The 42,110-nt window shown below is 67.3% G+C and carries 45 protein-coding genes (1 of these 45 only partly in view); 26 read left to right on the top strand and 19 right to left on the bottom strand.

Annotation, left to right across the window (positions count from 1 at the left end):
* The coding region (locus tag QZ951_RS07170; protein WP_292999854.1) for a hypothetical protein at positions 1 to 254 on the bottom strand (254 nt) is incomplete at its 3' end.
* Between the two features lie 106 nt (positions 255 to 360).
* Between QZ951_RS07170 and QZ951_RS07165 the strand changes: the two genes are divergently transcribed.
* Positions 361 to 1,020: a glutathione S-transferase family protein gene (locus QZ951_RS07165; RefSeq protein ID WP_292999853.1), complete on the top strand. Its 660-nt coding sequence runs from the start codon at positions 361 to 363 to the stop codon at positions 1,018 to 1,020.
* Between the two features lie 31 nt (positions 1,021 to 1,051).
* On the opposite strand, the gene QZ951_RS07160 is transcribed toward QZ951_RS07165, so the two are convergent.
* The gene (locus QZ951_RS07160) at positions 1,052 to 2,455 is read right to left on the bottom strand and encodes an aspartate ammonia-lyase (protein ID WP_292999852.1); all 1,404 of its coding nucleotides are present in this window, start codon (positions 2,453 to 2,455) and stop codon (positions 1,052 to 1,054) included.
* A 157-nt stretch (positions 2,456 to 2,612) separates the two neighbouring features.
* On the opposite strand from QZ951_RS07160, the gene purB reads away from it, so the two are divergent.
* The 6 genes from purB (at position 2,613) to QZ951_RS07130 (ending at position 6,676) form a co-directional block, all read left to right on the top strand.
* On the top strand, positions 2,613 to 3,986 hold the full coding sequence (gene purB / locus QZ951_RS07155; RefSeq protein ID WP_292999851.1) for an adenylosuccinate lyase: 1,374 nt from the start codon (positions 2,613 to 2,615) through the stop codon (positions 3,984 to 3,986).
* Positions 3,987 to 4,102: 116 nt separating this feature from the next.
* A complete protein-coding gene (locus QZ951_RS07150; RefSeq protein WP_292999850.1) occupies positions 4,103 to 4,387 on the top strand; it encodes a hypothetical protein in 285 nt (94 codons plus the stop codon).
* A 234-nt stretch (positions 4,388 to 4,621) separates the two neighbouring features.
* On the top strand, positions 4,622 to 5,116 hold the full coding sequence (locus tag QZ951_RS07145; protein WP_292999849.1) for a hypothetical protein: 495 nt from the start codon (positions 4,622 to 4,624) through the stop codon (positions 5,114 to 5,116).
* A gap of 138 nt (positions 5,117 to 5,254) precedes the next feature.
* Positions 5,255 to 5,656, top strand: coding sequence for a DUF1801 domain-containing protein (locus tag QZ951_RS07140; RefSeq protein ID WP_292999848.1), 402 nt, complete (start codon positions 5,255 to 5,257; stop codon positions 5,654 to 5,656).
* Positions 5,657 to 5,669: 13 nt separating this feature from the next.
* Entirely contained in the window at positions 5,670 to 6,161 is a 492-nt protein-coding gene (locus tag QZ951_RS07135) for a hypothetical protein (RefSeq protein WP_292999847.1), read from the top strand.
* Positions 6,162 to 6,307: 146 nt separating this feature from the next.
* Entirely contained in the window at positions 6,308 to 6,676 is a 369-nt protein-coding gene (locus QZ951_RS07130) for a hypothetical protein (RefSeq protein WP_366943832.1), read from the top strand.
* 63 nt (positions 6,677 to 6,739) lie between these two features.
* Here QZ951_RS07130 and QZ951_RS07125 read toward each other — a convergent pair whose 3' ends face one another.
* The 9 genes from QZ951_RS07125 to QZ951_RS07085 form a co-directional block, all read right to left on the bottom strand.
* Positions 6,740 to 7,192: a thioesterase family protein gene (locus tag QZ951_RS07125; RefSeq protein WP_292999845.1), complete on the bottom strand. Its 453-nt coding sequence runs from the start codon at positions 7,190 to 7,192 to the stop codon at positions 6,740 to 6,742.
* Positions 7,189 to 7,392: a DUF1289 domain-containing protein gene (locus tag QZ951_RS07120; protein WP_292999844.1), complete on the bottom strand. Its 204-nt coding sequence runs from the start codon at positions 7,390 to 7,392 to the stop codon at positions 7,189 to 7,191. Before QZ951_RS07120 ends, QZ951_RS07125 begins: the two co-directional genes overlap by 4 nt.
* A 40-nt stretch (positions 7,393 to 7,432) precedes the next feature.
* Complete coding sequence (locus QZ951_RS07115) at positions 7,433 to 8,068, bottom strand: hypothetical protein (protein ID WP_292999843.1); 636 nt, start codon at positions 8,066 to 8,068, stop codon at positions 7,433 to 7,435.
* Positions 8,065 to 9,171, bottom strand: a complete 1,107-nt coding sequence (locus QZ951_RS07110; RefSeq protein WP_292999842.1) for a metallophosphoesterase — start codon at positions 9,169 to 9,171, stop codon at positions 8,065 to 8,067. Before QZ951_RS07110 ends, QZ951_RS07115 begins: the two co-directional genes overlap by 4 nt.
* 82 nt (positions 9,172 to 9,253) lie before the next feature.
* Positions 9,254 to 10,465: an OmpA family protein gene (locus QZ951_RS07105; RefSeq protein WP_292999841.1), complete on the bottom strand. Its 1,212-nt coding sequence runs from the start codon at positions 10,463 to 10,465 to the stop codon at positions 9,254 to 9,256.
* Between the two features lie 160 nt (positions 10,466 to 10,625).
* Positions 10,626 to 11,642 (bottom strand): quinone-dependent dihydroorotate dehydrogenase, encoded by a 1,017-nt coding sequence (locus tag QZ951_RS07100; RefSeq protein WP_292999840.1) that lies wholly within the window; start codon positions 11,640 to 11,642, stop codon positions 10,626 to 10,628.
* A 68-nt stretch (positions 11,643 to 11,710) separates the two neighbouring features.
* On the bottom strand, positions 11,711 to 13,741 hold the full coding sequence (locus QZ951_RS07095; protein WP_292999839.1) for an AarF/ABC1/UbiB kinase family protein: 2,031 nt from the start codon (positions 13,739 to 13,741) through the stop codon (positions 11,711 to 11,713).
* A complete protein-coding gene (gene ribA, locus QZ951_RS07090; protein WP_292999838.1) occupies positions 13,738 to 14,343 on the bottom strand; it encodes a GTP cyclohydrolase II in 606 nt (201 codons plus the stop codon). Before ribA ends, QZ951_RS07095 begins: the two co-directional genes overlap by 4 nt.
* A gap of 19 nt (positions 14,344 to 14,362) precedes the next feature.
* Positions 14,363 to 15,787, bottom strand: coding sequence for a 3-oxoacyl-ACP reductase (locus QZ951_RS07085; RefSeq protein ID WP_292999837.1), 1,425 nt, complete (start codon positions 15,785 to 15,787; stop codon positions 14,363 to 14,365).
* Between the two features lie 380 nt (positions 15,788 to 16,167).
* On the opposite strand from QZ951_RS07085, the gene QZ951_RS07080 reads away from it, so the two are divergent.
* From QZ951_RS07080 to QZ951_RS07070, 3 genes are all read left to right on the top strand, one after another.
* Positions 16,168 to 16,452, top strand: coding sequence for a hypothetical protein (locus QZ951_RS07080; RefSeq protein WP_292999836.1), 285 nt, complete (start codon positions 16,168 to 16,170; stop codon positions 16,450 to 16,452).
* Positions 16,453 to 16,682: 230 nt separating this feature from the next.
* Positions 16,683 to 17,810, top strand: coding sequence for a hypothetical protein (locus tag QZ951_RS07075; protein WP_292999835.1), 1,128 nt, complete (start codon positions 16,683 to 16,685; stop codon positions 17,808 to 17,810).
* A gap of 49 nt (positions 17,811 to 17,859) precedes the next feature.
* Complete coding sequence (locus tag QZ951_RS07070) at positions 17,860 to 18,555, top strand: histidine phosphatase family protein (protein ID WP_292999834.1); 696 nt, start codon at positions 17,860 to 17,862, stop codon at positions 18,553 to 18,555.
* Between the two features lie 33 nt (positions 18,556 to 18,588).
* On the opposite strand, the gene QZ951_RS07065 is transcribed toward QZ951_RS07070, so the two are convergent.
* Together QZ951_RS07065 and QZ951_RS07060 are read right to left on the bottom strand one after the other, a co-directional pair.
* Positions 18,589 to 19,257, bottom strand: a complete 669-nt coding sequence (locus QZ951_RS07065) for a putative 2OG-Fe(II) oxygenase (RefSeq protein WP_292999833.1) — start codon at positions 19,255 to 19,257, stop codon at positions 18,589 to 18,591.
* A gap of 4 nt (positions 19,258 to 19,261) precedes the next feature.
* Entirely contained in the window at positions 19,262 to 20,494 is a 1,233-nt protein-coding gene (locus QZ951_RS07060) for a saccharopine dehydrogenase NADP-binding domain-containing protein (RefSeq protein WP_292999832.1), read from the bottom strand.
* A gap of 78 nt (positions 20,495 to 20,572) precedes the next feature.
* Between QZ951_RS07060 and QZ951_RS07055 the strand changes: the two genes are divergently transcribed.
* The 3 genes from QZ951_RS07055 (at position 20,573) to QZ951_RS07045 (ending at position 22,509) form a co-directional block, all read left to right on the top strand.
* The gene (locus QZ951_RS07055; RefSeq protein ID WP_292999831.1) at positions 20,573 to 20,791 is read left to right on the top strand and encodes an oxidoreductase-like domain-containing protein; all 219 of its coding nucleotides are present in this window, start codon (positions 20,573 to 20,575) and stop codon (positions 20,789 to 20,791) included.
* Between the two features lie 126 nt (positions 20,792 to 20,917).
* Entirely contained in the window at positions 20,918 to 21,847 is a 930-nt protein-coding gene (locus QZ951_RS07050; RefSeq protein WP_292999830.1) for an alpha/beta hydrolase, read from the top strand.
* Positions 21,848 to 21,894: 47 nt separating this feature from the next.
* Positions 21,895 to 22,509 carry a lysophospholipid acyltransferase family protein gene (locus QZ951_RS07045; protein WP_292999829.1) on the top strand — a complete coding sequence of 205 codons (615 nt, stop codon included), beginning with the start codon at positions 21,895 to 21,897 and terminating at the stop codon, positions 22,507 to 22,509.
* Between the two features lie 94 nt (positions 22,510 to 22,603).
* Here QZ951_RS07045 and QZ951_RS07040 read toward each other — a convergent pair whose 3' ends face one another.
* Positions 22,604 to 23,911 carry a hypothetical protein gene (locus QZ951_RS07040; RefSeq protein WP_292999828.1) on the bottom strand — a complete coding sequence of 436 codons (1,308 nt, stop codon included), beginning with the start codon at positions 23,909 to 23,911 and terminating at the stop codon, positions 22,604 to 22,606.
* Positions 23,912 to 24,367: 456 nt separating this feature from the next.
* On the opposite strand from QZ951_RS07040, the gene QZ951_RS07035 reads away from it, so the two are divergent.
* Positions 24,368 to 25,540 carry a diguanylate cyclase gene (locus tag QZ951_RS07035; RefSeq protein WP_292999827.1) on the top strand — a complete coding sequence of 391 codons (1,173 nt, stop codon included), beginning with the start codon at positions 24,368 to 24,370 and terminating at the stop codon, positions 25,538 to 25,540.
* A gap of 182 nt (positions 25,541 to 25,722) precedes the next feature.
* A complete protein-coding gene (locus QZ951_RS07030) occupies positions 25,723 to 27,687 on the top strand; it encodes an ATP-binding protein (RefSeq protein ID WP_292999826.1) in 1,965 nt (654 codons plus the stop codon).
* Positions 27,688 to 27,716: 29 nt separating this feature from the next.
* Here QZ951_RS07030 and QZ951_RS07025 read toward each other — a convergent pair whose 3' ends face one another.
* Positions 27,717 to 28,445, bottom strand: coding sequence for a hypothetical protein (locus QZ951_RS07025; RefSeq protein WP_292999825.1), 729 nt, complete (start codon positions 28,443 to 28,445; stop codon positions 27,717 to 27,719).
* A 114-nt stretch (positions 28,446 to 28,559) separates the two neighbouring features.
* Here QZ951_RS07025 and QZ951_RS07020 point away from each other — a divergent pair, with 114 nt between their 5' ends.
* The 3 genes from QZ951_RS07020 (at position 28,560) to QZ951_RS07010 (ending at position 30,550) form a co-directional block, all read left to right on the top strand.
* Positions 28,560 to 29,231 carry a glutathione S-transferase gene (locus tag QZ951_RS07020; protein ID WP_292999824.1) on the top strand — a complete coding sequence of 224 codons (672 nt, stop codon included), beginning with the start codon at positions 28,560 to 28,562 and terminating at the stop codon, positions 29,229 to 29,231.
* Positions 29,232 to 29,306: 75 nt separating this feature from the next.
* Entirely contained in the window at positions 29,307 to 30,056 is a 750-nt protein-coding gene (locus tag QZ951_RS07015; protein WP_366943831.1) for a dienelactone hydrolase family protein, read from the top strand.
* The gene (locus QZ951_RS07010; RefSeq protein ID WP_292999822.1) at positions 30,053 to 30,550 is read left to right on the top strand and encodes a GreA/GreB family elongation factor; all 498 of its coding nucleotides are present in this window, start codon (positions 30,053 to 30,055) and stop codon (positions 30,548 to 30,550) included. Before QZ951_RS07015 ends, QZ951_RS07010 begins: the two co-directional genes overlap by 4 nt.
* Positions 30,551 to 30,554: 4 nt before the next feature.
* On the opposite strand, the gene QZ951_RS07005 is transcribed toward QZ951_RS07010, so the two are convergent.
* Entirely contained in the window at positions 30,555 to 31,556 is a 1,002-nt protein-coding gene (locus QZ951_RS07005) for a fatty acid desaturase (RefSeq protein WP_366943830.1), read from the bottom strand.
* A gap of 134 nt (positions 31,557 to 31,690) precedes the next feature.
* Here QZ951_RS07005 and QZ951_RS07000 point away from each other — a divergent pair, with 134 nt between their 5' ends.
* On the top strand, positions 31,691 to 32,719 hold the full coding sequence (locus tag QZ951_RS07000; protein ID WP_366943829.1) for an AraC family transcriptional regulator: 1,029 nt from the start codon (positions 31,691 to 31,693) through the stop codon (positions 32,717 to 32,719).
* Positions 32,720 to 32,728: 9 nt separating this feature from the next.
* Here QZ951_RS07000 and QZ951_RS06995 read toward each other — a convergent pair whose 3' ends face one another.
* Complete coding sequence (locus QZ951_RS06995; RefSeq protein WP_292999819.1) at positions 32,729 to 33,034, bottom strand: hypothetical protein; 306 nt, start codon at positions 33,032 to 33,034, stop codon at positions 32,729 to 32,731.
* A gap of 22 nt (positions 33,035 to 33,056) precedes the next feature.
* Here QZ951_RS06995 and QZ951_RS06990 point away from each other — a divergent pair, with 22 nt between their 5' ends.
* Complete coding sequence (locus tag QZ951_RS06990; RefSeq protein ID WP_292999818.1) at positions 33,057 to 34,007, top strand: alpha/beta fold hydrolase; 951 nt, start codon at positions 33,057 to 33,059, stop codon at positions 34,005 to 34,007.
* Here the strand turns inward: QZ951_RS06990 and QZ951_RS06985 are convergent.
* A complete protein-coding gene (locus tag QZ951_RS06985) occupies positions 33,987 to 34,463 on the bottom strand; it encodes a thioesterase family protein (RefSeq protein WP_292999817.1) in 477 nt (158 codons plus the stop codon). The two genes, QZ951_RS06990 and QZ951_RS06985, sit on opposite strands and share 21 nt — an antisense overlap.
* Before the next feature lie 53 nt (positions 34,464 to 34,516).
* Entirely contained in the window at positions 34,517 to 36,172 is a 1,656-nt protein-coding gene (locus tag QZ951_RS06980; protein ID WP_292999816.1) for an FMN-binding glutamate synthase family protein, read from the bottom strand.
* Positions 36,173 to 36,317: 145 nt separating this feature from the next.
* Between QZ951_RS06980 and QZ951_RS06975 the strand changes: the two genes are divergently transcribed.
* The 6 genes from QZ951_RS06975 to QZ951_RS06950 form a co-directional block, all read left to right on the top strand.
* Positions 36,318 to 36,773 carry an SUF system Fe-S cluster assembly regulator gene (locus QZ951_RS06975; RefSeq protein ID WP_292999815.1) on the top strand — a complete coding sequence of 152 codons (456 nt, stop codon included), beginning with the start codon at positions 36,318 to 36,320 and terminating at the stop codon, positions 36,771 to 36,773.
* Positions 36,774 to 36,810: 37 nt separating this feature from the next.
* The gene (gene sufB, locus QZ951_RS06970; protein WP_292999814.1) at positions 36,811 to 38,286 is read left to right on the top strand and encodes a Fe-S cluster assembly protein SufB; all 1,476 of its coding nucleotides are present in this window, start codon (positions 36,811 to 36,813) and stop codon (positions 38,284 to 38,286) included.
* Between the two features lie 128 nt (positions 38,287 to 38,414).
* Positions 38,415 to 39,158, top strand: coding sequence for a Fe-S cluster assembly ATPase SufC (gene sufC / locus QZ951_RS06965; RefSeq protein ID WP_292999813.1), 744 nt, complete (start codon positions 38,415 to 38,417; stop codon positions 39,156 to 39,158).
* Positions 39,159 to 40,379 (top strand): Fe-S cluster assembly protein SufD, encoded by a 1,221-nt coding sequence (sufD, locus tag QZ951_RS06960; RefSeq protein ID WP_292999812.1) that lies wholly within the window; start codon positions 39,159 to 39,161, stop codon positions 40,377 to 40,379. It begins immediately after the preceding gene.
* A complete protein-coding gene (locus QZ951_RS06955; RefSeq protein WP_292999811.1) occupies positions 40,376 to 41,623 on the top strand; it encodes a cysteine desulfurase in 1,248 nt (415 codons plus the stop codon). Before sufD ends, QZ951_RS06955 begins: the two co-directional genes overlap by 4 nt.
* Positions 41,624 to 41,762: 139 nt before the next feature.
* Positions 41,763 to 42,110, top strand: the 5' portion of a protein-coding gene (locus QZ951_RS06950; protein WP_292999810.1) for a GspH/FimT family pseudopilin. 216 nt of this gene lie beyond the right edge of the window; the window shows 348 of its 564 coding nt (coding positions 1-348); the start codon lies at positions 41,763 to 41,765; its stop codon lies beyond the right edge, outside the window.

The raw sequence follows: 42,110 nt of genomic DNA, 5'->3' as shown, positions 1-42,110 counted from the left end.
ATCACCAGATAGTCGACCTGACCGTGTGCCGCCGCGCGGAACATCAGGTCCACCGGCCGGCCGTCTTCGAAGCCTTCGGCGAAGATCCAGCCGCCTTCGTCGTAGCGGCTCCAGCGCAGCGGTTCGGCGAACAGGTTCTTGATCGCCAGACCGATGACCTCGACCCGCCCGAGCGGCTCGAAATGCGGCTGTTCCCAGCGATCGAACGGGCCGAATTCCGGCGGCGCCCGGTACAGCATGAATTCACGGCTCATGGGTCGACGGCGGCATTGGCGGCATCTGGGAGAGCAAGCGGACCGGCATCAACGGCACCGGCGGGCGCGCAGTGTATCGTCGCCCGGCCTTGCTCCGGAGCTTCGCATGACGCCCATCCTCTACGGCCATCCGTTCTCGTCGTACTGCCAGAAAGTGCTGATCGCGCTCTACGAGAACGCCACCCCGTTCGAATTCCGCGTGCTCGGGCCGGATGCCCCCGAAGCGGCGGCCGAACTCGCGGCACTGTGGCCGCTGAAGCGCTTCCCGGTGCTGCACGACTGCGGCCAGACCGTGATCGAGGCCAGCATCATCATCGAGCACCTCGGGCTGCATCACCCCGGGCCGGTGGCGCTGCTGCCGGCCGATCCGGTTGCCGCGCTCGACGTGCGCACGATGGATCGCGTCTTCGATCTGTACGTGATGACGCCGATGCAGAAGTTCGTGTTCGACGCGCTGCGCCCGGCGGACCAGCGCGATCCACACGGCGTGGCCGATGCGAAAGCCGGGCTCGACACGATCTACCGCTGGCTTGATGCCCGCCTCGCCGGCCGCGAATGGGCCGCTGGCGGCAGCTTCAGCCTGGCCGACTGCGCGGCGGCCCCGGCACTGTTCTATGCCGACTGGGTGCACCGCATCGATCCGGCATTCGCGAACCTCATCGCCTATCGTCAGCGGCTGCTGGCGCGGCCGTCGTTTGCGCGGGCCGTGGACGAGGCGCGACCGTTCCGCGGGTTGTTCCCGCTGGGCGCGCCGGATCGCGACTGAGCGCACGCCACCGCGTCGCTTGTCGGCCCCGTCAGCCGCTGGAGCCGCCACCGCCCGCCACGATGCCGCCATCGGTCAGCGCGGCCGGATCGAGCAGCTCGCGCAGTTCGGCATCGCTCAGGCGCGTCTGTTCCTTCGCCACCGCCAGCACCGATCGGCCCTCGCGGTAGGCCTGCTTGGCGATCGCGGCACCCTGTTCGTAGCCGATGACGCTGTTCAGCGCCGTGATCAGGATCGGATTCCGATCGAGCGCTGCACGAATCCGGACATCGTCGACCTCGAAGCCGGCGATGGCCGAATCGCCGAGCACGCGCGCGGCATTGGCCAGCAGGCTGATCGACTGCAGCAGGTCGTGCGCGATCAGCGGCAGCATCGTGTTCAGCTGGAAACTGCCGCTCTGGCCGGCGATCGTGATCGTGGCGTCGTTGCCGATGACCTTGGCGCAGACCATCGCGACACTTTCCGGAATCACCGGATTGACCTTGCCCGGCATGATGCTGGAGCCCGGCTGCAGCGCCGGCAGGCGAATCTCGCCCAAGCCCGCCAGCGGACCGGAATTCATCCAGCGCAGATCGTTGGCGATCTTCATCAGGCTCACCGCCACGGTCTTGAGCTGGCCGGACATCTCCACCGCCGCGTCCTGCGCCGACATCGCCGCGAACAGGTTGTCGGCCACGGTGAACGCGATATCGGTGCGCTTGCCCAGCGCCTTGACGAACTTCGCCGAGAACTTCGGATGGGCGTTGATGCCGGTGCCCACGGCCGTGCCGCCCTGCGCAAGCGCTTCCAGCCGCGGCAGGCTGGCCTTGATCCGGGCGATGCCATCGCGAACCTGCGCCGCCCAGCCGCCGAGTTCCTGATCGAAGCGCAGCGGCATTGCATCCATCAGGTGCGTGCGGCCGGTCTTCGGGATGCCGGCGAGCGCCTTGGCCTTCTTCTCGATGACCTTGGCCAGGCCTTTCAGCGCCGGCAGCAGGTCTTCGCGCAGACCGAGCACGGCGGCGACGTGGATCGCGGTCGGAATCGTGTCGTTGGACGATTGGCCGAGGTTGACGTGATCGTTCGGATGCACGTCGACATCGCAGGCCCGCAGCGCGATCCGGGCGATGACCTCGTTCGCATTCATGTTGCTGGACGTGCCGGAACCGGTCTGGAACACGTCGACCGGGAACTGCGCGTCGAACTTGCCGGCCGCCACTTCGAGCGCCGCCGCGGCGATCGCCTGCGCGCGCGGCGCATCGAGCAGATCGAGATCGTGGTTGACCTCGGCCGCCGTCGCCTTGATCAGCCCGAGCGCGCGGATGAAACCGCGCGGCATCGCAAGGCCTGAGATCGGGAAGTTGTCGATCGCCCGCTGGGTCTGCGCGCCCCAGAGCGCGTCCGCAGGCACCAGTACCGTGCCCATGCTGTCATGCTCGCTGCGTGGCTTGGCCATGACGATCGTCCTGCGTCGGGAATCGCGGCGGAGGCTCGCGTAAAATCGCGCGTTCGGCAAGCCGGCCCGCGCAGACGGTCCGCACTGCCGGCGCCCTGGTCACGCCACCGCACTGGCCTGACGACCTTTCCCCCGCTGCATCCCGTTCGAGTCCCGCATGAATCTCAGCAGTCTGACCGCCATTTCCCCGATCGACGGCCGCTACGCCAGCAAGACCGAAGGCCTGCGTCTGATCTTCAGCGAATACGGCCTGATCCGGTATCGCGTCGAAGTCGAAGTGCGCTGGCTGCAGGCGCTGGCCGCACACCCGGGCATTCCGGAAGTGCCGGCGCTGTCCGATGCCGCGCAGGCCCGCCTGGCCGACATCTGCAACGGGCTGGATGTGACCGAAGCGGCGAAGGTCAAGCATCTGGAAAAGACCACCAATCACGACGTGAAGGCGGTCGAGTACTACCTGAAGTCGATGGTCGCCGGCGATGCCGAACTGGCCGCGATCAGCGAATTCATCCACTTCGCCTGCACCAGCGAAGACATCAACAACCTCGCCTACGCGCTGATGCTGCGCGATGCCCGCGAACTGGTGCTGCTGCCGGCGCTGGACAAGCTGATCGCGACGCTGACCACCCTCGCCCACCAGTACGGCGACCTGCCGATGCTGGCGCGCACGCACGGCCAGCCGGCCAGCCCGACCACGCTCGGCAAGGAAATCGCGGTGTTCGCGCACCGCCTGATCATCGAGCGCAACCAGCTCGCCACGGTGGCGCTGTTCGGCAAGGCCAACGGTGCGGTCGGCAACTACAACGCACATCGCATCGCCTATCCGGATGTCGACTGGCCGCAGCTCGCGGAATCGGTGATCGAAGGCATGGGGCTGGTGCAGAACCCGCACACCACGCAGATCGAGAATCACGACTTCATTGCCCGCTACTTCCACGCGCTGATGCGCGCGAACACGATCCTGATCGACTTCTCGCGCGACGTCTGGAATTACATCTCCGTCGGCTACTTCAAGCAGCGCACGGTGGAAGGCGAAGTCGGCAGCTCGACGATGCCGCACAAGGTCAACCCGATCGACTTCGAGAACGCCGAAGGCAATCTCGGCATGGCCAACGCCGTGATGGAACACCTGACGCAGAAGCTGCCGATCTCCCGTCTGCAGCGCGATCTGACCGATTCCACCGTGCTGCGCAATCTCGGCGTCGGCGTGGCCCATTCGATCATCGCGTTCTCGGCACTCGAAAAAGGCCTCTCCAAGCTCGACGCCGACCCGGCCAAGCTCGCCGCCGATCTCGATGACAACTGGGAAGTGCTCGGCGAAGCGATCCAGACCGTGATGCGCCGCTACGGGCTGCCGGAACCATACGAGCAGTTGAAGAAGCTGACCCGCGGCCAGCGCCTCGGTGCCGACGCCATCCGCGCCTTCGTCACCGGTCTGGCCCTGCCCGACGACGCCAAGCAGCGCCTGCTGGCGCTGACGCCGGGCCGCTACACCGGCAATGCCGCTGAGCAGGCGCTGGGCTTGCGGCCGTAAGGCTCTGACGCGCCTCGGCGTGGGATGATCCCGGGGCGCGTGCTCGCGGTGCTGCGGGATCATCAAGGAAGAACCATCGTGAGGCAGCAGATGCCGAGGGCAGACCGGGGCGCGTCATGAACATCGAGCTGAGTTCAACCATCCTGCCGCTGCGCGCCGTGTTCAAGCTGGTGGCACTCGGGTGGACGTTGGGCGCTTGCGTGGTGATCGGCATCCCGTTGGCGCTCTTCGCGGTCCCGTCCGCATTTCATCTGACTGCGGAAAACGAAGCGGTCGTGTGGGCGGGGCTGTTGTTCCCGCTGATTGCGGTCGGTCAGGGGATGGTGATCGCAGCCCTCGTCTGTCTCGGGCTTGCTGTGTACCGCTGGAAGCGCCCGATCACAGTCACTGCGAAGGATTAAGGCGAATGGAGCTCGGCCCGCGATGTGCCCAACTTCGAAGGCTGCGAACTGGCGCTGACGCCGGGCAGCCATACCTGCAGTACGGTGAAGCCGTCGCTGGGTTTGCCGGCGCAGGAATGGCTGCAGCTCGCGATGGCAGCTGCACCGCGCATCCCGCTTTTCGGCCGAGTAACACCGTAACCCCTCCGGATCCGGCCCCAAGCGGGCACGACGCGATCGCTTCACGATTCTTCCGTGCTCACGATTGATCTACCCGACCAAGCCGCGTGGTTCCGCGAAGCGCTTCGCTTCGGGCTCGTCAGCGTTCGCGAAGTCACCGATTGGGCGGCGGAGCTTGTTGGCGGATCGATCTCGCCGAACGATTCCTTGCTGGAACTTTCGTTCATGAGCAGAGCCCATCCGCTCGATCTGGTATCGATATTGGCTGGCCTGTCTCGTGACGTTGCACCGTTTGATGTGCTTCCGGAGATACTCGGCGTCGCACATGAGCGCGTCAGGGCCGACCCCGCCTACGGTCGGCATTTGAGCCATGCTCTGTATCACCTGTATTCGCAGAGCGACCGCACCGTCCCAGCCGAACTCGAAGACATGATCGGGTTCGAAGATGCTTATGGCCTCGCCGACTGCAAAAGCCACGGTACCGTGGCCGAGGTACAGCGTGACCTCGAAGCGTTCACTGGAACGTTCACGGCACGCGTCGGCAGCCGGTTCAAGCCGCCAGGGCGGTAGCACCGCAGGGTAGGCCCAAGGCCCACCATGCGCTGAACCTCGACGGACGCGACGCGGGTGCACCGGTGAAGCTGGCGCACCCTGAGGCCGGTTTTCGGCATCATTCAGGCTGGCGCGGCGACCGAGCGAGGGCGCGAGATGTATCCCCTGTTCCGATTGAACGACACCGTAGAACGCGATCCGGCGATCGAAGCCTGGTTCGCGGATCATTCCGGCGAGCTTGGCGAGCTCGCCCGACGCTGGTTCGAGGTGATGCGCGGTGGTGGCCACGATGTTCGCGAGGTGCTGCACGACGGCCATCCGACGGCCTGTATCGGCGATGTCGCGTTCGGCTACGTCAATGCGTTCAAGGCGCACGTCAACGTCGGCTTCTTTCGCGGTGCCGAACTGGACGATCCGGCCGGTCTGCTCGAAGGCGGCGGCAAGTCGATGCGCCACGTGAAGCTGGTTCCGGGGCGCGTGCTGAACGCCGCCGCACTGGACGCCCTGATCCGCGACGCCGTGACCAATGTCCGGCAGCATCTGCGCGCAACCGCTTGAGCAGACACGGCCCATGACCGCCGATACCCCGCCCGACAAGCTCGAAGGCCGCGCCGAACTCGCCGCCGCGATGTTCAAGGCTGCGACGCTCGCGCGGCTCGAAGTGCTGATCCTGAGCTTCGAGTTCGACCGCACGCTGTACGGCGGCGAGGACTTCGTCGACGAGATCAAGCGCGTGGTGCTGTCGACCGAGCGCGCGAAGGTCCGCGTGCTGATCAACCAGCCGCGAGCAGCGATGAAGGCGAGCCACCGGCTGGTCGAACTCGGCCGCCGGGTGCCGAGCCGCATCGAATTCCGGGAACTGAGCGATGAACGCCAGATCACGCAGCGTGGCGAGTGGCTGATCATCGACCAGCGGCAGTTCATCGAGCGCCGCGCGCCGGATTCGCTGGTGGCCTACGGCTGGCGCGATGCTGCCCTTCAAGCGCGGGCAAAAGCCCGTGAATTCAATGAGCTGTGGGAAGAATCGCAGCCCAGCACCGAGTTCCGCGTGCTCGGCATCTGAGGCCGCGCCGTGCCGCGACCTGCGGACGAGCTGGCATCTGGGTCGAACGCGAAGCCGTATTCGTCGGTCGAAGCGCCATGCACTTCCAAGGAATCCAGATGCGCACTATCCAGTTGTTGATCCCTGCTCTTTCCGCTGCCTTGCTCGTGGCCTGCAGCACGCCCGCCTCCCGGATCGAGGACCAGAAGTCGGTCTACAGCAGCTATCCGCCGGAGGTGCAGCAGACCATTGCGGCAGGCAAGGTCGCGGTCGGGTTCACGCCGGAGCAGGCGCTGATCGCACTCGGCGCGCCGCGGCGCAAGTACAGCCGCAAGACCGAAGGCGAGACCGAGGAAATCTGGTCCTACAGCGAAAAGCGCGGGCCGGCGTTCGGTTTCGGCATCGGCGGTGGCAGCTTTGGCAGCGGCGTGGGCGGCGGCGTCAGCGTCAGCACCTTCGGCAGCGATGCCGACGAAAAGCTGCGCGTGGTCTTCGTCAACGGCAAGGTCTCGGCCGTCGAGGAATCGGTGAAGTAAGCCGTTCGCCTTGGCACGTCACGCCGGCGGCGCCGCTCACGGCCGCGCGGCCGACCGCGCGTGTCAGCCCTGATCGGGCTTGATGATTTCGCGCTCGGCGATCCACTGCCGGACATGCTCCGGCACCGGCGACGACTTCTGGTTGACGTAGTCGAACCAGACCACGGTGCCGCGCACGGCGGCCACCACGGTTTCGCCGAGGAACAGGCCGCTGAGCGTGGTCATGCTGCTGCGGCCGATCTTCGCGATGCGGGTGCCGATCACGAGCTTCGCCGGGTAATGCACCTGGGCAATGAAATCGGCACCGATGTTCGCGAGGATCAGACCGTAGTCCTTCCACATGCGCGGATCGTGCTCGGCCAGCGCCTCGAAGTACTGGATCCGGCTGGATTCGTCGTAGGTGAAGAACTTGGCGTTGTTGACGTGCCCCAGCATGTCGATGTCGCCCCAGCGCACCGGCAGTTCGATGCGATGGGCGAAGTCCGCCAGTTTCAGCGCGCGCGGATCCTGGCTCATTGCAGGCGGCTCCCGCGGGCGGCGGTGGCCTTGGCCACCCGGATCATCGAGGCATCGACGATCTGCTGCTTGCGCGCCTCGCTGGCGCCCATCCACTCGGCGATCTCGCCGATCTGGCGACCGCAGCCGAGGCAGGTATCGGCGGAATCGAGCACGCACAGGCCGATGCACGGCGACGGGACGGTGACGGGTTCTTTCATGTCGGAAGTGTGGGGCTCAGTCTCGGCGGGTCAGGCGGGTTCAATCGGGATCGAACGACGGTTCGACCGCGGCGGCGTCGACCGGTTCGCGCCAGCGCAGGCTGCCGGCGATGGCGCGAAAGGCCGGTTCCCAGCGCCGGTACTGGCCTTCCGGTGCGCTGCCGGACAGCAGATAGCCGTGATCGCCGCGGACGGTCATCACCGAATAGCTGCGGCGGGCGGTGGTGTAGGTGGCATACGCGCGCTCGTGCCAGATCGCCTTGCGGCCATCGAGCGCGACGGTGCCGGTGGCGGCGATCTGGTAGCGGCGGCTGTCCTTGCGGGCCAGCGCTTCGCTGTGATCGACGAAGCTGCCGAGGCCAGCGGGTGGCGTCGGCGGCAGACCGGGCACGCTCTGCGCCGTGTCGCGCGCGATCAGGAAATAGACGCCGGGCACCGGCTGGCCGTTCTCGATCGGCACCGCCTGCCAGCGGAGCGCGCCGGGCCGCGCGGACACCTCCCAGCCTGCCGGCAGACGCAGGCTGAGGCCGTAGTCGTCCAGCGGATACTCGGTCGCGAGCAGCGGCGGTGGTGCCTTGGCGCGCGACCCGAGATCGCTCGGACCGCAGGCGACCAGCAGCGCCAGCAACGCGACGGCAGCCGCCTGCCGGCCCCGATGGCGACGCGGCACGCTCATTCGCGACGGCGGAAGCTGCGCTCGAAGACCGGCAACGGACGGCCGCCGGTATCGACCCGCGTCGAGATGCCGTTGGTTTCGGTGTACGCGGCACCGGTGAAGGTGTCGCCGTTCAGCTCGACCCAGAAAAAGCCCGGAATGTCGCCGACCTGAAAGTAAGCCGGATTGCGGTCCGGCGCCTGGATCACGCGCGTCTTGGAGCCGGCACCGGACACGATGAACTCGGTCTTGCCGCAGGCGCCGGTCGGCTGCAGCCAGTACAGCTCGTGATCGTGGCCACTGAACATCACGTCCGCCTCGTTGCAGACCGCCGCCTCGACGAACGCCTTGTACTCGGCGCCGCGACAGGTCGCGCTGACCAGCAGCGGAATCGTGCAGACATCCGGCTGCGTGCCCTGCTCGAACGAGCCGGCGTTGCCATGCTCGCCGTTCGACAGGTACGGATGGTGGGCGAATGCGAACTTCCAGCGTGCCTGACTGCTGCGGAAGCGGTCGGCGATGAAGGCCTGCTGGTCGGCGATGTAGGTCGCCACCGTGTCGCCGCTCCACTGGCGGCTGGTGTCGTTGACGTAGTGCGTGATCGGGCTGGCGTCGATCGAGACGAAGTCGGCCATCGGCAAGGTCGCGGTCTGCGGCCAGGTGAAGCCGAAGTAGCGATCCGGCATGTTCCACTTTCGCCCGACATTGCCCGGCGAATAGGTGTAGTCGACCTGAAAGTCGCCACGGCCGTTGTTGCTGCCGTCGCCGGCGGCGGTGTTGCCGGTGTTGTCGTGATTGCCGAGCGTGACGAAGAACGGAATGTTCAGGTTCGCGTACGGCGTGCGGAAGGCCGTCTCGAACTGGCTGTCGGTGACGCTGGTGACGCCGCGCTCGTAGATGTTGTCGCCGGTCACCAGCGCGAAATCGCAGCCGCGCTGCGCGCAGACCTGTTCCATGACGCGCGCCACGTCGTACTGAAAACCGTCCGGTCCGGTGCCGGTATCGCCGACCACCAGAAAGCGCACGACCTGCGGCGCTTCACCATCGCTGCAGCCGCCAAGCAGTGCCAGCGGCAGCAGGCACGACGCCACCCGTCTCAGTGCCGCTGTCGACCTCGCACCCATCGCGACTCTCCGTGCATGCAAGCCGTCCCTGCCCCGGCTGCCGACCCGCCCGAACGGCGGACCGGCAGCGCGGAGATCGGGATCATTCCAGAATGATCTTGAAGTCGACGCGGCGATTGACCGCGCGTCCGGCTTCCTCGTCGTTCGACGCCACCGGCTCGGTCTGGCCGTAGCCCTTGGTCGTCAGCACGGCCGGGTCGACTCCCTTCGACACCAGGTACTGCTTGACCGCCTTCGCGCGCTGCTCGGACAGCAGCATGTTGAAGGCCGCGGTGCCGGTGTTGTCGGTGTGACCGCCGATTTCGAGCTTCAGGTTCTTCTGGCCGTTGACCGCGCGGGCGAAGCCATCCAGCACCGTCGTGGCCTGGCCGGTCAGCACGGCCGAGCTGGTTTCGAACGTGACCGACTGCAGGGTCAGCGTCTGCTCGATGGCGCAGCCCTTGGCATCGACCGTCAGACCCTGCGCGGTGCCCGGGCACTGGTCGTCGCTGTCGAGCACGCCGTCGCTGTCGGCATCGCCGCCGGTCTCGACCGGGCAGCCGACATCGTTGACCTTGACGCCGGATGCGGTATCCGGGCACTGATCGGTGCCGTCCTGCACGCCGTCGCGGTCCGAGTCGGCAAGGCAGTCGGCGCGGCCGGTCACCGGATCGACGACGCTCAGGCCGCAGTCCGGCACCGCCGGCAGCACCGGCTTGCGGCCCGGGTGGAAGTTCAGCGGGATCTGCAGGCCGATCTGGAAGTGGTAATCGGCGAGGAACTGGCGATTGGCCGGGGCCGAGTCACGATCGTTGAACTGGCCCAGCGCCTTGGCTTCCGCGCGCAGCCCCCAGCCCCAGTCCCAGCTGCCGAAACGCAGCGGCACCAGCACGCCGGCGCCGAGATTCACCGCCGGATGCACCTTCTCCCGACCCTGCACGTCTTCGAGCACGGCGCCGAGACCGGCCAGCACGTAGGGCTTGAATGTCGGCAGCGCTTCGCTCTGGAACTTGAACAAGCCGAAGTCGCGCACGTAGTCGAGGATCAGCGAATTCTTGTAATCCGGGCGGCCGTCGACGTTGCGATCGCGGCGGACCCCCAGAAACGACAATTCCAGCGATTCGCCGATGCCGATCGTGCGACCGAGCGTGACCTGGTAGCCGTAGCCGTCATCGGAGTCGCGATTGGCGTCGCTCAGCTCGTAGCTGCCGAAGGCGCCGAGATAGAACCCTTCCTGACCGTCGGCGGACAGCGCCGCAGCCGAGCCGCTGCCGAAGGTGCCGAGAACGGCGAGGCCGATGAACCAGTTGCGCATGTCGAAATCCCTAGCTGAATTCTGTTTCTGGAGACAATCAATCGTTCAATTGTAGCCGAGCGCGGCGCGCGCGACGGCGGTGAAAACCTGAAATTCGAGCGGCTTTCGTCAGAATCGCGTCAAAAAGGCGGCTTCCGGGCAAAAACGGCTTGATCCAGATTCAGGCGGCCTTCATGGCCCGCGCGCACTCGGCCACCAGACCGGGGCCGCGATAGATCAGCCCGGTGTAGACCTGCACCAGATCCGCACCTGCGGCGCGCTTGCCGGCGGCATCGGCACCGGACATCACGCCGCCGACGCCGATCAGTGGAAAATCCGGGCCGACCCGCTCGCGCAGCCGCTGGAGGATGCGATTCGAGGCTTCGAGCAGCGGTCCGCCGGACAGGCCGCCGGCTTCGTCCGCATGCGGCAGGCCGGCCACGGCGTCGCGCGACACGGTCGTGTTGGTCGCGATCAGGCCATCGATCCCGTGCTTGCGGGCCGCATCGGCGATGCCGATCAGCGCTTCGTCGTCGATGTCCGGCGCGATCTTGACCAGGATCGGCCGGCGCGCGCCGTAGCGCTCGGCCAGCGCTTCGCGAGCGCTGGCCAGCGACGCCAGCAGGGAATCGAAGCGGCTGGCCTGCTGCAGTTCGCGCAGGCCCTTGGTGTTCGGCGACGAAATGTTGACCGTGATGTAGTCCGCCACGGCATAAACCTTGTGCAGGCAGGCCAGATAATCGAGTTCCGCCTGTTCCATCGGCGTATCGGCATTTTTCCCGATGTTGATGCCGAGCACGGCGCGCCGGCGCACCCGCCCGGCCCGCTTCACCAGCGCATCGACGCCTTGATTGTTGAAGCCCAGCCGATTGATCAGCGCCTTCTCGGACGGCAGCCGGAACATGCGCGGACGCGGGTTGCCGGGCTGTGGCCGCGGCGTCACGGTGCCGACCTCGATGAAGCCGAAACCCATGCGGTCAAAGGCTTCGATCGCTTCGCCGTTCTTGTCGAGACCGGCGGCAAGACCGATGCGATTGCGGAAATCGAGACCCATCAGCCGGACCGGATCCTCGACCGTGCGGCCGGCGAAGACGCCGCCGGAAGCCGGATGGCGCGACAGCCAGGCCATCGTCAGTTCGTGCGAGCGCTCGGCTTCGAGCGCGAACAAGGCATTTCGGGCCAGCAGGTAGCCTTTCATCGGGGATGTCGTGAAGAACGGTAGGAAATTCGGGTGATCGCGGAAAAGCGGCGGAATTCGGAACGAATTCAGGCTTCCGCCGGCAATACGCCGGGCGGCGGGCCCTGCGTGTGCAGGACTTTCGGCAGCGGCACCGGGATCGACGGCGGGTTCTGATCGCGCCGTGCCAGGCGGCCGGCGACGCCGCGCAGTTCCTGCTTCAGCAGGTCGCGGCTCAGGGTGAACGGCAGGCGCAGCGCGACCTTCGCGAGATCGGTCAGCAGCATGCGGCGGGAATCGCCCTCGTACAGGCTGCCGTAGCTGCCGACCATCGCCATCAGTGCCCGCGACAGGTGCAGGAAATCGCGCTTCAGCACGAGCCCGGCCTGCTGGGTGTTGGCCATCAGCTGCAGCACGGTCTGCCCGCGCCGATGCAGGCCCTCGACGCCGCCGTCGCGCAGTTCGCGAACGAAGCTGCGCCGGGTCAGCGGCGTGACCCCTTTCTTGCGCAGCGTCTCGTCCAGCAGCGCGCGGATTTCCGCCCGACGCGCGCGGTTCTCGTCCGGATGCGTCGAGACCGCGATCAGGGCATCGGTCAGCAGTTCGGTATCGGCGAGGATCGCGCCGGCGAGATAGTCCCAGACCGGTCGCCACTTGCCGTTCAGGTCGACGACATTGCCCCAGTCGATCAGGTTCAGTGAGCCATCGCGGCCGATCATGACGTTGCCGGGATGCAGGTCGCCGTGGATCTCGCGATAGACGAAGGCGTGATACAGCAGGGTGCCGCTGAGCTGCTCGACCACCCGCGCCTGAAAGCGCCGGCGTTCGCGCCGCGGCATCCGCGCCAGCGCCCGGGTCAGGCTCATCGCATCGTCGAGGAATTCCATCTCGAGGATGCGGCGCGAGCTGCCGTACAGTTCCGGCACCCGGAACAGGCCACCGCGCAGGCTGCGCTGATAGAAGCGCTCGTGGTTCGACGCCTCGGCCTCGAAATCCAGTTCCTCGACGAAACCGGCGACGAATTCGTCGACCTGTTCCTGCATCGCGCGCAGGAACGGCGCCAGACGCGAATGCGGCGCCCAGTACTGCGTCGACATGATCGCAAGGCCCAGCACCATCTTGCCGATGGCGAACTCGCGGTCGATGTTGTGCCGACCGACCTTGATGATCACCGGTCGCAGCACTTCGCGGCCGTTTTCGAGGAACGGCTTCTTCGCGACATAGACCGAGCCGATCGAGCCGGACTTCAGCGGCTTGTCGGCCTCGAAGCCGAGGTAGAACTTCTCTGGCGGCTTGCCGTAGCACTCGACGAATGCGGTCCGGACCTCATCGGCGCTCATCGGGGCCACATCTTCGTGGAACACGCTCAGTTCGCGCGCGATCTCTTCCGGCAGGAAGTCGGCATTGGCGGCCGCCACCTGCGCCATCTTGACGAAGAACGGGCCGAACTCGTTGACCATCTGCGCGATGATCCGCGCCTGGGCCTTGTAGTCCTTCGGATCGGCCTGGAAGAACGGCTTGATGTAGCGGAGCGCCCGGATCTGGCGCCGGACGATGCCGGCATCGGTGCGGATCTGCGCCGCGCGCTTCAGGATCTCGTTCAGCTGCCACTGGTTGAAGCGGCGGCCGGCCTTCAGCAGGTTGACCACTTCGAGCAGCAGCGGCTCGTAGGTGCGGACCACCAGCCGGATCATGTCGAGCGACATCTCGCCGAGGCCCTTCAGCTCGGGGGCCTCGAACAGCTCGTTGAAAAAATTCCAGAATTCGTTGATCAGCGCTTCCGGCACCGGCATCGGGCTGCGCGCCACGGCCTGCTCGACGACGAAGCGGATCAGTTCCTCGGTCGACTGTTCATCCGGAATCAGGCGGCGCTTGCGCAGCGCCTGCGTCAGCCGGCTGGTCTGGGCCAGCAGCGGATGCCGGTACAGCGCGTCGAAGATGCGGTCGACCGCCTGTTCGAGGTCTTCGCGCGAGCTGTCCTGCTCATCGGTCAGCAGCGCCACCAGAGGCACGAACCCCCGGGTCAGACGGACGGTCGAAACCGACAGCGAGGCCAGTTCCCGAACCACGCCGCGCGACGGCGGCGACGCCGGCACCGGTGGCGTGACCGGCTCGGTCACGGCTCGCCCCGGGCTCCGATCAGATGACCCATCCGGGTCATCTTGGTGTCGAGGTAGTCCTCGTTGTACGGGTTGCGCCCGCGTTCGATGTCGACCCGCTCGACCACTTCGACGCCGTCCTTGACCAGCGCATCGAGCTTGGCCGGATTGTTGGTCATCAGCCGGATCCGGCACAGCTGGATGTCGCGCAGCATGTGCACGGCGAGGCCGTAGTCGCGGTCATCGGCCGGAAAGCCGAGCTGATGGTTGGCGTCGACCGTATCCGCACCCTGATCCTGCAGCGCGTAGGCGCGAACCTTGTTGGCAAGCCCGATGCCGCGGCCTTCCTGCCGCAGATAGAGCAGCACGCCGCGGCCCTCGGCGGCGATCTTCTCCATCGCCGCGCGCAGCTGGAAGCCGCAGTCGCAGCGCAGGGAGAACAGTGCGTCGCCGGTCAGGCACTCGGAATGCACCCGGACCAGCGGTGCCGGACCCGGTGCTGCGAGATCGCCGAGGGTCAGGGCGAGGTGTTCCTTGCCGTCGGCGGAGCGGTAGGCGCGCATCGTGAAGACCGCGAACGGCGTGGGCAGCTTCGCCGTCGCGATCAGCTTGGGTTGAGGCATGGGCAACTCGATGACGAGATCAGGCGCCGACAAAATTCTGTCCGCAAACGCGAAGCGTACGCCCGTTGACGCCCGTTGCGAGCGGACTGGCGAGGAAAGTCACCGCTTCGGCGATGTCGATCGGCAATCCGCCCTGCCCCAGACTGGCCAGACGACGGCCGACTTCGCGCGGCCCGGTCGGCATCTGCGCGGTCATCGCGGTCTCGATGAAGCCCGGCGCCACGGCATTGATCGCCCCGCCCCGCTTGGCCATCTGCGCCGCCATCGCCTCGACGTAGCCGATGACGCCCGCCTTGGTCGCGCCGTAGTTGGTCTGGCCGGCGTTGCCGGCGATGCCGCCGATCGATGAGATGCAGACCATCCGCGCGCCATCGTTCAGGCCCTGCTTGAGCAAGGCATCGTTGATCCGCAGGATGGCGCCGAAATTGACGTCCAGCACCATGTCCCAGAGGTGCGGCGCCATGTTTTTCAGCATCTTGTCGCGGGTGATGCCGGCGTTGTGGACGACGATATCGACGCCGCCGAAGCGCGTTGACAGTTCCTGTGCGATGCGCTGCGGTGCGTCCGGCGCGGTGATGTCGAGCGCAAGTCCGTAGCCGTCGAATCGGGCCAGCGTTTCGCCCAGCGCGCCCTCTTCCTGCGGCCGGTCGATGCCGACGACCTGAGCGCCTTCGCGCGCCAAGGTCGCCGCAATCGACGCGCCGATGCCGCGCGCGGCACCGGTGACCAGCGCCACCTTGCCGGCCAGCGGCGACAGGAACAGGTCGCCGGAAGCGCGTGCCGGGGCTGTCAGCGCCAGAGTCTGGCCGGTGATGTAGGCCGAGTGCGGGCTCAGGAAGAAGCGCAGCGGGCCGGCAATCGCCGCTTCGCCGCCACGCCCGACTTCCAGCAGGTTCGCCGTCGCGCCCTTCTTGCCGATTTCCTTGGCGAACGAGCGAATGAAGCCGCGCAGGCCCTGGGTGGCCGCCTGAGCGGCGGCATCACCGGCATCGGCCGGCGCCCGGCTGACGATCAGCACGCGGCCGTTGGCCGGGATGCGACCGACACGCGGCTGCAGGAAGTCGTACAGCTCGCGCAGGCGCGCGGGGCCATCGATGCCGCTGGCATCGAACACGTAGGCGCTGGCGCCGGCACCCTTGTCTTCCGGATTCGGCTCGGTTTTCAGCGCGACACCGACCGCGGCGGCGGACGCCTTCACCCGCAGCAGGCCGGCATGACTCGGCGCTACCTGCACGGTGGCACCGGCTTCGGCCAGTGCGGTCAGCAGCGGGCTCGCCATCTCGCCGGCCGAGGTACTGCCGAGCATGACGCCGCGCGCCTCGAGCGGTCGCGCCGCATAGGCACCGGCGGCGCGCACGAGGCGCGGCGGGCTCGGCAGGCCCAGCAGGCCGCTCAGGGTCTTGCCAAGCGCTGAATTGCTGAATTCCAGGTAACGGTCAGTCATCGAAACTCCATCCGGACACCATCAAAAAGCCGTCGAACCGGCATCCACCGGACGCTCGCGTTCGCGGCAGACCCCTCGTCATCGCTCACATTATTGCAGTGCGTCATGACAACCGACAGGGCGACAGGACATTTCAGTCAACAACTGTTTCTTTTTCGTGGAAATGTCGCAGCCACGGCCTCGATCGAACGCCGCAGTCACGGCAGACCGCCCATCGGCCGCTTGCAACCGATTGCAAACCGCTCCGCGACCGGCCTTTGGTTTGGGTGAAGCCTTTCGATACGTTGACGGTCTCAACCTGCCGTCATCATCATCTGCAGGCGCGCGGATGGTGATGTCCAAGAAAAGCCGCGCCCCAGAACGCGAGAGGAACCCAATCGATGTCGCGAGTCCGCTGGATGGTGGCGGGGTCCGTGCTGGCACTGCTCGGCAGCGCCGCACTGTTCACCCAGGGTCAGAACGCCAACGCCGCCTCGACACCGGCGGCCAACGTCGATCAGGCGCAGCAGGCGACGGCCGCAACGCCGGCCGAGACCGGTCGCGTCATCAGTCGACGGGAACGTATGGCGCGCATCGTCGCCGAACAGGCGGCGATCTCCGCCGAAGTGGCTGCGCGCAAGGCGCTGGCCGAACGCGCCGCGGAGGCGCCGCCCGCGCCGCCTTGAACCGCGACGCCCGACTGCAGCTTTTTGGCCGCGATCGGGCTCCGCAGCGCCTTTTCGCATAAACTTTCACGAGCCGCGGGCGGTCTTGCACCGCACCGACGCCGGAGCGGTCGCCGAGGAAGCGGTACCGAGGCGGCAGGCGGCGGGGATGGCTCGCTTTCTGCAGGCAACAGCGTCGAAAGATGCTTGATCAGCGTCGATTTTTGTCAAAACCAATAACGGGACTTGCAATGAATCTCAGCCGTGTCGTTGTCATCGTTGCTGTGACCGCCGCCATCGTCTATTTCGGTCTGAACGTGCTGCTGCCGCATGGCAAGGGCCAGAAGACCGAGCAGGCCGCATCGGCCACCACGACGACCGAAGCCGTGTTCGGCGGCGCTGCCACCGATGCAAGCACCACGGCGGCAACAGATGCCGCGGCACCGGCCGAAAGTGTCGCGCCGGCCGCGACCGAAGCCGCCACCACTGACGGCACGGCATCGTCCGAAGCGACGCTGACCGAGGAAGAGGCCCGCAAGATCGCCGAAAGCGTGGGCCGCGAAGTGGCCGAGCGCGTCGCCAACGAAGCGGAAGCACCTGCCGCCCCGACCGAAACCGCCGCGGCGTCGACCGAAAGCGCGCCGGCGCCGGCACCGGAACCGGCGCCCGCCCCGGCCCCGAGCTATGACGCGGCCCCGGCTCCAGCCGCAGAACCGGCCAGCACGGCACCGGCCAGCGAAGAACCGAGCGGCCTGACCGAAGCGCAGGCGCGCGCCATCGCCGCCAACATCGCGCGCGAGAACCTGGCCAATGGCGCCGTCGATGCGGCTCCGGCACCGGAACCGGTGGTCGAGACCGCCGCCGCGCCGGCCAAGCCGGAAAAGAAGGTCGAGAAGAAGCCGGAACCGGAAGCCGCGAAGCCGGCACCGTCCTACGAAACGGCCGCTGCCAGCAGCGAGCCGCCGGCACCGCGCAAGCCAAAGGCGCCGAAGCCGGCATCGATTGCCACGCCGAAGGCCGCCGCGAAGGCGCCGGGTGTCGGTTCCGATGCCGTGAGCAGCTGGTGGCCGAAGGCCGGCACGCAGTCCGCGGATCGTCTGAGCCTGGTCTACGCTGGCGAAGCGGCGTCGGAAAAGGCCGTGGTGCTGATGTTCGGCAGCACGTTCAGCGATGCGGCGGCGGCCGGCAGCCAGATCAAGCTGGTCGACGCCAAGGGTGCCTCGCCGAGCGGCACGTGGGAGCTGGGCCGCAACCCGCGCCTGCTGGTGTTCAAGGGCGTGACGCCGGGTCGCTACACGGTCATCCTGAAGCCGACCCTGGCCGATGCTGCCGGCAAGACGCTGGGCACCGAGCTGGTCGGCCCGGTGTACGTCCACTGAACTTCCGCGAGCGTCCGATTCGGCTGATCGCTTCGACCGGCATTCCGTCGTGACCACGATCGTGCTGGTGCGCCACGGGCAAGCCTCGTTCGGCAGCGCGAACTACGACCGCCTGTCGCCGCTCGGCGAGCGGCAGGCGGACATTCTGGGCCAGCACTGGCAGGCCGGCGGCTTCGTCACCGACCACGCGTTCAGCGGCTCGATGCAGCGCCAGCGCGTGACCGGCGAGCGGGCGCTGACCGCGGCCGGGCACGGCTCGGTGCCGCTGTCGACGGACCGCGCGTTCAACGAGTTCAATCACACGCAGCTGATCGGCGCCTATCTGCCGCTCGTGGCGCGCGAGCATCCGGATCTGGCGATCGACGCCCAGACGCTGCTGAGCGATCCAGTGAAGTTCCGGCCGATGTTCAACCACATCGTCACGGCGTGGATCGAAGGCCGCGAGCCGCTGACACCGATTGACGAAAGCTGGGAGGCGTTCAGCAGGCGCTGTGTCGACGGGGTTCGCCGCGCCGCCCAGCAGGCCGAACGGATCGTCGCATTCACATCCGGCGGCGTGATCATGGCGGTGCTGCGCGAAGCGCTCGGCGTCGAACCGAAAACCGCGCTGCGGATGAACTGGCGGATCTGGAACGCGTCGGTTCACGAGTTCCACTGGCAGCCGCAGGGTCTGACCCTCGCCGGCTTTAATGATGTCTCGCACCTGAAGCTGCAGCGCGACGAAACGATCATCACGCGGATCTGATTCGTCGCGCCCCATTCGCGCAACGTCGACCGCTCAGCGAGCGCTGCCGTCGCGCACGGTGAACCAGGCGTTGAACGCCACCGTGATCCGCTCGCCGTCGCCGGCAAACGGCGTCACCTGGTGCACCAGCCACGACGGAAACAGTACCAGCTGACCTGGCTGCAGCCGGAATTCGCGCGAGTCATGGCTGAACGGGATCCGCAGCGCCTTGTTCGCGGCGTCGACATACATGCTGGCGGCAACGGTCGGCGAGGTGAAGCTGAGCAGGCCGCTGTCGCGCCGGCTGCCGTCATCGCGCCCGGCGTCGACGCAGTAGACGCCGGACCATGAGGCCATCGGGTGATTGTGCTGGGCAAACCAGCCGCCACGTCGGGTGATATGGAACCAGGCGTCGGCATGCCCGACCAGAGCCTGCATCGCCGCGGCATCGAGCGCCGTGGTGTGACCGATCATCTCGTGCAGCTGCGACCAGCAGAACTCGCGCAGACGCCGGATGCACGGGTCCGGCCAGCGGAACAGATCGAAGCGGCTTTCGAACAGCGACGGATTGATCTTCATCGTCGGCTGCGCGTTGGCGTACGTGCTGCCTGCGGCCTCGCGCGCGAGGAACAGCGTTCGCAGTTCGGCATTCAGCGATGGCGCGTCCGGCATCTCGGAAAATCCGAACGGCACCGCGAACGGTGCTGACAACTGCACCGCCACGGCCTCAATCCTGCACGGTGAAGGTCAGGCCGGCGTGGGTCGTCAGACGCTCGATCAGGCGATCGCCCAAGGCCGTCGCCGGCGTCCAGAAGCCGCCCTTGACCTCGTCCTTCGGCACATCGAACGCGAGGCAGACGACAGCTTCGCCGAGCATCTTGGCGGTCGAGCCGTAGCCCGGGTCGCGGTCACCGGTGACCTTGGTCCGCAAGGTCTTGCCGTTCGCGGTCTTGCCGAAGAAGCGCATGTCGAAGAAGCCGCGCTGCTGGTCGCCGGGGCTCGGGCCCTCGCCCGGCTTCGGCACGACGAAGCGCTCGAGCAGCCAGCGGGTCGGCGCCACGGCACCGGCCACCATGAAGCCGCCGAGGCCCAAGGCGATGCCGGTGGCGGTGGCGCGACCGGCGACACCGGCGCCCGCCATCATCGCTTCGTCGTAGGTGAAATCGGTGCCGTAGGCGTGGTTCGACAGGCCATTCGAGCGATGGACGATGCGGGTGTTGATGGCCGCCATCACGAACGGCGCGATCCAGCCGCGGCAGTCGTCGTCGAACTGGGCGAAGTTGACGTCCGGCTGCCGTGGCCGCTGCGCCGTCGTCGGCGGGGCCACCGCGTACGGATCGCCCAGTACCTTGCGCAGGCCCGGATCCTTGGTGACTTCGCGCAGCACGTTCATCAGGCTGGCGACGGTGCCGCCGGAGAAGCCGCCGCGCATCGCCTTGATCCGCAGCTTCACCCGCTGCGCCGGCGCCTGATGGCGCGCCTTGATCTCGCGCTGCAGGAAGTGCACGCCGAGATCGGACGGAATCGAGTCGAAGCCGCAGCAGTGGACGATGCGGGCGCCGCTGCGCTTGGCCGTGGCTTCGTGCGCGGTGATCATGCGGCGGATCCACTGCACTTCGCCGGTCAGATCGCAATAGTCGGTGCCGGTCTCGGCGCAGACCTTGACCAGCGGCGAGCCGTACAACGCATACGGCCCGACCGTCGACACCACGACGCGCGTGCTGATGCACAGCGCGTGCAGGGCCGATTCATCGGCGGCATCGACGATCAGCAGCGGCAGCGCCTCGGCACCGTCGCCGAGCGAGTGGCGCAGCGCTTCGAGCTTGTCCTTCGAGCGTCCGGCCAGCGCCCATCTGACCTTGCCGCCCGCGCCGTGGCGCTCGAACAGATAGCGCGTGAGGATCTGGCCGACGAAGCTCGTGGCACCGAAGACGACGAAATGATGGGCCTGCTGCGCCATGGGGCGACTCCTGCATCGATAAAAGTGCGCAAGGGTAACCGGAAAGGCGGGGGACATCGTCAGGTCGCGAGCGCTACGATGCGCGCCGCCACCACGGTTCCCGCACGCCTGCCGATGACCTCGCCCGCCCTGCCGCCCCGCCCCGAAGCGCCACTGCCGTCGGATTGCTGCGGCAGCGGCTGCTCGCCGTGCATCTTCGAGCTGCACGAACAGGAACTGCAGCGCTGGTGGGAAGAAGTGGCAGCGATCCGGCAGGCGGCCGCCGAGCGGTCGACGCCCCCGCCTTCGTCCACGTGAACGGCACCGGCGACAGCGGAATCGCACGCCCGACGCTGACCTGAAACGCGCGTCGCGTTACCCTTGGGCGGCGTGCCGTGCGCGCAGTCCACCCAGAACGATAAAACCGATTCCGAGGAGATCACGATGCCGCTTCATGCCCAGGTCAAAGGCTTTCTCGACATGCTGGTCGCCGCCAAGGCGCCCGCGTTCCACCAACTTCCCGTGGCGGATTCGCGCAAGGCCTTTTCGAGCCTGATCGCGATGTTGCCGCCGAGCACGGCGACCATCGCCGGCACGCGCGATTTGCGCATCCCCGGCCCGGCCGGCGAACTGCCGATCCGCATCTACACCCCGGTCGGTCAGGGTCCGTTCCCGATCGTGATGCACTTCCACGGCGGCGGCTTCGTCATCGGCGATCTCGAAATCTACGACTCGACCTGCCGCGAGATCTGCGCCGGAGCCGATGCCATCGTCGTCGCCGTCGACTACCGGCTGGCCCCGGAGCACCCGTTCCCGGCGGCCCCGGATGACTGCCTCGCCGCCACCCGCTGGGCCGCAGCCCATGCCGCCGAATTCCACGGCGACTCGAACCGGATCGTCGTCGGCGGCGACAGTGCCGGCGGCAACCTGGCTGCCGTCACGGCGCTGCGCCTGCGCGACGAAGGCGGGCCGAAGCTGCGCGGCCAGCTGCTGATCTATCCGGTGACCGATGCTGCCGACACCGAGTCGATGCGGGTCAATGCCGAGGGCTATCTGCTGACCCGCGCCGACATGCAGTGGTTCGTCGGCCATTACGTCAAGGACCCGGCGGCACTGTCGAGCCCGCACCTGCTGCCGCTGCATGCGCCGTCGCTGGCTGGCCTGCCGCCCGCGTTCCTGATCACCGCCGAATTCGACCCGCTGCGCGACGAGGGCGAAGCCTACGCGGCTGCGCTGAGCAAGGCCGGCGTGCCGGTCGAGTTCAAGCGCTACGACGGCGCGATCCACGCGTTCTACACGCTGTTCACCACCCTCGAGCTCGGCCGTCAGGCCATGGACCAGAGCACCGCCTGGCTGAAGAAGATCTTCGCCTGAACTGGCTTTTGTCCGGCCGCCAACGCTTCGACACCGATGACTGACTCATGACGCCCGCCATTGGCGGGCAGCTGCCACGGCGCGGCAGCGCCCTTTCGCGCGGCTTTGCGGCCGGTGTCCTTCGGCTGATGGGCTGGAAGCTCGAAGGCGAGATTCCGGACCTGCCGAAGATGGTGATGATCGGCGCGCCGCACACGACCAACTGGGACGGGTTCTTCGCGCTCGCCACCCTGATGGCGCTGGGCATCCGGGCCTCGACGATGATCAAGGACAGCGCGTTCAAGGGGCCGCTGGGCAGCCTGCTGCGTGCGCTTGGCGCGATTCCGATCGATCGCAAGAGCGCGAAAGGGGTGGTCGAGCAGAGCATCGACGCCTTCGCCACGCGTCCGCAGTTCGTGCTGCTGATCGCGCCGGAAGGCACGCGCACCGGTGCGACGGACTGGAAGCGCGGCTACTACCGGATTGCCGAGGGCGCCGGCGTGCCGGTGTTGCCGGCGGCGATCGATTTCGTCGGCAAGCGCATCACCTTCGGCCCGCCGATGTTTCCGAGCGGCCAGTACGACAGCGACTTCGCCCAGTTGCTGGCGTTCTACCGGGAATTCAGTCGTGCCAAGCACCCGGAACGGCTGTCGAAGCCGATGCAGGACGCCGGCGTCCGCTGAACCGGCCGACGCGGCCGCATCGACGGCCAGACGGCAGAAAGCCGCCGGAACCTGATCGGTTCCGGCGGCTTCGCTTGCATCCCGGTGCCTAGACTCAGTTGCCGAGCAGCCCGCCGATCGGCCGGAAGTTCGCGCGGCAGGCGGCGATCAGTGCCGCACCACCGCTTGGCGCGAACGCGGTGAACGTGGCGCGATCGCAATAGGTGATGTCCGGCGCGAAGCTGCCGAGCGTCTCGGTCAGCGGCGCGTCCGGGTTGTCGACGGCGTTCTGGAAATTGCCCTCGAACGTCGGCCTCGACAGGATCTGGCGCAGCACGGTCAGACCGAACGGCGCCGGCCCGAACGGCAGCCAGTTGTAGCCGAACTGCGGATACGCGAGCACCGGCCGGTTCGCTTCGGACGAAATCACCGCGGTGAACGTGCCGTCGTTCTGCAGCGTGAACTCGCGATCGGCAATGCAGCCGACGTTGCGCGAGTTGTTCAGCTGGTTCTGGCACAGCGAGTAGTAGCGAACGTCCGGATTGGCCAGCGGCAGATGCGGCGTGGTCGGCAGCCGCGCGCGGATCACGATCAGCGGCGCGTAGATCGAGCCGGTCTGCGCGCGCAGGTAATCGCTGTCGCCGTTCGGATAGAACACGCCGGCGCCGCGGCCGCTGATCGGACGGAACGCGACATTCGACTGACCCTGCCCGACGCCGGCCACCGGGAACAGCACCAGCGCGTTGGTCAGGTTGGTGCTGAGCTGGCAGCCGCGCTGGTCCGGCGCGTCGGCGAGATCGAACTGGCCGTCCGGCCCGACATAGCGCAGGGTCGGCAGCGGCTGGCCGCCGAGACCGTCCGAACCGACATTCGGGAGGTACGTGCGATAGGTCAGCTGCTTGGTGACGGCGCCGGCGCTGCCACCGGTGCCCGCGTAGATCGTGTTCGGCGCGCGTACGGCCGGCGGCACCGGCGCATCCTCGAAGCGGATCGTGACCTGATACCGGTTGGTGTAGTTGTTGTTCGGCGGCAGCGCGGCCGGATTCGAGCCCGGCGCGACGCCGCCGATCGGGATGATCTCGGAATCCGGCGCGGTATCGACGAAGTTGCCGGGCCGGAAGCCGCTGTACAGCTGGAACGAGAAGTAGCGAACGCGCGGATAGGTGCCGGTGATCGTGATCACGGCGCCGTTGCCCGGATTGACCGGCAGCACGGCGGTGGCGTAGGTCGCGGTGGTGTCGAGGAAACCAGTGTTGTTGGTATTGACGTCGTTGACCACGCCCCAGTCGCAGCCGTAGCGGACGCCAGTGCCGGGAATCGTCGGCAGGCCCGGCAGGAACTGCGCCGTGGCCGGCGTCGACACGACCGAAAGGCCAAGCCCGGCCGTCAGTCCGAAGGTCGTGATGAATCTGCTGATGCGCATGTCGCTTCTCCCTTTGTCTGGTGACCGTCACGCTGCCGTCCTGCAGCGCAGTCCCGGAGAGACTAACGGACGGTTTGCGGCCCCGCCATCATCAATTAGGACAGGCCACCCGAAAATTCCGACCGTGCGCGCGCGTCGCCTGCGTTCGCTGCAGCGGAACCCGAGCCGGCGGCACGAGCGACGCGAGCCTCCGATCTTCCGCCGATACCGATGAGCGGTGGCGCACACGGTGCAATCGTCAAACATCCCTATCGACCCGCGGGACCCTCCTCATCGGTTTATGATTTCGAGGTCAGGACGGACCCGACTGACACCGAGCATGTGCACCCGTGATGAAGTCCTGACGCTCGCCGGCACCGGAGCTTTTCGGCGCGCCGGGACCCGGGTCCTGATGCCGCCGACACCTGTTCCGATGACGTGCCGAAGTTCGATACCAGCCCTGCGCAGGAGCCCGACATGAAGCGCGATTCGCGCTCGGCCGCGGTTACCGACAGCGACCAGCGTCGTCAGCTCGCCCGCCTGCGCTTCGATGGCACGCTCGAAATGCAGTTCCGACGGCATTACGAGGACAGCACGATGACCGCACGGGTGACCGTGCTGATCCTCGGCATGACCCTGATCGCGCTGACGCCGCTGTACGACGGCTGGCTCCTGCAGGCACCGGATGCGTTCCGGAAGATCTCGCGGCTGCTGCAGTTCGGCGTGCAGATCCCGGCGATCGCCCTGGCCCTGTTCATCACGCTGCGAGCGGGCCTTCGGCGCTGGTCGGTGCCGGCCACGCTCGGCTGCTCGCTGATCACCGCCTGCGGCCTGATGGCGCAGCACATCATCGGCCGCAGCTACGGCTTCAACGTGCCGCACGACTTCGCCGCGATCACCATTGCGGCGATGCTGATCATGGGCCGCATCCGTTTCTGGGTCGCACTGCCATGGGCGACGCTGACGATGACGGTGACGTCTGCGGTGGCGATCGACACCATCGGCCGCGACGCGATCTACGACATCATTTCGACCTGGATGCTGTTCTCGATCGCGTCGGTGTCGTCGTACCTGCTCGAACATTCCGCTCGTCAGAGCTGGTATCGCGGCCGCCTGCTGGAACTGCAGGCGACGCGCGACAGCCTGACCGGCCTGCCGAATCGCCGGCACTTCGATCTGGAACTGCGCAAGCTGGTTCGCGAAGGCGTGCGCCAGAAGCGCAACGTGGCGCTGCTGATCCTCGATATCGACGCCTTCAAGGCCTACAACGACCACTTCGGCCATCCGACCGGCGATCAGTGCCTGCGCATCGTCGGCGATTGGCTGGCGACCTCGGTGCGCCGGCCGCAGGACTTCGCTGCCCGCCTCGGCGGCGAGGAGTTTGCCGCGGTCTGGTTCGATGCCAACCCCGGCGATGCGCTGCGTCTGGCCGAACAGCTGCGGCGCGGCATCGAGGATCTGGCGATCGTCAGTTCCCCGGCCGGCGATTCGGTGGTGACGGCATCGGGCGGCTTTGCCCAGATCGTGGCGCCATCACCGCAGGAAAGTCCCGACACGCTGACAGCCGACCTGATCAAGCGGGCCGACAGCGCGCTGTACGCCGCCAAGCGCGCCGGCCGAGCACGCCTGATCGCATCGGAACTCGCCTGAAGTCGCGCGCGCCGCCGTCCCGTACCGGCGGGACGCGGCTGCCTGCATCGCACCCCGAGTCGGCGCGGCCTGCCACCGGTCCCCGCTGATCGCTCCGCCCGGCGCGCGGACCCGGTTGTCGCCTGCGTCACCGGCCAGCTGTGCGCTTAAGCTTGTCGCCTCCAATCGACCTGCCGCTCGCCGTGACCGACTCTGCCCGACCCTGGATCCGACGCCTGCGCGATCTGTCGATCAACAGCAAGCTCAGCGGCATGGTCGCGATGTTCCTGCTGTCGGTCACCGGCGTGGTCACCATCGTCGCGCTCGCCTTCGTCATCTCGTCCGGCGTGCGCGGCTATGTCAGTGCCGAAAGCCTGTGGTCGAAAGGCCAGAAGGATGCCGTCTACGCCATCACCCGCTACCTGCACGAGCCGTCGACGGCGACCTGGCGCGAGTTCCAGCGCGCCATCGCGATTCCGCTCGGCTATCGGCGGGCACGGGTCGAGATGCTGAAGCCGGACTTCGACGAAACGATTGCCTATCAGGGCTTCATGGCCGGCCAGACCGAGGCGGCCGACATCCCGGAACTGATCTTCCTGTTCCGCAACTTCCGGTCGGTCGATTTCCTCGCGAACGCCGTGCAGATCTGGACCGACGCCGACGTCCTCGTCGCCGAGCTGCTGGCGGTGTCCCGCGAGATCGAAGTCGCCAGCGTCACCGCGCAGCTCGACGACAGCCGCAAGCGCAGCTTTCTCGCGCAGATCGAAACCATCAACGCCCGGGTCACGCCGCTGGAGCAGGCGTTCTCGCACGTGCTGGCGGAAGGCGCGCGCCAGGTGCAGTGGACCTTGCTGGGCCTGATCCTGATCGCCACCGGCGCCTTGCTCGCGCTGTCGCTGCTGGTCGCCTGGGCGGTGTCGCTGGACCTCCGCGAAAGCATCGAAGTGCTGCGCCAGGGCACGCAACGGGTTGCCGAGGGCGATCTGGTATCGCGCATCGCGGTCCGCTCCGGTGACGAACTCGGCGTGCTGGCGTCGGAGCTGAACAGCATGATCGCGCGCCGGCGCGAAGCCGAGGTCTCGCTGAAGGCGGCGACCGAATTCCGCGAAAAGATCATGGAGAACGCGACCAACGCGATCTACACGATGGATCGCAACGGCTGCTTCACCACGGCCAACCGCCGCACCTGCGACATCACCGGCTATCCGATCGAGGAACTGATCGGCCTGCCGTGGGCCTCGATGGTCTCGGACTCGACCCACCTGCAGCACCTGTTCGTGCGCTTCACCGACACCATCGAAGGCCGCGAGCCGCTGAGCAATTACGAGGTGCCGCTGCGGCGCAAGGACGGCTCCGTGGTGCTGATCACGTTCAGCATCGCGCCGCTGAGTCGGGATGGCGAAGTGTTCGGCGTCGTCGGTGCGGCCGAGGACATCACGGCGCGCAAGCGCAACGAGGTCGAACTGCAGTCGCGCGCTGCCGAACTGGCGCGCTCGAACGAGGAACTGGAGCAGTTCGCGTATGTCGCCTCGCACGATCTGCAGGAGCCATTGCGCACCGTGTCCGGCTTCGCCCAGCTGCTGTCGAAGCGCGACACCGGGCAGATCGGTCCGGAAGCCGACGAGTACATCGGCTACGTGACTTCCGGCGTGCAGCGGATGAAAAGCCTGATCGAGGACCTGCTCGCGTATTCGCGCGTGTCACGCGAAGCCAATGCCGGTGCCGTGATCGATCTGAATCGCGCGGCGCAGACGGCGCTGGCCAATGTCCACGGCGCGATGACGGCAGCCGGGGCCGAGGTGCGGCTCGGGCCGCTGCCGATGGTCAGGGCCAACGAACGGCAGATGGTGCAGTTGTTCCAGAACCTGATCGGCAACGCGGTGAAGTTCCGCACCGACGACCCGCCGCTGGTCGAGATCGGCGCCGAGCCCCAGGGCGATCACTGGCTGATCACCGTGCGCGACAACGGCATCGGCATCGATCCGAAGCACGCCGAGCAGGTGTTCGGCCTGTTCCAGCGCCTGCATGGTCGCGACAAGTACGCCGGCAACGGCATCGGCCTGACCATCTGCAAGAAGATCGTCGACCTGCATCACGGCCGGATCTGGGTCGAACCGGGTGAGCCCGGCACCCGCTTCCGCTTCACCCTGCCGATGCTGGCGACCTGACCGGCCGCCGCAATCGACCCCGGCTGCGCTCAGCCGCGAGTGGCAGCCGGCGGCAGTTCGGGAGCTGACGGCGCTTCCGGCGCCTGCGGCGGCTCCGGCGGCAACTTCCGGCCCAGTTCGCGGGCCTGGTCGCGCCGGGCCTCATCGAGTTCGTCGTAGCACTCGGTGACCTGATCCTGGTCGATCACCGCGAACGGCCGGAATTCGGCCACGGCGGCGGCGGCGGCGGCCTGCGCGGTCACCATCGCCTGCAGCCGTCCGCAGAGGTCGCGCGCGTTGGTCACCAGATCAAGCGCCCCTTCCCGGGCCTTGTCGCCGGCCTGCTCGACCGTGCCGTCGATCAAGCCGCCGACGACGTTCTTCAGCGTGTCGATGCCGAACTCGGCGCCGGCGCGGCCCACCGCGATCGCGTGCTGGCGAATCGCGACGGCGGCGGCATCGTAGGCTTTCAGCGCGCTGCGGCCTTCGGCGGTCAGTTCCACCGCGTCGCCGTCGATGCGCAGCGCGCCGTCCGGCGAGACTTCCGCATCGCCATCCTGACCGCCGGCGCGAATCACCACGACATCGCCCTGCATGTCGATCGCGCCATCGCCGGCGGCGAAGAAGCCGTGGTGGCCGCGATGCGGCCGATGACCGGACGACTCGCGATGTCCGGCCTCGACGTGCTCGCGCCGCCGGGCGCTGTCGTCGGAGGCATCGCAGCCGGCGGTCATCGCCGTCATCGTTGATACGAGCAGGGTCACGGCGATTCGTTTCATCTCGGGCTCCGGGTTGGAATTTCGGGGGTCGTTCGGGCTTTGGATGCATCGGGGCTCGCCGCCGGATGCAGCCAGCCGTTACCCTGCCGCCTCGTTCCCCATTCGCCTGCCGCCATGATCGTTGTCCACCACCTCGAAAACTCCCGCTCGCAACGCATCCTGTGGCTGCTCGAGGAACTGGGCGTGCCGTACAGCGTCAAGCGCTACCTGCGCGATCCGAAGACCAAGCTGGCGCCGCCGGAACTGAAGGCCGTGCACCCGCTCGGCAAGTCGCCGGTGATCACCGATGATGGCGAGGTCATTGCCGAAACCGGCGCGATCATCGAGGACATCCTCGAGCGCCATGGCAACGGCCGCCTGATGCCCGCCGCCGGCACACCCGAGCATCGGCGCCTGCGCTACTGGCTGCACTACGCCGAAGGCTCGATCATGCCGCTGCTGGTGATGAAGCTGATCTTCACCGCCACCACCCGACCACCGACGCCGTGGCTGATCCGCCCGATCGCCAAGGCCATCGCCGGCGGCGTCGGTCAGGCCTACATCGATCCGAACCTGAAGCAGAACCTGACGATGATCGAGGCCGAACTCGGCAAGACCGGCTGGTTCGTCGGCCACGACCTGACCGCCGCCGACATCATCATGAGCTTTCCGCTGCAGGCGGCGATGTCGCGCGGCGGGGCCGCCAGCGGCTTCCCGAACATCGCCGCGTTCCTTGCCAGGATCGAAGCCCGTCCGGCGTACAAGAAGGCGCTGGAAGTCGGCGGACCGTTTGCCCTGCTGAGCTGAACGACGATGCCCGACACCTTCGCCGACACCTTCGCCGACACCCTGCCCGCCGTTCCCGGCTTCCTGTCCACGCCGATGACCCTGCTCGGCGAAACCCGCACGGTGTTCCGGCGCGGCACCGGCCCGGCGGTGATCGTGATGAGCGAGATTCCCGGCATCACGCCGCAGGTGGCCGGCTTCGCCACCCGGGTCGCCAACGCCGGCTTCAGCGTCTGGATGCCGCAGCTGTTCGGCGTGCCGATGAAGCGGATGTCGCCGCTGTACGTCGTGCAGTCGCTGACCCGGGCCTGCATCAGCAAGGAATTCAAGGTCTTGGCGTCCGACGAATCGAGCCCGATCGTCGCCTGGCTGCGGGCGCTGGCGCGCGCGGCGCATGCCGAATGCGGCGGGCCGGGTGTCGGCGCGGTCGGCATGTGCCTGACCGGCAATTTCGCGCTGGCGATGATGCTCGACGCGCCGGTGATCGCGCCGGTGCTGTCGCAGCCGTCGCTGCCGTTCTGCCTGCCGGGCAAGGCCGCGGGGCTGCACGCCTCGCCGGCGGAACTCGCGGCGGCGCATCAAAAGATTGACGACGATGGCGCCAAGATCCTCGGCCTGCGTTTCACCACCGATCCGATGTGCCCGGGTGCGCGCTTCGAGCGGCTGCGGGCCGAGTTCGGCGACGCCTTTGAAGGCATCGAGATCGACGGCTGCCACGCCAATCCGAAAGCACCGAAGCCGGCGCACAGCGTGCTGACCACGCACCTGATCGACGAAGCCGGCGAGCCGACGCGCGCCGCGCTCGACCGCACGCTGGCGTTCCTGCGCGAGCAGCTCAAACCGTGAGCCGCGCGCACGTCCGGGAAGTCGATGGCGACGAGCCGGAAGACCTGCCGGAACTGCCGCTGAGCCCGCATCCGAACTACGTGACGCCGCGCGGGCTGGCGCTGCTCGAGGCGCGACGCGACGACGTGGAAGCGGCCATTGCCGCGATCCCCGCCGATGCGGCCGATCGCCGCCAGCAGCGCGCTGGCCTCGATCGCGAACTGCGCTGGCTGCAGGCCCGGATTGCCACCGCGCAGCGGATCGCGGGGGCGCCGCGCGATCCGGGCAAGGTCGCGTTCGGGGCCGACGTCACCGTGATCGACGACGACGGCCGCGATACCCGCTACCGGATCGTCGGCGAGGACGAAGCCGATCCGGACGCCGGGCGGATCAGCTGGACCTCGCCGCTGGCGCGGGCCCTGATCGGCCTGCGCGTCGGCGAGGTCGCGCTGTGGCGGCGGCCAGCCGGTGATCTCGACATCGAGATCACCGCCATCCACTACCCGCCGGTCTGATGGCTCAGGCCTGCGCCCAGCGGTTGGCGCGGCCGAAGGTGCCGATGTCGTTGAAGCGCACGCCCATCTCGCGCATCACGCGGTGCGCCACCGGCGCGGTCATCTGGCGGATGTAGAACGGCTCCTTCACCACGAAATGATGGATCGCGTGGGTCGAGCCGAAGTTGAAGCAGAACAGGTGGAACGGCGTCATCCACCAGGTGTTCAGCACCTGGCACTGCTGCATCTCGTTGTCCGGCTCGACGTCGCCGAAGTAGTGCATGTTCGAGCTGACGAAGTGCAGGCAGAAGCTGCGCAGCACGTTCGGCGCGATCCAGGCCACGGTCAGGAAGTTCACCACCTGCATCACGGCGAGCACCCACGCCGGCCAGCCGATGCTGGTGCCGGCGACCGCCGCCACGCCATTCAGCGCGTGGAAGCCGAGGAAGTCATACCAGATGCCGATCTGCACCCAGCCCAGCGGGAAGTAGCCGGCCGCCGCGGTCAGAAACAGCTTCAGCCGCTTGTTCGCCGGCACCTTGCCCATCCGCAGGCTGACCGACATCACGTTGTCGCCGGTCATCAGCAGGCGCTTGAAGCCCCAGCGCTCGCCGTTGGTGATCGCGCGTTCTTCGAGGTCGTTGTGCTGGCCCGAGAACTTGTGATGGTTGAAGTGCAGCTTGCGCCGCGCCCACGGGTTGATCGTGGTCGGGCGCGCCAGCCAGACCAGCGCCATCATCGTGTGATGCGCCCACGGCTTCTTCTTGAAGTACATCCAGTGGATCAGGTCGTGCTCCAGCTCGTGCGTCAGCGACGCGAGGATCGCGACCAGCGGAATGCACAGCCAGGCCGACAGCAGACCGGCGTAGTAGGCCCAGCCGCAGGCGACGATGCCGGCCCACGAGAACGCGAGAATCGCGGCACCGATCGCATCCTGGGACTTCAGGATCGGGTAGGCCTCGCGCAGGCGCTGGCCTTCGGCGGTGACCACGGCCTTGATGTGCGCGGCCTTCTGTTCGTCGGTCATGCGCGATGGGTCGCGGGTTGCAGTTGCAGTCACGGGTGTCGTCCTCGGCTGGATTACGATGCACGCCATTGTTCGCCGCAACCTGCCCTGCCCGCCTGATCGCCGACGCCACGATGTTGTCTCCGCCCGACAAGTTGCCGACCGCGACGACCTTGACCAGCTGGGCCCGCGCGATCCGCAAGGCGCTCGACGCGGCCGGGGTCGACAGTGCGCAGCTGTTCGCCGACGCCGGGCTCGACATCGCCGCGCTGGCCGACGCCACCGCGCGCTATCCGGTCGCCCGCACCAATCGCCTGTGGCAGCTGGCGGTGCAGGCCACCGGCGACCCGGCGTTCGCGCTGACCGTCGCCCGGCAGTCCGGCATGCTGACCTTTCACGCGCTCGGCTACTCGCTGTCGGCGTCCGCCACGCTGCGCGAAGCGTTCGCGCGGCTGATCCGCTACTTCAAGGTGGTCAGCGACGGCGCGGAGCTGAGTTTCGACTGCGACGACGCGCACTGCCGCTATCGCATCGCCGCCACGGCCGATGGCTTCGAGCCGATCGCCGAATCGGTCGATGCCTTCGCGTTCGTCGTCGTGCGCCTGTGCCGCGGGCTGTACCGGCGCGATCACGCGCCGCTCGAAGTGCATCTACGGCGACCGATCCCGGCCAATCCGGAGCCGTGGCTGCGCGCGTTCAAGGCGCCAGTGACGTTTGGTGCAACCGAGAACATGCTGGTGTTCAAAGCGGCGGACTTCGATCAGCCGCTGGAATTCGCCAACCCGGAGCTGGCCCGGCAGAACGATGAGGTGGCGGCGCGCTACCTGCAGCGTTTTGGCGAGCAATCGAGCGCGAGCCCCGGCCGCAAGGCGATCCGCGATCGGCTGCGCGCGATCCTGATCGAGCAGCTGCCGCGCGGCGAACCGTCGCAGGAGCGTGCCGCGGAAGCGCTGCATCTGTCGGCCCGCAGCCTGCAGCGTCGCCTTGCCGACGAAGGCACCAGCTACAAGACGCTGTTGGACGACATCCGCCGCGAGCTGGCGCTGTCCTATTTGCGGCAGGCGCAGCATTCGATCAGCGAGATCACCTACCTGCTCGGATTTTCCGACACGTCGAGCTTCACCCACGCGTTCCGACGCTGGACCGGCGAAGCGCCCAGCCGCTGGCGCGATACACCGGGCTGATTCGCTGCGCTACTTGCGCTTGGTGACCCGGCCAGCCGCCGCCCGCAGCAGGCCCAGCCCCGGCACCAGCTCGTGCACGACCTTGGGCTTGCTGGCACCGGCCTTGACCAGCGTCATCGCGAACGCGCGCAGGATGCGGTCCCGGTTCTTGAACACGGAATCGACCATCGGCACCGGCAGATCGTCCATCACCCGCACCGTGTCGTCCGGCTCGTCGCCGAAGCGGTAGGTGAGGCTCAGACGCACTTCGAGCGGATCACGGCGGCGGCGCGGCTTCGGCTTGGCTACGCTGTCGTCAGGTTTGTCTTTCTTCACGCGCCGCCCCGATGGATGTCCGATGACTGCTTCGATGGATGCCACTGCCGGATCGATTCCAGCACCCCTGCCCGACCACCTGTTCGTCTTCGCCCACGGCAAGGAAAGCGGACCGTGGGGCCTGAAGATCCGGCAGCTTGCCGAGGTTGCGAAGGGCTGCGGCTTCCAGGTTCTTAGTCCGGATTATAGGCACACGATGGACCCGGACCAGCGCGTGCGCGAGCTGCTGGCGCTGGCCCCGACAGCGCGCCGCACGCTGGTGCTGGCGGGTTCCAGCATGGGCGGGTACGTGTCGGCGATGGCGGTCGGCGATCTGCGGCCGGACGCGCTGTTCCTGATCGCCCCGGCACTGTATTTCCCCGGCTGGGATGCCGAGCCGCCGACGCCGCCGCGCCTGACCACGATCGTCCACGGCTGGGGCGACGACATCGTGCCGCCGGATCGCGCGATCCGCTACGCCCGCAGCCACGCGCTGCGCCTGACCCTGCTCGACAGCGGCCATTCGATGAACGAGCGCGTGCCGGAAATGGCGGTCGAGCTGCGGGCACTGCTCGAAGACGCCAAGCGTCACGCCGCGTACCGGATAGCACGCTACACGGTCAACTTCGAACCGACGCCGCTGGACCTCGCGATCGGTCATGCCGATGCCGACGCCGATGCCCGTCTGCATCGGGAAGCCGGCGTGACTTCCCACTGGGCACTGGTCACCGCCTGCAACCCGCGCGGCGAGGCCGACGATGCCGCCGCCAACGCCAAGCGAATCGCCAGGCTGCGCCAGCGCATCGAGGCGGCCGGGGTGCGTCGCCTGCCCGGCGCGGGACACGATCCGGAAGGCATCTGGCCGTCGGAAGCCAGCGAACTGCTGGTCGATCCGCCGCCGGGTCTGGCCGAAGCGCTCGGTCGGGAATTCGCGCAGAAGGCGATCGTCAGCGGCCGGCTCGGGCAGGCGCCGTCACTGGTCTGGCTCGGCTGAGGCGCCGGTGTCCGCCGGCTGGTAGACCTGCAGGAACTCCGGCGGCTGGCGTCGCGGCCGGCCGGTCTTCATGTCGACGCAGACCCACAGCGTGCGGCCGCGCATCACCGTGCGGCCGTCGGACACGCGGATGATCTGGTAGGCGCGCCACATGCTGAGCTTCTGGTCGTTTTCCTGAATCCAGGTGCCGAGCATCAGTTCGTCGCCGACAAAGGTCGCGGCGAGGTAATCGAGCTCGTGCCGGCGCGCGACGCAGCCGGCGTTCAGCGCGACATAGCGCTCGAAGCTCATGCCGAGCGCCGTCGTGTGACTCCACGCCACCCGCTCCAGCCAGGCCAGATAGACCACGTTGTTGGTGTGGCCCATGACATCGGTATCGGCAGCCTGCACCGTCACCGGCAGGGTGTGTGGATTCGGGACTTCCCAGGGCAGCGGGCGCGGCGTGTCTGCGGTCATCGGAGCGTCGGATCGAGCATTGGAAGCGAGGTGTGGCCTGCGTGGCGGAACGGTCAGGGCGGAAGTTGGGCGGCAAAGCTGTGGCTGGCGGCCATCGGCCAGTAGATTTCGAACACCTTGTGCGCCGCCGGATTGTCCAGCAGTTCGCCCGGTTTCAGGAATTTGTGCAGCATCGGCAGATTGCGGATCTCGTTGCCGGAAACGCGCCGGACGATGTGATGCGGCTTCAGCGCCTGCGGCGTCGACAGGCCGGCCGCGCCGATCAGCTCGGCCAGCGCATGGCGTGTGTTGCGGTGGAAGTTGGCCACGCGCTCGGCCTTGTCCGGCACCACCAGTGCCCGCTGGCGCAACGGGTGCTGGGTGGCGATGCCGGTCGGACAGCGATCGGTGTGGCAGCTCAGCGACTGCACGCAGCCGAGCGCGAACATGAAACCGCGCGCGGAGTTGCACCAGTCCGCGCCCATCGCCATCGCCCGGGCAATGTCGAACGCCGTGATGATCTTGCCGCTGGCGCCGATGCGGATGCGCGACCGCAGGTTCAGCCCGACCAGCGTGTTGTGCACCAGCAGCAGCGCTTCCTGCAGCGGCACGCCGACATGATCGGTGAACTCCACCGGCGCCGCCCCGGTACCGCCTTCGGCGCCGTCGACGACGATGAAATCCGGCGTGATGCCGGTCTCGAGCATCGCCTTGCAGATCGCGAGGAACTCCCACGGGTGGCCGATCGCGAGCTTGAAGCCGACCGGCTTGCCGCCACTCAGCCGGCGCAGCGTTGCGATGAACGCGACCAGCTCCAGCGGCGTCGAGAACGCCGAATGGGCGGCCGGCGACACGCAGTCCTGCCCCGGCTCGACACCGCGCGCCTCCGCGATCTCGGCCGTGACCTTGGCGCCCGGCAGCACGCCGCCGTGGCCGGGCTTGGCGCCCTGCGACAGCTTGATCTCGACCATCCTGACCTGCGGATCGGCGGCAGTCTGAGCGAATTTCTCCGGATCGAACGCGCCGTCCTTCGTCCGGCAGCCGAAGTAGCCGCTGCCGATTTCCCAGATCAGGTCGCCGGCAGGATCGTCCGGCTTCTGCGGCCGGTGGTAGCGGCTGATCGAGCCTTCGCCGGTGTCGTGGGCGAAGCCGCCGAGCGCAGCGCCGCGATTCAGCGCCCGGATCGCATTCGCCGACAGTGCGCCGAAGCTCATCGCCGAGATGTTGAACACCGAGATCGCGTACGGCTGAAGACAGTCCGGACCGCCGACCAGAACGCGGAAGTCGCTGTCTTCCTTCGCGATCTTGACCGGTGCCAGCGAATGGTTGAGCCATTCGTGGCCGCTGCCGTAGACATTCAGCAAGGTGCCGAATGGGCGCTTGTCGAGCACGTTCTTGGCCCGCTGGTAGACCACCGAGCGCTGTTCGCGCGAAAACGGCGTCGCTTCGCCATCGGCCTCGACGAAGTACTGCCGCATTTCCGGCCGGATCGACTCCAGAAAGAAGCGGATGTGCGCGAGGATCGGGTAATTGCGCAGCAGCGCATGCTGCGTCTGCAGCAGATCGATGACCGCGATCCCGACCAGCCCGCCGGCCGCCAGCGCCGCGCCGACGATCCAGATCGATGGCTGCAGCCAGGCGACGCCGGACAGCACGACGAAGGTCAGCAGCGCCAGCGCCGGCGCCAGCAGGCCCTGCAACATCAGTTTGCGTCCCCAGTTTCCAAACATGCGTGTCCCTCGCGGTGCCGGCTGGCAGGGGGATTGTCCGCTGAATCGTGCATCGGCCGTACTTTGCCGCCGCACACGCCGCGCACCGGGACAATTGCGTTACAATCCGCACCATTCCGGTCCGGTATCCGCCGACACCCCTGCCATGCTGAAGATCGCCAAGCTGACCGATTACGGCACGTTGCTGATGACCACGCTCGCGCTCGAGCCGTCATCGGTGCTGAACGCGCAGGAACTCGCCGTGCGCTCGCACGTGGCCGCGCCGACCGTCGCCAAGCTGCTGAAATTGCTGGTGAAAGGCGGGCTGGTCGAGTCCACGCGCGGCGCCCATGGCGGCTACCGGCTGGCGCGCGATGCCACCACGATCACCGTGGCCGATGTCGTCACGGCCCTCGAAGGCCCGATCGCCATCACCGCCTGCGCCCTGCACGGCGGCGGCTGCACGATCGAAGGCAGCTGCACGTCGCGCAGCAACTGGCGGCTGATCGACGACGCCGTGCGCGACGCGCTCAGCGCCGTGACCCTCGCCCAGATGGCGCAGCCGCGCACCCGACCGAAGTTCGCGAAACCGGTGCCGCTGAGCGCCGTCGCCCACGAATAATTCGATTTTTCACTGATTTCACGGACCAGCAACCGAAATGGCAGCCAATCCACAAGCCAACATCCAGGACGTGACCGCGATGGTCGCCGGCCGCAAGCTCTACAGCGCCGGCTTCATCACCGACATCGAGGCCGACAAGGTCGCGCCGGGTCTGAACGAGGACGTGATCCGCCTGATCTCGGCCAAGAAGGACGAGCCCGAGTGGCTGCTGAACTTCCGCCTCAAGGCCTATCGTCGCTGGCTGAAGATGACCGAGCCGGACTGGGCGCACGTGAATTACGAGAAGGTCGACTACCAGTCGATCTCGTACTACTCGCAGCCGAAGTCGATGAAGGACGGTCCGAAGTCGCTCGACGAGGTCGATCCGAAGCTGCTCGAAACCTACAAGAAGCTCGGTATCCCATTGCGCGAGCAGGAAATGCTGGCCGGCGTGCAGAACGTGGCGGTCGATGTCGTGTTCGACTCGGTGTCGGTCGGCACCACGTTCAAGAAGAAGCTGGCGGAAGCCGGCGTGATCTTCTGCCCGCTGTCGGAAGCGGTGAAGACGCACCCGGAACTGGTGCAGAAGTACCTCGGCACCGTCGTGCCGTTCGGCGACAACTTCTTCGCCGCGCTGAACACCGCCGTGTTCACCGAAGGCTCGTTCGTCTACATCCCGAAAGGCGTGCGCTGCCCGATGGAACTGTCGACCTACTTCCGCATCAATGAGCGCAACACCGGACAGTTCGAGCGCACCCTGATCATCGCCGCCGAAGGCAGCCATGTCAGTTATCTCGAAGGCTGCACCGCTCCGCAGCGCGACGAAAATCAGCTTCATGCGGCCGTGGTCGAGCTGGTGGCGCTGGACGATGCCGAAATCAAGTATTCGACCGTCCAGAACTGGTATCCGGGCGACGAGAACGGCAAGGGCGGCATCTACAACTTCGTGACCAAGCGCGGCGATTGCCGCGGCGCACGCTCGAAGATTTCGTGGACGCAGGTCGAAACCGGCTCGGCGATCACCTGGAAGTATCCGAGCTGCGTGCTGCGCGGCGACGACTCGGTGGGCGAGTTCTACTCGGTGGCACTGACCAATCACCGCCAGCAGGCCGACACCGGCACCAAGATGATCCATGTCGGCAAGCGCACGAAGTCGACGATCGTGTCGAAAGGCATCGCAGCCGGTCATGGCCAGCAGACCTATCGCGGTCTGGTCCGCATCCTCGATTCGGCCGAGGGCGCACGCAACTACACGCAGTGCGATTCCCTGCTGATCGGCGACCAGTGCGGCGCGCACACCTTCCCGTACACCGAAGTGCGCAACCCGAGCGCCACGCTCGAGCACGAAGCGACGACCTCGAAGATCGCCGATGACCAATTGTTCTACTGCCGCGCCCGTGGCATCGGCGAGGAGGAAGCCGTCAGCATGATCGTCAACGGCTTCTGCAAGGACGTGTTCAAGGAACTGCCGATGGAGTTCGCGGTGGAAGCCCAGAAACTGCTCGCCGTGTCGCTCGAAGGCGCCGTCGGCTGAGTGCCGTCCGCGAGCCCGGCTCGCGGATCCGACGTACGCCCGGCCATGGATGGCCGGGCCGGGGCCCGGCCCCATTCAGGCAGTCGTGCCACGGACGGTGATCACCCTCATCAGGACAACCCGCCTCAATGCTCGAAATCAACAACCTCCACGCCCGCGTCGACGACAAGGAAATCCTGAAAGGCCTGAACCTGGCCATCCGGCCCGGTGAAGTGCACGCGATCATGGGCCCGAACGGCGCCGGCAAGTCGACGCTTTCGAACGTCATCGCCGGGCGCGAGGGCTATGACGTCACGTCCGGCGAAATCCTGTTCGAGAACCAGGACCTGCTGGCGCTGGAGCCGGAAACCCGGGCTTGCGAAGGCATCTTTCTCGGCTTCCAGTATCCGGTCGAGATTCCGGGCGTCAGCAACATGACCCTGCTGAAGGCGGCGATGAACGCGCGCCGCAAGCATCGCGGCCAGGACGAGATTCCGCCGGGCGATTTCCTGGCCTGGGTGCGCGACCGCGCCAAGCTGGTCAAGATCGATCCGAAGATGCTGTCGCGCGGCGTCAACGAGGGCTTCTCCGGCGGCGAGAAGAAGCGCAACGAGATCCTGCAGATGCTGATTCTCGAACCGCGCCTGATGATTCTCGACGAGACCGATTCCGGCCTCGACATCGACGCACTGAAAGTCGTGTCCGACGGCATCAACGCCCTGCGCTCGCCGGAGCGCTCGACCGTGCTCGTGACGCACTACCAGCGCCTGCTCGACTACGTGCAGCCGGACTTCGTTCACGTGCTCGCCCGCGGCCGCATCGTCAAGAGCGGCGGGCCGGAACTGGCCAAGGAGCTGGAAGAGAAGGGCTACGGCTGGCTGGAGGCTGCGTAAGTGCCGCTTTCGAGCTATTCGACGCAATTCGAGCGCCACGCGAACGCGCTGACCGCCGCCGAACGCGCGCCGCGCAGCGTGCAGTTCGCGCGCTTCCTCGATTCCGGCTTTCCGAGCCGTGACGAGGAGCACTGGCACTACACCGATCTCACGGCCTTGAGCGATCGCAGCTTCGAACCGGAAGGCCAGACGGCGGAAGCGCTGCCGCAGCCCCTGCTCGACGATGCGGATGCGCTGGTCTATCTGAACGGCCGCCTGCTGTCCGAACGCGGTGCCGCGGACTGGCATTCCGATGCCGCCGAACTGCCGCCGCCTTCGCGCGGCGTCGATGCGCTGAATGCCGCGTTCGCCACGGGCGGGCTTCGCCTGCGCCTGTCGCAGGGCGAGCGCCTGACGCGGCCGCTGCAGGTCGTGCTGATCAGCCGCAGCGATGCCCAGCCGACGATGAGCCATCAGCGTCACGTGATCGAACTCGGCGATCAGGCCGAGGCGACCGTGCTGCTCGATTTCGTCGGCGATGGCGGCGAGCGGCTGGCGACGCACTTCTTCGAGCTGCGGCTCGGCCGCGGTGCGCGGCTGAACCTGTATCGCATCCAGAACGAAGCCGCCGGTGGCACGCTGGTGGCGCGAATCGACGCCAAGCTGTCGCGCGACGCGAAGCTGAACGCGGTGACGGTCGACCTCGGCGCCGGCCTCGCCCGCCACGATCTCGACATCAACCTCGCCGAAGCGGGTGCCGAAGCGGACGTCGCCGGGCTGTACGCCGCGCAGGCCGGTGCCCACATCGACAACCTCGTGCGCGTCGTGCATTCCGCCGCGCACTGCCGCAGCCGGATGAACGTGCGCGGACTGGTCGACGAGCGGACGAAGGCGATCTTCAACGGCAAGGTGCTGGTGCAGCCCGGCGCGCAGAAGACCGACTCCGAGCAGCGCATCGCGAACCTGCTGCTGTCGCGCAAAGCCGAAGTCAACGCCAAGCCGGATCTGGAGATCTATGCCGACGACGTCAAGTGCGCGCACGGCGCGACCGTCGGCCAGCTCGATCAGGTGGCGCTGTCGTATCTGCGCAGCCGCGGCATTCCGAAGGACGTGGCGCGCGGTCTGCTGCTGCGCGCGTTCGCCATCGAGATTCTGGATCGCTTCGACTGGCCGGCGCTGCGCGCGCGGGTCGAAGCGAATCTGCACCTGCCTTCCGAACTGACGACCGATTTCGAACCATGAACGCACCGCTGACCGAACGCCCGCCGTCGAATTTCGACCTGGACCGCATCCGCGAACAGTTTCCGATCCTGTCGGAACCGGTCCGCGGTGGCCGTCTGGCCTATCTCGACAACGCCGCGACCACGCAGAAGCCGGAAGTGGTGCTGCAGGCGCTCGATCACTATTACCGCCACCAGAACTCGAACGTGCATCGCGCGGTGCACGATCTGGCCGAGCGCGCGACCAATGCCTACGAGGGCGCGCGCGACCGCATCGCCCGCTGGTTCAACGCGGCGCGCGAGGAAATCGTGTTCACCCGCGGGTCGACCGAGGCGATCAATCTGGTCGCGTACAGCTTCCTGCGCCCGCGCTTGCAGCCCGGCGACGAGATCCTGCTGACCGGCATGGAGCACCACTCGAACATCGTGCCGTGGCAGCTGGTGGCGGCCGAGAAAGGCGCGAAAGTCATTGCCGCACCGGTCAGCGACGACGGCTCGCTCGACATCGACGCCTGGACCGCGCTGCTGAACGAGCGCACGAAGTTCGTCGCCGTGGTGCATGTCTCGAACTCGCTCGGCACGGTCAACCCGATCGACGCGATGATCAAGGCCGCCCATGCCCGCGGCATTCCGGTGCTGGTCGACGGCGCGCAGGCGATCGCTCACATCCCGGTCGACGTGAAGGCGCTGGACGTCGACTTCTACACCTGCTCGGCGCACAAGGCCTACGGGCCGACCGGCTTCGGCTGTCTGTACGGCAAGCGTGCGCTGCTCGACGCGATGCCGCCATGGCATGGCGGCGGCGACATGATCCGCACCGTGAGCTTCGAAGGCAGCACTTGGAACGAGGCGCCGTATCGCTTCGAGGCCGGCACGCCGGACATGGCCGGGGCCATCGGCTTCGCCAGGGCGCTGGACTGGATCGAATCGGTCGGGCTCGATGCCATCGCCGCACACGAGCATGCGCTGCTGGTCGAAGGCACGGCGATGCTGGCGACGGTGCCGGGACTGCGGATGATCGGCACGGCGCCGGACAAGGGCGGCATCCTCGCGTTCGTCATGGACGGCGGGCATGCGCAGGACATCGGCACCATCCTCGACCAGTACGGCGTCGCCGTGCGCACCGGCCATCACTGCACGATGCCGCTGATGGTCCGCTTCGGCGTGCCGGCCACCGTTCGCGCGTCGCTGGCGGTCTACAACAACCGTCAGGATCTCGAGCAGCTGACCCATGCACTGGTCAAGGCGAGCCGTCTGTTGGCCTGAACGGTGCCTGCCGTCAGAAATCGCCTCAATTCGGGCCGATTTTTTGCGGCATTCACGCCACTCGTCGCGCATCGGCGTTGCCGTTGGCCTTATCTTTGGCAGTCGCCGGCCGCGCAGCGCCGCCGTTATCGTCAGGATCATGCCGAAACCCGTCCACGCCCATGGCTTTACCCTGCTGGAGCTGATGGTGGCGATCGCCATCCTCGCGATCCTGCTGACCTTTGGCTTGCCGAGCTTCACCACGACCGCCCGTCAGAACTGCGCAGTGACGACGGCCAACACGATGCTGACCGTGCTGTCCGCCGCGCGCAGCGAAGCGCTGAAGCGTGACCGGCTGGTCGCGATCTGCAAGTCGATCGACGGCACCGTCTGCGCCGACGCCGCGGGCGTGAGCTGGGATCGTGGCTACCTGATGTTCGTCGACAGTGACGGCAACGGCGTGCGCGGCGGCACCGAGACCGTCCTCAAGACCGAAGCGCCGCTGTCG

This window comes from Nevskia sp. (assembly GCF_021732705.1).
GTDB lineage: Bacteria > Pseudomonadota > Gammaproteobacteria > Nevskiales > Nevskiaceae > Nevskia.
Note: the sequence above shows the minus strand (reverse complement) of the source record. Positions and strands in the feature narration are given on the sequence as shown.

Coding starts and splice junctions, on each gene's coding strand:
- QZ951_RS07165 (WP_292999853.1), top strand. CDS start 361: ATGACGCCCATCCTCTACGGCCATCCGTTCTCGTCGTACTGCCAGAAA.
- QZ951_RS07160 (WP_292999852.1), bottom strand. CDS start 2,455: ATGGCCAAGCCACGCAGCGAGCATGACAGCATGGGCACGGTACTGGTG.
- purB (WP_292999851.1), top strand. CDS start 2,613: ATGAATCTCAGCAGTCTGACCGCCATTTCCCCGATCGACGGCCGCTAC.
- QZ951_RS07150 (WP_292999850.1), top strand. CDS start 4,103: ATGAACATCGAGCTGAGTTCAACCATCCTGCCGCTGCGCGCCGTGTTC.
- QZ951_RS07140 (WP_292999848.1), top strand. CDS start 5,255: ATGTATCCCCTGTTCCGATTGAACGACACCGTAGAACGCGATCCGGCG.
- QZ951_RS07135 (WP_292999847.1), top strand. CDS start 5,670: ATGACCGCCGATACCCCGCCCGACAAGCTCGAAGGCCGCGCCGAACTC.
- QZ951_RS07125 (WP_292999845.1), bottom strand. CDS start 7,192: ATGAGCCAGGATCCGCGCGCGCTGAAACTGGCGGACTTCGCCCATCGC.
- QZ951_RS07120 (WP_292999844.1), bottom strand. CDS start 7,392: ATGAAAGAACCCGTCACCGTCCCGTCGCCGTGCATCGGCCTGTGCGTG.
- QZ951_RS07115 (WP_292999843.1), bottom strand. CDS start 8,068: ATGAGCGTGCCGCGTCGCCATCGGGGCCGGCAGGCGGCTGCCGTCGCG.
- QZ951_RS07110 (WP_292999842.1), bottom strand. CDS start 9,171: ATGGGTGCGAGGTCGACAGCGGCACTGAGACGGGTGGCGTCGTGCCTG.
- QZ951_RS07105 (WP_292999841.1), bottom strand. CDS start 10,465: ATGCGCAACTGGTTCATCGGCCTCGCCGTTCTCGGCACCTTCGGCAGC.
- QZ951_RS07100 (WP_292999840.1), bottom strand. CDS start 11,642: ATGAAAGGCTACCTGCTGGCCCGAAATGCCTTGTTCGCGCTCGAAGCC.
- ribA (WP_292999838.1), bottom strand. CDS start 14,343: ATGCCTCAACCCAAGCTGATCGCGACGGCGAAGCTGCCCACGCCGTTC.
- QZ951_RS07085 (WP_292999837.1), bottom strand. CDS start 15,787: ATGACTGACCGTTACCTGGAATTCAGCAATTCAGCGCTTGGCAAGACC.
- QZ951_RS07080 (WP_292999836.1), top strand. CDS start 16,168: ATGTCGCGAGTCCGCTGGATGGTGGCGGGGTCCGTGCTGGCACTGCTC.
- QZ951_RS07075 (WP_292999835.1), top strand. CDS start 16,683: ATGAATCTCAGCCGTGTCGTTGTCATCGTTGCTGTGACCGCCGCCATC.
- QZ951_RS07060 (WP_292999832.1), bottom strand. CDS start 20,494: ATGGCGCAGCAGGCCCATCATTTCGTCGTCTTCGGTGCCACGAGCTTC.
- QZ951_RS07055 (WP_292999831.1), top strand. CDS start 20,573: ATGCGCGCCGCCACCACGGTTCCCGCACGCCTGCCGATGACCTCGCCC.
- QZ951_RS07050 (WP_292999830.1), top strand. CDS start 20,918: ATGCCGCTTCATGCCCAGGTCAAAGGCTTTCTCGACATGCTGGTCGCC.
- QZ951_RS07045 (WP_292999829.1), top strand. CDS start 21,895: ATGACGCCCGCCATTGGCGGGCAGCTGCCACGGCGCGGCAGCGCCCTT.
- QZ951_RS07040 (WP_292999828.1), bottom strand. CDS start 23,911: ATGCGCATCAGCAGATTCATCACGACCTTCGGACTGACGGCCGGGCTT.
- QZ951_RS07035 (WP_292999827.1), top strand. CDS start 24,368: ATGAAGCGCGATTCGCGCTCGGCCGCGGTTACCGACAGCGACCAGCGT.
- QZ951_RS07025 (WP_292999825.1), bottom strand. CDS start 28,445: ATGAAACGAATCGCCGTGACCCTGCTCGTATCAACGATGACGGCGATG.
- QZ951_RS07020 (WP_292999824.1), top strand. CDS start 28,560: ATGATCGTTGTCCACCACCTCGAAAACTCCCGCTCGCAACGCATCCTG.
- QZ951_RS07015 (WP_366943831.1), top strand. CDS start 29,307: ATGACCCTGCTCGGCGAAACCCGCACGGTGTTCCGGCGCGGCACCGGC.
- QZ951_RS07005 (WP_366943830.1), bottom strand. CDS start 31,556: ATGACCGACGAACAGAAGGCCGCGCACATCAAGGCCGTGGTCACCGCC.
- QZ951_RS06990 (WP_292999818.1), top strand. CDS start 33,057: ATGACTGCTTCGATGGATGCCACTGCCGGATCGATTCCAGCACCCCTG.
- QZ951_RS06985 (WP_292999817.1), bottom strand. CDS start 34,463: ATGACCGCAGACACGCCGCGCCCGCTGCCCTGGGAAGTCCCGAATCCA.
- QZ951_RS06980 (WP_292999816.1), bottom strand. CDS start 36,172: ATGTTTGGAAACTGGGGACGCAAACTGATGTTGCAGGGCCTGCTGGCG.
- QZ951_RS06975 (WP_292999815.1), top strand. CDS start 36,318: ATGCTGAAGATCGCCAAGCTGACCGATTACGGCACGTTGCTGATGACC.
- sufB (WP_292999814.1), top strand. CDS start 36,811: ATGGCAGCCAATCCACAAGCCAACATCCAGGACGTGACCGCGATGGTC.
- sufC (WP_292999813.1), top strand. CDS start 38,415: ATGCTCGAAATCAACAACCTCCACGCCCGCGTCGACGACAAGGAAATC.
- QZ951_RS06955 (WP_292999811.1), top strand. CDS start 40,376: ATGAACGCACCGCTGACCGAACGCCCGCCGTCGAATTTCGACCTGGAC.